Annotated in this window: 51 protein-coding genes (2 of these 51 cut by a window edge); 28 read left to right on the forward strand and 23 right to left on the reverse strand. The window is 61.7% G+C overall.

Annotation, left to right across the window (positions count from 1 at the left end):
- Together ndk and PZ897_RS03385 are read right to left on the reverse strand one after the other, a co-directional pair.
- Positions 1-299 carry the 5' portion of a nucleoside-diphosphate kinase gene (ndk, locus tag PZ897_RS03380; RefSeq protein ID WP_275749966.1) on the reverse strand. Its footprint begins 124 nt before the window's first position, so 299 of the gene's 423 nt are visible here — the first part of the coding sequence; the start codon lies at positions 297-299; the stop codon falls past the left edge of the window.
- A 272-nt stretch (positions 300-571) separates the two neighbouring features.
- A complete protein-coding gene (locus PZ897_RS03385) occupies positions 572-1,279 on the reverse strand; it encodes a glutathione S-transferase family protein (RefSeq protein ID WP_275749967.1) in 708 nt (235 codons plus the stop codon).
- Between the two features lie 129 nt (positions 1,280-1,408).
- On the opposite strand from PZ897_RS03385, the gene PZ897_RS03390 reads away from it, so the two are divergent.
- The 5 genes from PZ897_RS03390 (at position 1,409) to PZ897_RS03410 (ending at position 7,446) form a co-directional block, all read left to right on the forward strand.
- Positions 1,409-3,289 carry an ABC-F family ATP-binding cassette domain-containing protein gene (locus PZ897_RS03390; RefSeq protein WP_275749968.1) on the forward strand — a complete coding sequence of 627 codons (1,881 nt, stop codon included), beginning with the start codon at positions 1,409-1,411 and terminating at the stop codon, positions 3,287-3,289.
- 203 nt (positions 3,290-3,492) lie between these two features.
- The gene (locus PZ897_RS03395; protein WP_275749970.1) at positions 3,493-4,119 is read left to right on the forward strand and encodes a DUF922 domain-containing protein; all 627 of its coding nucleotides are present in this window, start codon (positions 3,493-3,495) and stop codon (positions 4,117-4,119) included.
- A 123-nt stretch (positions 4,120-4,242) separates the two neighbouring features.
- Positions 4,243-5,496 (forward strand): efflux RND transporter periplasmic adaptor subunit, encoded by a 1,254-nt coding sequence (locus PZ897_RS03400; RefSeq protein WP_275749971.1) that lies wholly within the window; start codon positions 4,243-4,245, stop codon positions 5,494-5,496.
- On the forward strand, positions 5,493-6,242 hold the full coding sequence (locus PZ897_RS03405) for an ABC transporter ATP-binding protein (RefSeq protein ID WP_275749973.1): 750 nt from the start codon (positions 5,493-5,495) through the stop codon (positions 6,240-6,242). The genes PZ897_RS03400 and PZ897_RS03405 overlap by 4 nt, the downstream gene beginning before the upstream one ends.
- Positions 6,232-7,446 (forward strand): ABC transporter permease, encoded by a 1,215-nt coding sequence (locus tag PZ897_RS03410; RefSeq protein ID WP_275749974.1) that lies wholly within the window; start codon positions 6,232-6,234, stop codon positions 7,444-7,446. Before PZ897_RS03405 ends, PZ897_RS03410 begins: the two co-directional genes overlap by 11 nt.
- A 43-nt stretch (positions 7,447-7,489) precedes the next feature.
- Here PZ897_RS03410 and PZ897_RS03415 read toward each other — a convergent pair whose 3' ends face one another.
- Positions 7,490-7,939: a DNA polymerase III subunit chi gene (locus PZ897_RS03415; protein ID WP_275749975.1), complete on the reverse strand. Its 450-nt coding sequence runs from the start codon at positions 7,937-7,939 to the stop codon at positions 7,490-7,492.
- An 8-nt stretch (positions 7,940-7,947) separates the two neighbouring features.
- Positions 7,948-9,435 carry a leucyl aminopeptidase gene (locus PZ897_RS03420; RefSeq protein ID WP_275749976.1) on the reverse strand — a complete coding sequence of 496 codons (1,488 nt, stop codon included), beginning with the start codon at positions 9,433-9,435 and terminating at the stop codon, positions 7,948-7,950.
- 392 nt (positions 9,436-9,827) lie between these two features.
- Here PZ897_RS03420 and PZ897_RS03425 point away from each other — a divergent pair, with 392 nt between their 5' ends.
- The 8 genes from PZ897_RS03425 to PZ897_RS03460 all read left to right on the forward strand — a co-directional run bounded on the left by PZ897_RS03425 (position 9,828) and on the right by PZ897_RS03460 (position 20,099).
- The gene (locus PZ897_RS03425) at positions 9,828-11,033 is read left to right on the forward strand and encodes an LptF/LptG family permease (protein WP_275749977.1); all 1,206 of its coding nucleotides are present in this window, start codon (positions 9,828-9,830) and stop codon (positions 11,031-11,033) included.
- Positions 11,030-12,118, forward strand: a complete 1,089-nt coding sequence (gene lptG / locus PZ897_RS03430; protein ID WP_275749978.1) for an LPS export ABC transporter permease LptG — start codon at positions 11,030-11,032, stop codon at positions 12,116-12,118. The genes PZ897_RS03425 and lptG overlap by 4 nt, the downstream gene beginning before the upstream one ends.
- 62 nt (positions 12,119-12,180) lie before the next feature.
- Positions 12,181-14,514 carry an LPS-assembly protein LptD gene (locus PZ897_RS03435; protein WP_275749979.1) on the forward strand — a complete coding sequence of 778 codons (2,334 nt, stop codon included), beginning with the start codon at positions 12,181-12,183 and terminating at the stop codon, positions 14,512-14,514.
- Between the two features lie 132 nt (positions 14,515-14,646).
- On the forward strand, positions 14,647-15,585 hold the full coding sequence (locus PZ897_RS03440; RefSeq protein WP_275749980.1) for a peptidylprolyl isomerase: 939 nt from the start codon (positions 14,647-14,649) through the stop codon (positions 15,583-15,585).
- 13 nt (positions 15,586-15,598) lie between these two features.
- The gene (gene pdxA, locus PZ897_RS03445) at positions 15,599-16,645 is read left to right on the forward strand and encodes a 4-hydroxythreonine-4-phosphate dehydrogenase PdxA (RefSeq protein ID WP_275749981.1); all 1,047 of its coding nucleotides are present in this window, start codon (positions 15,599-15,601) and stop codon (positions 16,643-16,645) included.
- The gene (gene rsmA, locus PZ897_RS03450) at positions 16,645-17,475 is read left to right on the forward strand and encodes a 16S rRNA (adenine(1518)-N(6)/adenine(1519)-N(6))-dimethyltransferase RsmA (protein WP_275749982.1); all 831 of its coding nucleotides are present in this window, start codon (positions 16,645-16,647) and stop codon (positions 17,473-17,475) included. The genes pdxA and rsmA overlap by 1 nt, the downstream gene beginning before the upstream one ends.
- Entirely contained in the window at positions 17,399-17,698 is a 300-nt protein-coding gene (locus PZ897_RS03455) for a PLP-dependent transferase (protein WP_275749983.1), read from the forward strand. Before rsmA ends, PZ897_RS03455 begins: the two co-directional genes overlap by 77 nt.
- A 13-nt stretch (positions 17,699-17,711) precedes the next feature.
- Positions 17,712-20,099, forward strand: coding sequence for a transketolase (locus tag PZ897_RS03460; RefSeq protein WP_275749984.1), 2,388 nt, complete (start codon positions 17,712-17,714; stop codon positions 20,097-20,099).
- A gap of 35 nt (positions 20,100-20,134) precedes the next feature.
- On the opposite strand, the gene gmk is transcribed toward PZ897_RS03460, so the two are convergent.
- The 7 genes from gmk to fabD form a co-directional block, all read right to left on the reverse strand.
- A complete protein-coding gene (gene gmk / locus PZ897_RS03465) occupies positions 20,135-20,791 on the reverse strand; it encodes a guanylate kinase (RefSeq protein WP_275749985.1) in 657 nt (218 codons plus the stop codon).
- A gap of 2 nt (positions 20,792-20,793) precedes the next feature.
- Positions 20,794-21,681, reverse strand: a complete 888-nt coding sequence (locus PZ897_RS03470; protein WP_275749986.1) for a YicC/YloC family endoribonuclease — start codon at positions 21,679-21,681, stop codon at positions 20,794-20,796.
- A gap of 57 nt (positions 21,682-21,738) precedes the next feature.
- On the reverse strand, positions 21,739-22,968 hold the full coding sequence (mltG, locus tag PZ897_RS03475) for an endolytic transglycosylase MltG (RefSeq protein ID WP_275749987.1): 1,230 nt from the start codon (positions 22,966-22,968) through the stop codon (positions 21,739-21,741).
- A gap of 113 nt (positions 22,969-23,081) precedes the next feature.
- The gene (gene fabF / locus PZ897_RS03480) at positions 23,082-24,344 is read right to left on the reverse strand and encodes a beta-ketoacyl-ACP synthase II (protein ID WP_275749988.1); all 1,263 of its coding nucleotides are present in this window, start codon (positions 24,342-24,344) and stop codon (positions 23,082-23,084) included.
- A 97-nt stretch (positions 24,345-24,441) separates the two neighbouring features.
- On the reverse strand, positions 24,442-24,678 hold the full coding sequence (locus tag PZ897_RS03485) for an acyl carrier protein (RefSeq protein ID WP_035526784.1): 237 nt from the start codon (positions 24,676-24,678) through the stop codon (positions 24,442-24,444).
- A 274-nt stretch (positions 24,679-24,952) separates the two neighbouring features.
- Positions 24,953-25,690 carry a 3-oxoacyl-[acyl-carrier-protein] reductase gene (fabG, locus tag PZ897_RS03490; RefSeq protein WP_275749989.1) on the reverse strand — a complete coding sequence of 246 codons (738 nt, stop codon included), beginning with the start codon at positions 25,688-25,690 and terminating at the stop codon, positions 24,953-24,955.
- Positions 25,691-25,754: 64 nt separating this feature from the next.
- A complete protein-coding gene (fabD, locus tag PZ897_RS03495) occupies positions 25,755-26,708 on the reverse strand; it encodes an ACP S-malonyltransferase (protein ID WP_275749990.1) in 954 nt (317 codons plus the stop codon).
- A 187-nt stretch (positions 26,709-26,895) separates the two neighbouring features.
- Between fabD and PZ897_RS03500 the strand changes: the two genes are divergently transcribed.
- The 7 genes from PZ897_RS03500 (at position 26,896) to PZ897_RS03530 (ending at position 31,230) form a co-directional block, all read left to right on the forward strand.
- Complete coding sequence (locus PZ897_RS03500; protein WP_275749991.1) at positions 26,896-27,222, forward strand: metalloregulator ArsR/SmtB family transcription factor; 327 nt, start codon at positions 26,896-26,898, stop codon at positions 27,220-27,222.
- On the forward strand, positions 27,219-27,656 hold the full coding sequence (locus PZ897_RS03505) for an SRPBCC domain-containing protein (protein ID WP_275749992.1): 438 nt from the start codon (positions 27,219-27,221) through the stop codon (positions 27,654-27,656). The genes PZ897_RS03500 and PZ897_RS03505 overlap by 4 nt, the downstream gene beginning before the upstream one ends.
- A gap of 49 nt (positions 27,657-27,705) precedes the next feature.
- Positions 27,706-28,014, forward strand: coding sequence for a hypothetical protein (locus PZ897_RS03510; protein WP_275749993.1), 309 nt, complete (start codon positions 27,706-27,708; stop codon positions 28,012-28,014).
- A 155-nt stretch (positions 28,015-28,169) separates the two neighbouring features.
- Positions 28,170-28,565 (forward strand): DUF1761 domain-containing protein, encoded by a 396-nt coding sequence (locus PZ897_RS03515; protein ID WP_275749994.1) that lies wholly within the window; start codon positions 28,170-28,172, stop codon positions 28,563-28,565.
- Positions 28,566-28,737: 172 nt separating this feature from the next.
- Positions 28,738-29,028, forward strand: coding sequence for a hypothetical protein (locus PZ897_RS03520; RefSeq protein ID WP_275749995.1), 291 nt, complete (start codon positions 28,738-28,740; stop codon positions 29,026-29,028).
- 125 nt (positions 29,029-29,153) lie between these two features.
- The gene (locus PZ897_RS03525) at positions 29,154-30,080 is read left to right on the forward strand and encodes a calcium/sodium antiporter (protein ID WP_275749996.1); all 927 of its coding nucleotides are present in this window, start codon (positions 29,154-29,156) and stop codon (positions 30,078-30,080) included.
- A gap of 106 nt (positions 30,081-30,186) precedes the next feature.
- Positions 30,187-31,230: an aldo/keto reductase gene (locus PZ897_RS03530; RefSeq protein WP_275749997.1), complete on the forward strand. Its 1,044-nt coding sequence runs from the start codon at positions 30,187-30,189 to the stop codon at positions 31,228-31,230.
- Between the two features lie 42 nt (positions 31,231-31,272).
- On the opposite strand, the gene PZ897_RS03535 is transcribed toward PZ897_RS03530, so the two are convergent.
- Positions 31,273-32,424 (reverse strand): MFS transporter, encoded by a 1,152-nt coding sequence (locus PZ897_RS03535; protein ID WP_275749999.1) that lies wholly within the window; start codon positions 32,422-32,424, stop codon positions 31,273-31,275.
- 469 nt (positions 32,425-32,893) lie between these two features.
- Between PZ897_RS03535 and rpsF the strand changes: the two genes are divergently transcribed.
- The 4 genes from rpsF to rplI all read left to right on the forward strand — a co-directional run bounded on the left by rpsF (position 32,894) and on the right by rplI (position 35,295).
- Entirely contained in the window at positions 32,894-33,295 is a 402-nt protein-coding gene (gene rpsF / locus PZ897_RS03540) for a 30S ribosomal protein S6 (RefSeq protein WP_275750001.1), read from the forward strand.
- Between the two features lie 11 nt (positions 33,296-33,306).
- Complete coding sequence (gene rpsR / locus PZ897_RS03545) at positions 33,307-33,555, forward strand: 30S ribosomal protein S18 (protein ID WP_275750003.1); 249 nt, start codon at positions 33,307-33,309, stop codon at positions 33,553-33,555.
- 148 nt (positions 33,556-33,703) lie between these two features.
- Positions 33,704-34,663, forward strand: coding sequence for a DUF2232 domain-containing protein (locus tag PZ897_RS03550; protein ID WP_275750004.1), 960 nt, complete (start codon positions 33,704-33,706; stop codon positions 34,661-34,663).
- 26 nt (positions 34,664-34,689) lie between these two features.
- Positions 34,690-35,295 carry a 50S ribosomal protein L9 gene (gene rplI, locus PZ897_RS03555; protein ID WP_275750005.1) on the forward strand — a complete coding sequence of 202 codons (606 nt, stop codon included), beginning with the start codon at positions 34,690-34,692 and terminating at the stop codon, positions 35,293-35,295.
- Between the two features lie 79 nt (positions 35,296-35,374).
- On the opposite strand, the gene PZ897_RS03560 is transcribed toward rplI, so the two are convergent.
- Positions 35,375-36,463: a hypothetical protein gene (locus PZ897_RS03560; RefSeq protein WP_275750006.1), complete on the reverse strand. Its 1,089-nt coding sequence runs from the start codon at positions 36,461-36,463 to the stop codon at positions 35,375-35,377.
- Positions 36,464-36,639: 176 nt separating this feature from the next.
- On the reverse strand, positions 36,640-36,969 hold the full coding sequence (locus PZ897_RS03565) for a metalloregulator ArsR/SmtB family transcription factor (protein ID WP_275750007.1): 330 nt from the start codon (positions 36,967-36,969) through the stop codon (positions 36,640-36,642).
- A gap of 119 nt (positions 36,970-37,088) precedes the next feature.
- Here PZ897_RS03565 and PZ897_RS03570 point away from each other — a divergent pair, with 119 nt between their 5' ends.
- On the forward strand, positions 37,089-37,997 hold the full coding sequence (locus PZ897_RS03570) for a uracil-DNA glycosylase (protein ID WP_275750008.1): 909 nt from the start codon (positions 37,089-37,091) through the stop codon (positions 37,995-37,997).
- Between the two features lie 179 nt (positions 37,998-38,176).
- Positions 38,177-39,457 carry an MFS transporter gene (locus PZ897_RS03575; RefSeq protein WP_275750009.1) on the forward strand — a complete coding sequence of 427 codons (1,281 nt, stop codon included), beginning with the start codon at positions 38,177-38,179 and terminating at the stop codon, positions 39,455-39,457.
- A 43-nt stretch (positions 39,458-39,500) separates the two neighbouring features.
- On the opposite strand, the gene PZ897_RS03580 is transcribed toward PZ897_RS03575, so the two are convergent.
- From PZ897_RS03580 to PZ897_RS03595, 4 genes are all read right to left on the reverse strand, one after another.
- Positions 39,501-39,914, reverse strand: coding sequence for a universal stress protein (locus PZ897_RS03580; RefSeq protein ID WP_275750010.1), 414 nt, complete (start codon positions 39,912-39,914; stop codon positions 39,501-39,503).
- A gap of 366 nt (positions 39,915-40,280) precedes the next feature.
- A complete protein-coding gene (locus PZ897_RS03585) occupies positions 40,281-40,832 on the reverse strand; it encodes a hypothetical protein (protein WP_275750011.1) in 552 nt (183 codons plus the stop codon).
- A 187-nt stretch (positions 40,833-41,019) separates the two neighbouring features.
- Positions 41,020-41,931, reverse strand: coding sequence for a DMT family transporter (locus tag PZ897_RS03590; protein WP_275750012.1), 912 nt, complete (start codon positions 41,929-41,931; stop codon positions 41,020-41,022).
- A 300-nt stretch (positions 41,932-42,231) separates the two neighbouring features.
- Entirely contained in the window at positions 42,232-44,529 is a 2,298-nt protein-coding gene (locus PZ897_RS03595) for a xanthine dehydrogenase family protein molybdopterin-binding subunit (protein ID WP_275750014.1), read from the reverse strand.
- A 294-nt stretch (positions 44,530-44,823) separates the two neighbouring features.
- Between PZ897_RS03595 and pepN the strand changes: the two genes are divergently transcribed.
- Both pepN and PZ897_RS03605 read left to right on the forward strand, forming a co-directional pair.
- Positions 44,824-47,466, forward strand: a complete 2,643-nt coding sequence (pepN, locus tag PZ897_RS03600) for an aminopeptidase N (protein WP_275750015.1) — start codon at positions 44,824-44,826, stop codon at positions 47,464-47,466.
- A gap of 289 nt (positions 47,467-47,755) precedes the next feature.
- Positions 47,756-50,101 carry a PAS domain-containing sensor histidine kinase gene (locus PZ897_RS03605; protein WP_275750017.1) on the forward strand — a complete coding sequence of 782 codons (2,346 nt, stop codon included), beginning with the start codon at positions 47,756-47,758 and terminating at the stop codon, positions 50,099-50,101.
- A 224-nt stretch (positions 50,102-50,325) separates the two neighbouring features.
- On the opposite strand, the gene PZ897_RS03610 is transcribed toward PZ897_RS03605, so the two are convergent.
- The 5 genes from PZ897_RS03610 to PZ897_RS03630 form a co-directional block, all read right to left on the reverse strand.
- Complete coding sequence (locus PZ897_RS03610) at positions 50,326-53,352, reverse strand: bifunctional [glutamine synthetase] adenylyltransferase/[glutamine synthetase]-adenylyl-L-tyrosine phosphorylase (RefSeq protein ID WP_275750018.1); 3,027 nt, start codon at positions 53,350-53,352, stop codon at positions 50,326-50,328.
- Positions 53,349-54,752, reverse strand: coding sequence for a HAMP domain-containing sensor histidine kinase (locus tag PZ897_RS03615; protein WP_275750020.1), 1,404 nt, complete (start codon positions 54,750-54,752; stop codon positions 53,349-53,351). The genes PZ897_RS03610 and PZ897_RS03615 overlap by 4 nt, the downstream gene beginning before the upstream one ends.
- Before the next feature lie 52 nt (positions 54,753-54,804).
- Positions 54,805-55,482 carry a response regulator transcription factor gene (locus PZ897_RS03620; RefSeq protein WP_275750022.1) on the reverse strand — a complete coding sequence of 226 codons (678 nt, stop codon included), beginning with the start codon at positions 55,480-55,482 and terminating at the stop codon, positions 54,805-54,807.
- Positions 55,483-55,731: 249 nt separating this feature from the next.
- Complete coding sequence (locus PZ897_RS03625) at positions 55,732-57,300, reverse strand: Do family serine endopeptidase (protein ID WP_275750024.1); 1,569 nt, start codon at positions 57,298-57,300, stop codon at positions 55,732-55,734.
- Positions 57,301-57,512: 212 nt separating this feature from the next.
- Positions 57,513-57,671, reverse strand: the 3' portion of a protein-coding gene (locus PZ897_RS03630; RefSeq protein ID WP_275750025.1) for a bifunctional alpha/beta hydrolase/OsmC family protein. 1,071 nt of this gene lie beyond the right edge of the window; 159 of the gene's 1,230 nt are visible here — the last part of the coding sequence; the start codon falls outside the window, past its right edge; its stop codon occupies positions 57,513-57,515.

A 57,671-nucleotide genomic window follows, 5' to 3' on the forward strand; every position in this document is an offset into this window, starting at 1 on the left:
TCGGCAGCATCGGCAGGGTTGGTGGCGCCCATCAGTTCACGGTTCCTGGCAATGGCGTTCTCGCCTTCGAGAACCTGAACCACGGTCGGGCCGGACGTCATGCCTTCAACCAGTTCGCCGAAGAAAGGGCGTTCCTTGTGCACGGCATAAAAACCTTCGGCTTCGCGCGTGCTCATCCAGACGCGCTTGGAGGCAACAACACGCAGGCCATTGTCTTCAAAGACTTTGGTGATGGTGCCGGTCAGGTTGCGCTTGGTGGCATCGGGCTTGATCATCGAGAAAGTGCGTTCAATCGCCATTGTGGTCTGTCCTGTCATTTGGTTGTGGTCACGAGACTTGAGCCGGGCAATTGCCTGCGCAAGAAATTCGGGTGCAGAAATCCGGGCTGAAACACGTCCGGCCCGGAGTTGGCGCCTAAATAGCCGCATGCCCGGCCATTCGCAAGGGGCGGCGCGCATGGCATGCCTTGGCGGGCTGACGATCATCTGCATTGGCACGCGGCTGCTACCGGACAAGACTGCGTTGCTCGGTGTGCCCGGCCCAGCCCGTGGGGCCCTGGACCTTGAACAATCTAGGACCGGTGCAGGGTGGCGCGCGCCGGAACCGAACGGCCCAGGCCATCGTGAAGATCGAGACAGCGCTCGAACCACTCAGCCACCGGATCACCGGTTTCAAGCAATGTATCGGGCGACGTCAGCCGCACCCATTGCAGTGCGCCAAAGACAATGTAATCGGCAAACAGCGGCGAGGCGCCGCCAATCCAGGGCTGGGATTTCAGCATCAGCCTGAGCGGCATCAAGGTGCCGGGAAGCGCTTTGAGCGCCGCGTCACGGCCTTGCGCCGTCTGCTCCAGCGTCATGCCCATGCGGGCCTCGCGGGTGGCGCGGAAATAGGCCTGATCGACGGGAGCCAGCCCCTCGTGAATGCCCATCATCGCAATGTCGCGCAAGGTGGCATGCAGGGTGGCATTGGTCCAGGATTCGATGAAGCGCGCCATCGCCTGCCCGCCTTGACCGGCAAACAACGAGGCCCGGTCGGGATAGCTGTCCTCCAGATAGACGGCAATCAGAAAGCTGTCGCCAACCACCTGGTTGCCATCGCGGATCACCGGCACGGTTTTGAAGACGCCGCCCTCGACCTCGGGCACCTGGGTGAAGCTGACCTTGTTGCGCTCGAATGGCAACCCCTTGTGAGCCAGCGCCATGGCCACTTTCCAGCAATGCGGGCTGAAAGGCCGGGATGGATCTGCACCGATCAGATCGTGAAGAATGATGGACACCTGTTCTCTCCCCTGCCCCAAGCGTTGCCTGTGTTGTGGCGCAACACCGATGGATTGTCACGCCCCTGACACGCATCCAAACGTCGTTTCCTCTTGCCATTTGGCGTCAACCCGGCCAGAAGCGCGGACATGCTTACTATTACCGACCTTTCCGCACGCATTGCCGGGCGTCTTCTGATTGACAATGCTTCGCTGGCGCTGCCGGTGGGCATCAAGGCCGGGCTTGTCGGCCCCAATGGCGCGGGCAAGTCGACGCTGTTCCGGATCATCACCGGCGACATGGCCAGCGAGACCGGCCATGTCTCGATCCCGAAGAACACCCGCATCGGCCAGGTGGCGCAAGAAGCCCCGTCCGAAGAGACTGCCTTGGTGGAAATCGTTCTGCGCGCCGACCTCGAACGCACCAAGCTGATGAAGGAAGCCGAGACGGCGACCAATCCCAATCGGATCGCCGAGATCCATACCAGGCTGGTCGATATCGACGCCCATTCGGCCGAAGCACGCGCCTCCTCGATCCTGGCCGGCCTCGGATTTGACCAGGATGCGCAGCAACGCCCCGCCTCGAGCTTTTCGGGCGGCTGGCGGATGCGGGTGGCACTGGCCTCGGTGCTGTTTTCCGAACCCGACCTTCTGCTGCTCGACGAGCCGACAAACTACCTCGATCTGGAAGGCACCTTGTGGCTGGAAGACTATATCCGCCGCTATCCGCACACCGTGCTGATCATCAGCCATGACCGCGATCTTCTCAACACCGCAGCCAATGCCATCGTCCATCTCGATCAGAAGAAGCTGACCTTCTACCGTGGCGGTTTCGATCAGTTCGAGCGCCAGAAGGCCGAGCGCGACGAGCATCAGATGAAGGCGCGGGAGAAGAGCCTTGCCGCCCGCAAGCACATGGAAGAGTTCGTCGAACGCTTCCGCGCCAAGGCATCGAAGGCGCGTCAGGCGCAGTCGCGCATCAAGGCGCTGGAAAAGATGGGCACCGTCGACGCGGTGATCGAAAACAATGTCAGCGGCTTCTCGTTTCCGAGGCCGGACCGCGGCGTGGCTTCGCCGATCATCGCCATCGAGAATGGCTCCGTCGGCTACACGCCGGGCGAACCGATCCTGACCCGGCTGGATCTCAGGATCGATGCCGATGACCGCATTGCGCTTCTGGGCTCGAACGGCAACGGCAAGTCGACTTTCGCCAAATTCATCGCCGGACGGCTTGAGGCCGAAGGCGGGACAATCCGCACCGCGCCACAGCTCAAGACCGGATTTTTTGCCCAGCACCAGATGGATGACCTGATCCCGGAAGAATCCGCTGTGGCTCATGTGCGCGCTCTGATGCCGGATGCGCAGGAGGCCCGCGTCCGCGCCCGGGTGGCGCAGATGGGGCTGAAGCAGGACAAGATGAACACGGCGGCAAAGGATCTCTCCGGCGGCGAAAAAGCGCGGCTGCTGATGGGACTGTCGGCGTTTCATGCGCCGAACCTGATGATCCTCGACGAGCCGACCAACCATCTCGACATCGACAGCCGTGCAGCATTGATCCGGGCACTGAATGATTTCCCCGGCGCCGTCATCCTGATTTCCCATGACCGGCATCTGATTGAAGCCACGGTCGACCGGCTGTGGATCGTCAAGGATGGCACCGTGAGCACATTTGACGGCGATCTTGAAGACTACCGACAGGAAGTCGTCGGTTCGTCCGGCAAGGGCAAAAAGAGCGGCGACAGCGACGGCGGATCCAAGTCCGAAAAGCGCAAGCAGGCTGCGCAAGCCCGCGCCGGGCTGGCGCCGATGAAGAAAAAGATCAAGGATTTCGAAGCTTTGGTCGAAAGACTTAGCAAACAGATTCAGTCACTTGATGCGGAGCTTGCCAACCCGGACCAGTTTGCCGACGCCCCTTACAAGATCGCGCAGAAAACCAAGCAGCGCGGTGAACGGGCGGCGGAACTGGCCAAGGCCGAGGAAGAATGGCTCATTCTGACATCCGAGTATGACGAGCAGTCGGCGGCGGAATGACGCCGGCCATGATCGCTGATCTTGCCGCTGGCTTGATTGACTTGCATTAACCGGCATCGCTGGCGCGATGGCGCGTTGCCGGGCTCGCGCGCCAGGTGACGGGGACACCGGCGGTCCCGCACGCGGCGCGCCGACGCCTTATTTTGGCGTTAAGACTATCTTGCTAGGCTCACACCTGTCACCCGCTTGAGAGGAAAAGGGGCATGGCTGTGACATTCAACCCTTTGGCGGCGGCTTTCATCGCTGCTACGGCCCTCACCCGGCTGCCAGGCTGCCGAGCGGGAAAGTTTCCGGCAACCGCGATCTGCTGCCTGGTCGTGGCGTTGAGCGGTTGCACCACGGGCAAGCCCGGAACCACCCACCGCCCCTACTCCGTCTATGCTGACACGACCGTTGGTTTTGCGCGCAGTGTTCGCTCCAATGCGCCCCGCGGCGGACGCGCTTACGGGCTGGTCGAGATCACCTTTCATCCCGACTACAAGCTTGTACCCGGTGAGCGCGGGTGCAGCACGCAGGTCAAGGATGTCGGACTGGAACTGGTCGTCATCCTGCCACAATGGCGGGATGGGAAACCGGTCCCCGGACCGGTCAAGCCGCGGTGGAGACGGTTTTACCAGACCGTCAATGCTCACGAGGATTCGCATATCCGCATTGCCCGGGATTATGCGCTGCGAATGCGGCAAGCACTTGCCCGAATGCGGTCCAAAACCAGCTGTTCCGACCTGCAAGGCCAGATCAACAAACGTGTGGTGCAGATCAAGGCACAGCATTTGCGTGCCCATGGGCGGTTTGATGCCCGTGACATGAAACGGCTAAAATCACTGATATGAGCGGAGCCCGATTTGCCGCTGTTGGGTGCGTATTGCCATTCCTGCCGCGGCGGCCTGGCTTGACACACATCAAGCTGCTCGCTTGGCTGTCGTGTTAGCAAGGTCCAACGACAGGATCTGCATATGCCCCCGACAAAATCCGAAATCGAATCGATCATCGAGAATGCTGACCGTGGATCACCTCTCCGGCGCAGGCTGAGCTGGGGCCTGTTGCTGCTCATCGCAGCCATCGGGATCGGGGCCTGGTGGAGCAGCGCCTCGCAGCAAAGTTTGCCGGTCTATCTAACCGACGCTGTCGTCCGGACCGATATCATCGTCCAGGTAACAGCGACCGGTACGGTGGAGCCCACCAACCAGGTCGAGATATCGAGCGAGCTTTCGGGCACGGTCCGCTCTGTGGATGCCGACTTCAATGATGAGGTCACGAAAGGCCAGATCCTTGCGCGGCTCGATACCGACAAGCTGGAAGCCAATGTCGAACTCAGCCAGGCCTCGCTGACGGCGACCCAGGCGCGCGTGGCCGAAGCGACCGCAACGCTGAATGAAACCAAGGACAATTATGACCGCGCGGTCCTGCTTGAACAAAAGCACGTCACCACGCTGGAGGGATTGCTGAAGGCGAAAGCTGCCTATGAGCGGGCCAAAGCCGCGCTGACGAGTGCGGAAGCCGACATTCGCGTGTCCGAAGCCAATCTGAAGATCAATCAGGCCAATCTCGAGAAAGCCTGCATCTGTTCGTCCATCGATGGCGTCGTGCTCGACCGCAATGTCGAGGTCGGACAGATCGTGGCATCGTCATTGCAGGCGCCGGTGCTGTTCACGCTGGCTGCCGACCTCAAGAGCATGCAGTTGCAGGTGGATATCGACGAGGCTGACATCGGCAAGGTCAAGGTCGGCGACGCGGCCATGTTCTCGGTGGAAGCCTATCAGGGCCGCATCTTTTCGGCTACCATTTCCGATTTGCGATATGCGCCGAAAACCGTCGATGGCGTCGTCACCTACGAGGCAATCCTGTCGATCGACAATTCCGAGCTGTTGTTGCGCCCCGGCATGACCGCGACCGCGGACATCACCGTTGCCGAAATCGAGGACACGTTGGCAATTCCCAACGCTGCACTGCGATACGCACCGCCCGCGGTGGAGGTCGATAGCGGGGGAACAGGGCTGCTGGGCATGCTGTTCAAGAATGCACCGCGACCACCGGCTGCGACGCCGAAAGCCGATACTGACGGGCGCCGCCAGATCTGGATCCTGACGGACGGACAAGCCGCCTCTGTCGACATTCTGCCCGGCGAGACGGACGGATCGAAGACCGAAATCCGCGAGGGAAACCTGAGCGAGGGCGATCTGGTGATTTCCGATCAGACAACCGAATGACGAAGACCGCGACGGCCGCCACCGAACCGTCTGACGACAGGCCGCTGATCAGGCTTCGGCGGATTACCAAGGTCTACGGAACCGGAGACGCGGAAGTCCGGGCTCTGCGCGGCATCGACATGGACATCCGGGGCGGCGAATTCGTCGCGATCATGGGACCCAGCGGGTCGGGCAAATCGACCGCCATGAACATTCTGGGGTTTCTCGATAAGCCGACAGACGGCACCTACCTCTTTGGCGGCGCAGAGGTTGATCATCTCGGTCGCGACCAATTGGCGTTGCTGCGGCGGAATTTTCTCGGCTTTGTGTTCCAGGGCTACAATCTTCTGGCCCGCACATCGGCGCTCGACAATGTCGAACTGCCGCTGATCTATCAGGGCATGGCAGCGGCCAAGCGGCGCCAACTGGCGCGCGAGGCGCTTGCCAAGGTGGGGCTGAAAGGCCGCGAGGACCATGACCCCTCCCAGTTGTCAGGCGGCCAACAACAACGCGTCGCCATCGCCCGCGCCATTGTCACCAACCCGGACGTGATCCTGGCCGATGAACCCACCGGAAATCTCGACACTGCCCGCAGCCGCGAGATCATGGACTTGCTGACCAACCTCAACCGGAAGGACGGCATCACTATCCTGATGGTCACCCATGAACCGGATATGGCTGACTACGCCGACCGGCTGATCCATTTTGTCGATGGACGCATCGAAACCGACACCAGCAGCACCCGGGAGCCTGCCGATGCTCTATGAAGCGGTCCGCCTGGCGTTGCAGGCGATCTTGAGAAACGCATTTCGATCATTCCTGACGGTGTTGGGGATCGTCATCGGCGTCGCCGCGGTCATTGCCATGGTCACGGTTGGACAGGGCTCGACCGAGCAGGTGCAGGCCGATGTGTCCACGCTCGGCACCAATCTCTTGATGATTCGCCCCGGCCAGCCTTCGCAGGGTCCCGGCTCCGGTGCCGGTGGCACTGCGGCGAGCCTGACGCTGAAGGATGTCGAAGCCGTCGAGGAGCAGATCCCGAGCGTTGCGGTTGCGACCCCGAGCAATTCGCGGTCGATGACGACGATTTTTGGCAATGTGAACACCACCACCACGGTGACCGGCACCGACAATCGCTTTCTCATCGCCCGCGACTGGGCGCTTGCCAGTGGCCGGTCATTTTACGAGAGCGAACTGCGGACCGGGTCCTCGGCCTGTATTCTCGGCAATACCGTGCGCGAAAAACTGTTCGGCAATGGCGATCCGCTCGGCGCCAGTATCCGGCTCAAACAGATCTCCTGCCGGGTCATCGGCACGCTGGCGGTCAAGGGCGCGTCCAGTTTCGGCACCGATCAGGATGACATCGTGCTGATCCCGATCAGGGCGTTCATGCGGCGCATTTCCGGCAACCAGGATATCTCGATGATCTACGCTTCGATCAGAGAGGGCGTTTCCACCGACAAGGGAAAAGCCGACATTGAGAGCCTCATGCGCGAACGTCGGCGGATCGGGCCTTTCGAGGACGATGATTTCAATGTCTTCGACATGAAACAGATCAGCTCGATGCTGACCGGCATCACCAGCGTGCTGACAGGCCTGCTCTCGGCGGTCGCGGCCGTGAGCCTGCTCGTCGGCGGTATCGGCATCATGAACATCATGCTGGTCTCGGTGACCGAGCGCACCCGGGAAATCGGCATCCGGCTGGCGGTTGGCGCAACCGAACGACAGGTGCTCTTGCAATTTCTCGTCGAAGCCACTGTGCTGTCGCTGATCGGCGGATTGATCGGCATTGTGCTGGGGCTGTCGTTGGGCTTGCTCGGCGCACGGATGCTGTCGGTGCCGTTTTCGCCGTCGGCAAGCCTTGTTCTGGCTGCCTTCGTGTTCTCCGCCCTGGTGGGGATCGTATTCGGCTATTTTCCGGCCCGGCGGGCCGCGCGGATGGATCCGATCGAGGCGCTGCGGCACCAGTAACCAATCCAGTGCGCAAGCTGCGGCCAGGCCGCTGCACCGCGAGCTACGCCTTCTTTTCCCAGCGCCGGTCGGATGTCTGCTGCCAGTAGGTCAAGGCATGGCCGCCCGACTTCAGGGTTTTCCATTGCCCCCGCGCCACATCAAGCTGGCTCTGGTCATGGCCGTCAAACATCATCACCAGACGCTCGACGCCATCCAGCGCCGGGATCTCCGCACCATCCGCGACAAAGCGGACGGTGGACCCGTTTGCGGCCTCCGCCGCCACGGTCAACAGCACCGGCTGGCGCTCGGCATGCGCGCCGTGCTCGCCGCCATGGGGCAGAAAGCTGTCCTCGCGGTAGGTCCACAGATGCGCATCCAGGGCGGCGCAGCGCTCCTCGCTGCTGACATGAACCGACACCCGCCAGCCGCGGTCCAGGCTCTTTTCGAGAAGTGGCGGCAACGCCTCTTCGAGCCTGGATTCGGTCAAATGATAAAACAGCACCTCCGCCATGGACTGCCTCAGCCCTCGTAGTTGGCGCGCACCAACTCGTCGAGCAGCCGAACCCCGAAACCCGATGCCCAGGACTGGTTGATGTCGGTGGCCGGCGACCCCATCGCCGTACCGGCAATATCGAGATGGGCCCAGGGCGTGTCGACAACAAAGCGCTTGAGGAACTGCGCCGCCGTGATTGATCCGGCATAGCGGCCGCCGGTGTTCTTCATGTCGGCGAACTTGGAATCGATCATCTTGTCATAGGCCGGATCAAGCGGCAGCCGCCAGACCCGCTCCTGGGTGGCCTCGCCGGCCTTGCTCAGAGCCTCCGACAATGCGTCGTCATTGGAAAACATCCCCGCATGATGCTGGCCAAGCGCCACCATGACCGCGCCGGTGAGCGTTGCCAGATTGATCATGACCTCCGGCTTGAACCGGTCCTGACAATAGGTCAGCGCATCGCACAGCACCAGACGGCCTTCGGCGTCGGTGTTGATGATCTCGATGGTCTGACCCGACATCGAACGGACAATGTCACCGGGCCGCTGCGCCGCGCCATCGGGCATGTTTTCAACCAGTCCGATGATGCCGATGGCATTGACCTTGGCCTTGCGGGCGGCGAGCGTGTGCATCAGGCCGATCACCGCCGCGGCACCTCCCATGTCGCCCTTCATGTCTTCCATGCCGGCAGCGGGCTTGATCGAGATGCCGCCGGTGTCAAACACCACACCCTTGCCGACAAAGGCCACGGGCTTGTCCTTGGACTTGCCGCCGTTCCAGCTCATGACTGCCAGGCGCGGTGGCCGCACCGAGCCGAGCGAGACACCGAGCAGTGCCTCCATCTTGAGCTTTTTCATCTCCTTCTCGGTCAGGATCTCGACGTCGATGCCCAGCCCTTCCAGCTCCTTGGCGCGGGCGGCAAACTCGACCGGGCCGAGCACGTTGGCGGGCTCATTGACCAGATCCCGCGCCAGCTTCACCCCATCGGCGACAGCCTGGCGGCTGGTGAAGGCTTTCTTGCAACCGCTGGCGTCCGGATGCTGAAACACCACCGTGAGCTTGCGCGGCCCGGTGTCGTCATCCTCTGATTTCTTGGTCTTGTAGCTATCGAAGGAGTAGGAGCGCATCAGCAGGCCCAGTGCCATATCGGCGACAGCCTCGACAGACGGCACCGCAGCCTCTCCGAGCAGCACTGTGAGTTTCTCGGTCTTGCGGACCAGCGTAAAAGCCTTGCCGCCGACGCGCATCCACTCGTGGGCCGACAGCTTGTCCGGCTCGCCTGTGCCGATCAGGGCAATGCGATCGGCAGCCGCCTCAACCGGCGCAATGATGTCAGCGGTGGCAAAGGACTTCCCGGTAAAGCCGGCTACCTTGGCGGCCTTGTCAAGCTGACCTGCAGGATCAACGCTGCGGGCGGCGGCGGAAACCGGTTCGGCGAGAGAGCCGAGCGCGATAACCAGCCCTTCAGAAATTTTCGCGGTTTTGGAGAAACTGATTTCAATGCTCATCGACATGGCGGCTCCGGTACTGGTGCGTGAATTGGATTATCGGCAATCTTTGCGTTCTGGCGACATAAGACAAGAGCGGAGCGGCAGGTCAAGCGGCAGGGCAAGCGCCAGGTCAAGCGCCCGTCGCGCGATCGGCCAGAACGGACCTGGTTTGCGTCGAAAATTTGACGGCCGGCACGGTCTGACGGGTCGAGGCCTGCCAGACCAGCTGTAAACCGTTCAGGCGAACTCTTGCAATCACGATACACCCCTGCAAGAAACAGTTAACCGTGTTTGTTTGCCACAGATTATCCAAATTGCGGTTTAGTAAGGCTGGTGCATGGTCGAGTTGATCGAACCCGGACATCCCGCTTGCCGAACGAATCACCCCCGGGGGCGGCCTGCTCCGGAAAGGCGCAATGAAGCAGATTGAGCGTTACATATTTCGCCGTATGAGTTCGCTGACCTTCTGGTCTCTGCTGGCCGTAACGCTGTTGGTGATGACCACCCAGGTGCTCATTCGCATCGATGTCCTGACGACGACCGGTCAGGCCTTGGGCGCCTTCCTGATGCTGGCCGCAACCCTCATCCCCTCGGTGCTTTCGATGGTGGCACCGTTTGCTCTGCTGATTGGTGTGGGCCAGGTGTTGTCGGGGATGAATACCGACAGTGAACTGGTCGTGGTGGAGGCCGCCGGCGTTGCCCCGTCGACCATCTTCAAGCCGGTGCTGGTCCTGTCGGCCTCGATTTCGCTGATGGTGCTGGTCGTGAGCAATTTCATCGAGCCGTGGTCGAACCAGAAGCTCTATGGCGTGCTGGCCGATGCCCAGTCCGACCTGTTTTCGGTGGCGGTGCGGTCCGGCACCTTCATGCAGCTCGAAGAGGGATTGTATGTGCAAGTCAACGAGAAGCTCCCCGATGGCGTGTTGGGCGGCATTGTTCTCGTCGACAACCGGGCGGAAGACAACGAGACCATCTATTACGCGCGCAGCGGCGTCATCAAGGAGTCCGAGGAGTCCGACACGAATATCCTGTTTCTGGTCGATGGCGAGTTGCAGCAACGCACGCTCACCAACAACCAGATATCGATTGTCACCTTCTCGTCCTACGCGCTCGACATGGCGGCTTTCATTCCGGCAAGCGGCTCGAGCACGCGCAGGCCAAAGGAGCAGTCGACATTCTATCTGCTTGATCCGGATGCGGAGGATTATTATTTCAAATCTGCGCCGCACGTCATCAAGGAGGAGCTCGTGCAGCGGTTTTCGTCCTGGATGTATCCGCTGGCATTTGGGCTGGTGGCGTTTTCCTTTCTCGGAAAAGCCCGCTCGAACCGGCATGAACAGTTTCAGAACGGCGGGCTTGTGGCCGCCATTGCGATTGGATCCAGGGGCTTCGGCTTTTACGCCAACGAGGCGGCGGGAGGCAGCGTTGTGCTGGAAGTCCTGTCTTACCTGGTGCCGGTGGCCCTCATTGTCGGGTTCGGCTACCTGATCCTGACCGGTCGCACGCTGACCATCCCCAAAGCCTGGGCACGGATGAACGAACATCTGCTCGAAGTGATCCGTGCCAGATTCACCCAGATGCACACGGACCGGCGCACTTCAGGCAAGGGAAATGCAGCGTGAGCTTCTTCGTCCCGACATTGTCGCTCTATTTTTTCGGGCGCTATGGCAAAACCTTCCTGAGCTATTGCCTGGGAATTCTGCTGGTGATCCTGCTGGTCGATTTCAACGAATCCGGCCGGCGTCTTTCCCTGGCCGAGGATTACACGGTGACGCTGGGGCTGCTGATTTCAGCCTTGAGAATCCCCACCGTCCTGCAGTCGGTGATTCCCTTTATCGTGCTGATCGCATCGATCGACACCCTGCTCAAGCTCAACCGCAAATATGAACTCGTGGTCGCGCGGGCCGCAGGCATTTCGGCGTGGCAGTTCCTGGCGCCGCTGATCATCGCCAACCTGCTGATCGGGACCATATCGATCACCGGCCTCAACACCATCGCCGCCAAATCGATGCAATTGGCCGAGACGATTGTCGTCGAGCGCAATCTGGGCAGCCCGAGACCGACAAGCGTGGCCCCCTGGATGCGCCAGCGGACAGAGGAAGGCGATACCGTACTGGGAGCCCGGGCAACCTCGGAGGGCGGCACCCGGCTGTCCGGTGCGACCTTCATCCTGTTTGACAAGGACCAGCGCATCAAGGAGCGTCTCGAGGCCGAACGAGCCAAGCTGACGGACGGCGCGTGGGAGCTCGAGAACGTCAAACGTGTCCGCGTTCTGGAGCCGGTGGAAAATTTGGCGACTGTTACCGTACCCACCGGCCTGAAGGCCGAATTTGTTGGAGAAACACTGACTTCGCCGGATACAGTGCCGTTTTTTGAACTGAGTGGGAAAATTGCCACGGCGAAATCATTTGGTCTTCCATCCACCAGTTATGAGATGCAATTCCACCGTTTGGTGGCTCAACCGGCCCTTTTGGCGGCCATGACATTGATTGCCGCGATGGTCTCGCTGAAATTTGTTCGCTTCGGTCAATCTTTAACTGCCATTCTGGGTGGAATCCTGGCGGGCTTCGTGCTTTATGTCGTTTCCGAGCTAATCCAGGCATTTGCAAATGCCGGGACTATTCCGCCTGTAGTGGCGGCTTGGCTCCCGGTTTTGGTTGCATCGGCATTGGGGACAACAGTGCTTCTCCACAAGGAGGACGGATAGTGGCAGGTGTATGCCGGTCAAGAGTTCATGCGTTCACCAGCGCCTTGTGCGCTGGTGCGGCCTTGTGCACAATTTTTGCGTTCGCCGTACCTGAAGCCTCGGCTCAGATCGCGGCGCCGGGCGGCATAAATGTGCCTGCAGACCAGAAAATGCTGCTGGTGTCAGACGAGCTGATTTACAACAATGATTCCGGCATCGTTATTGCCAGCGGTGGCGTGCAGATTGATTACGGCGGCTACAAGCTGGTTGCCGACAGGGTCGAGTACGATCAAAACACCAACCGGATGCAGGCTTTCGGATCCGTCGAAATGCTCGAACCGACCGGCAACCGCATATATGCCGACAATCTCGATGTGACCGACGATTTCGCGGATGGTTTCCTCAACGCCTTGAGAGTGGAGACGCCGGACAATACCCGAATCGGCGCCGAAAGCGCCGAGCGCATCCAGGGTCGGACCACCTTCAATCATGGCATCTACACCGCCTGTGATGCGTGCGAGAAAAACCCGGACCGGGCACCTTTTTGGCAGGTCAAGGCAAAACGGGTGATCCAGAATGGTGAAACCAAAACCATCCGGATGGAGCACGCCAGATTCGAGCTGTTCGGGTTGCCGATTGCCTATCTGCCCTACCTCGAGATCCCCGATCACGACAAGAAACGCAAGACCGGCTTTCTGACGCCCAGTTACGATAGCGGAGAAAAACTGGGCTATGGCGTCAGGGTTCCTTTCTATGTGGCGATTTCGCCCTACATGGACGCGACCATCACCGGCACCGGCTACACAAAGCAGGGTTTTCTCGGCGAAGCCGAGTTCCGCCAGAATTTTGCCAACGGCGAACACACATTGCGGATGGCTGGCATATCCCAGCGCGATCCCGGCGCATTTGATGCGGTTCCGAGCAAACCAACGTCGGACGGCCTGGTACGTGAACGCGGCATGATCTCCTCCACCGGCCAGTTCCGGATCAACCCGCGCTGGACATTCGGCTGGAACGGCATGCTGCAGACCGACAACAATTTCTCCCGCACCTACGGGATTGACGGCTATGCCGGCACCAACATCAAGTCCGAAGTTTATCTGACCGGACTTTCAAACCGCAGCCATTTCGACATGCGCGCTTTCCGCTTCGACATTCAGAATGCGGACGAAAATAACATCGCCGAAAAACGCCAGGCAGTCGTCCACCCTTCGCTGGACTACAATCGGACCTTCTCGGATCCGATCGCAGGCGGTGAGCTGTTATTGAATGTCAACGGCTATTCGCTGTCACGCAAGGAAGACGAAATCAAAGCCCGTGACGGAGATGTCCGGGATCCTCTTGACCCTTCGTATTTTTCACCTCGCGATGCCGACCGCTACAAGGGTTTTGCCGGCGCCAATTCCCGGCTCAGTACGGAACTCGAATGGCGGCGGACGCTGACTGTCATGAACGGTCTGCGCCTCACGCCCATTCTTGCGGCGCGCGGCGACGTCAATTCGGTGGATATCGACACGGCCCCGGGGGACTATGACGGCACATTTGCCGGCAACGGCACCCATGCACGCGGGATGGTGACGGCCGGTCTGGAAGCCAGCTATCCGGTGCTGGTCACCACGCGCAACTCCAGCCACGTGTTCGAACCGGTCGCCCAGATCTTCATTCGTCCGGACGAACGCCTGGCAGGCGGCATTCCCAACGAGGATGCACAAAGCTTTGTCTTCGACGCGACCTCGCTGTTCGAGCGCGATAAGTTTACCGGCTTCGACCGCAGCGAAGGTGGCACCCGCGCCAATCTCGGGCTTCGCTATTCCGGGTCGATCGGCAGCTCCATCAAGACACATGCAGCCTTCGGACAGTCCTATCACCTGGCCGGTCTGAACTCCTTCGCCACGCCGGATCTGTCGCAGGCAACGCGGAACTCCGGCCTCGAGGATGACGTTTCCGATTTCGTCGGCGCGGCAGGGTTTTCAATCGGCGGCTTCTCGCTCGCGTCCTCTGCCCGTTTCGACAAGGATGACTTCCGCAACGAGCGGACCGACGTGCGCGCCGGCCTCAGACATGGTCGGCTTTCCTCCTCACTTACCTACAGCGAGATCAAGGCGCCTCGGCCGTACGTTGCAGACGACGAGGATCGCCGCGAGCTAACCGCCTACGGCTCACTCAAGGTTCATGACTATTGGAGTGTCGCGGCATCCACCAGCTACGATCTGATCGACAAGAAATTCAACAGGAAAGCCTTTGCGCTCCTGTATGAAGACGAATGCTTTGCCTTCTCACTGGCCTACGAGCATAAGCGTGACGATAACAATACCGTGGCGCAGGACTGGAAAATCGGTGCCCGGCTGAGTTTCCGCACACTGGGTGGTTTGGGCGCCGGCAGCGTTGACAGCCCGCTGCTGAAACCGAGCTTTTAAGGCAATTCTCCCCCGCAACATCCGGATTTCCGTGACGCCTCGATTTCGCCGCATCAAATGGGCATTTACGGGTGACTTCGGATTTGCAAGACTGGTTTGATCGGTCTGAACCGGACAAAAGGACTTGAAAGTATGAACTTGCGTGTAAATTCGGGTTTCTCCAGCCTGGTGCTCGCCGCGGTGCTGGCGTTTTCCTTGACGTTTGGCTCAACGCCTTCCGCGCTTGCCGCAAGCGAAATCAAGATCATCGTCAACAATCAGGCGATCACCAGCGTCGACATTGCTCGCAGGGTGGCGTTCCTCAGACTGCAGCGGACCAAGGGCAACCTTGCCAGCACAGCGCGCGAGCAACTGGTTGAGGAAGCCTTGAAGCGGCAGGAGGCAGCACGCGTTCGCCTGCTCGTCTCGGATGCCCAGGTTGATGCGTCGTTCGCCCGTTTTGCCGCGTCCAACAATTTGTCTCCCAAACAGCTGACCCAGGTGCTCAACCAGGCTGGCGTTACGCCAAAACACTTCAAGGCTTTCATCCAGGTGCAGATGAGCTGGCCCAGGGTTGCACAGGCTCTGGGCGGCGGCAGCGGTGGCATGTCGGCCCAGGACCTGGTTTCCAAAATGCTGGAACGCGGTTCGGACAAGCCGTCGACCACGGAGTACATTCTGCAGCAGGTCATTTTCGTGGTCCCCGAGAGCAAGCGGTCCAATTCGGTTCTTAACGCCCGCAAACGCGAAGCCGACCAGTTGCGCGGACGCTATCAGGGCTGCGACAACGCCGCGGAGAACATCATCGGATTGCGCGATGTCACCTTGCGCCAACTCGGCCGAATCATGCAGCCGCAACTGCCGCCGGAGTGGAAACCCCTGATCGAAAAGACCAAGGCAGGTTCGGCAACAGCAACCCGGATCACCGACCGCGGTGTGGAATTCATCGTGATTTGTTCGGCGAAGACGGTGTCAGACGACAAGGCCGCAGAGTTGGTTTTCCGTGCCGAGAACGACGATGCCGGCGAGAGCGAAGTCGCAAAAAAGCACTTGGAGCTGCTTCGCAAGCGCGCGGTCATTGCCAACAAGTAGGAATCCCCCCGCCATGACCGGAAACCGCCGTGCACTGGCCTTGACCATGGGCGATCCGGCCGGAATCGGCATCGATCTGACGCTTGCCGCCTGGAGCAACCGCGTCGAGCTCGGCCTCCCGCCTTTCTTCCTCATTGCCGATCCGCGGCTGCTCGCAGCGCGGGCAAAAATGCTCGGGCGCGATGTCCCGGTCGCTGAGGCTTCGGCCGAGACTGCAGTCGCGCTGTTTGACACTGCGCTTCCGGTTCTGCCAGTGGAACTGGGCGCCGATGTGGTTGCGGGCACCCCTGATCCAGCCAATGCGGACGCGGTCATCGAGGCCATTCGGATGGGCGTGGCGTTGACGCTTGCGGGCAGAGCCCGCGCCATTGTGACCAATCCCATCGCCAAATCGGTGCTTTACGCCTCCGGCTTCGGTTTTCCCGGACACACCGAGTTTCTGGCCCATCTGGCCAGCGAAGCGCGGGGGCAGGCCTTAACGCCGGTGATGCTGCTTGCAGGACCATCGCTGCGGGTGGCGCCGGTGACCATTCATATTCCGCTCAGCCAGGTGCCAGGCGCCTTGACGAGACAGGCGATCGTCGAAACCGGGCTCATCATTGCCCGTGACCTCGCTTCCCGTTTCGGAATTTCCGGGCCGCGGATCGCCGTTTCCGGCCTCAACCCGCATGCGGGCGAGGATGGCGCCTTGGGCACGGAAGATGCGGACGTCATCGCCCCGGCCATCGCCGAGCTGTGCGCCGAAGGGATCAACGCATTCGGCCCCCTGCCCGCCGACACCATGTTTCATGCCGAAGCGCGCGCCACCTATGACGCGGCCATCTGCATGTATCATGACCAAGCGCTGATTCCGGCCAAGACGCTCGGCTTTCACGATTCCGCCAATGTCACCCTGGGTCTGCCCTTCATCCGCACCTCGCCCGACCACGGAACAGCGTTTTCGCTGGCAGGCAAGGGTGAGGCGCGGCCCGACAGCCTGATCGCGGCGCTGAAGCTCGCCGGCAAAATGGCGAACACGGAAGCCGAACTCAAGATCCTTCACGCATTGAGCAGGGTGTAATGGCCTCCACACCTGACGGCTTGCCGCCCCTGCGCGACGTGGTCGCCACCCACGGACTGGCGCCGAAAAAGGCGCTGGGCCAGAATTTCCTGTTCGACCTGAACCTGACAGCAAAGATTGCCCGCGCCGCGGGCCCGCTCGACGGCTTCACGGTGTTCGAGATCGGCCCGGGCCCGGGTGGGCTGACACGCGCGCTGCTGGCTCAGGGCGCCACCCGTGTCGTGGCAATCGAACGCGATGCGCGCTGCCTGCCTGCCTTGGCCCAGATCGCCGCCCATTATCCCGGTCGCCTCGACGTCATGGAGGGCGATGCGTTGCAGATCGACCTTGCGGCAATTGCCGACGGTGCTCCGGCCAGGATCGTCGCCAATCTGCCCTACAATGTCGGAACGCAATTGCTGATCAACTGGCTGACGGCTGACCCCGAGCACCCTTTCTGGAGCTCGATGACGCTGATGTTCCAGAAGGAAGTCGGGCAACGGATCGTCGCAGCACCGGGCTCCAACCATTATGGCCGTCTCGGCGTCTTGGCGGGCTGGCTGACGCACAGCGAGATCCTGTTTGATGTGCCGCCACAGGCCTTCACCCCACCCCCGAAGGTGACGTCAAGCGTTGTCGGCCTCGAGCCGCTGCCACAGCGTCTGCCGTGCGCGCTCTCCAAGCTCGAACACGTCACGCAGGCAGCCTTCGGCCAACGCCGCAAGATGCTCAGACAGAGCCTCAAGCCACTGGGCGGTGAGGCTTTGCTGAACCGTGTCGGAATCGATCCGGCGCGCCGGGCGGAAACACTCAGCGTCGCGGAATTCTGCGCACTGGCGCAAGCCTTGTGAACGGTATGCCGGCCCGACAAGCGGGGGCGGGCCGCGTCCAGGCTCACTTCAACGCTGGACAGATCCCGGTTTTCCTGACGGATCCACAGACGATGCTTATGTCGATCAAGGCAATGCCGCCGATGGGCTGATCCGGCTGTCGGTGGGGCTTGAAGATGTTGATGATATCATCGACGATCTCACGCAAGCGTTGGCCAGGGATCCGATATCCGCCGCCGCCTAGGAAAGGTCTGCCAATGTCGCCTGAAGCCCACCCTCACCTCAAGACCATCGAACAGCGGCTTTTGTGGCTGTCGCACTGGATGATCCACAACGCCAACCATATTCGCGAGAAGGCGGACGGCATCAAGGTCGGCGGGCACCAGGCCTCCTCGGCCTCGATGGTCTCGATCATGACGGCCTTGTACTTCTCGGCGCTCAGGCCCGAAGACCGGGTTGCGGTGAAGCCGCACGCCTCGCCGGTCTTTCACGCGATCCAGTATCTGATGGGCAACCAGACCCGCGAGAAGATGGAGAATTTCCGCGGGTTAGGCGGTGTCCAGTCCTATCCGTCACGAACCAAGGACATCGACGATGTCGATTTTTCCACCGGCTCGGTCGGCCTCGGCGTGGCCATCACCTCGTTTGCCTCGATCGTGCAGGACTACATCGCCGCCAAGGAGTGGGGCCATGATCTGCCACTGGGACGCATGGTGGCGCTGGTGGGCGATGCGGAGCTGGATGAAGGCAACATCTACGAGTGCCTGCAGGAGGGCTGGAAGAACGATCTGCGCAACACCTGGTGGATCATCGACTACAACCGCCAATCGCTCGACGGTATCGTGCATGAGGGTCTGTTCCGGCGCGTCGAGAAGATCTTCGAGGCGTTCGGCTGGGACGTGGTGCGGGTCAAATACGGCCATCTGCAGCGCGCAGCCTTTGCCGAGAAGGGCGGAGACAAGCTCCAGCAATGGATCGACGATTGCCCCAACCAGCTTTATGCGGCGCTGACCTTCATGGGCGGCGCGGTCTGGCGCAAGCACCTGATGGACGATCTTGGCGATCAGGGCGACGTCACCGCGCTGATTGAGGCGAGATCCGACCAGCAACTGGCCGAGCTGATGGAAAACCTTGGCGGCAATTGCGTCTCGACCATGGCCGATGCCTTCGCAGACGTCGATCATGACCGGCCGGTCTGCTTTCTCGCCTACACCATCAAGGGCTGGGGGACGCCGATTGCCGGGCACAAGGACAATCACGGAGGCTTGATGAACACGACACAGATGGCCGAGTGGCAGCGCCATATGGGGGTGGTCGTGGGTGAGGAATGGGAGAAATTCGCCACGGTCGAGGATCCGGCGGCGCTTCAGAGCTTTCTTGACCAGACACCGTTCTTCGCCAAGGGCAAGCGCCGCTACGCCGACGCAGTGATCGCCACACCCACCATCGAGATGGCCAGTGATCGCGAAATCTCCACACAGATGGCGTTCGGCAAGATCCTCGACGATCTGTCGAAGACCGACAGCGACCTGGCCGCACGGATCGTCACCACCTCCCCCGATGTGACCGGCACCACCAATCTCGGCCCCTGGGTCAACCGGCGCAAGCTGTTTGCGCGCGAGGGTCGCGAGGACACGTTCAGGACCCACAACATCCCCTCGACGGCGAAATGGGAATTCACCCCTGACGGCCAGCACATCGAGCTCGGCATCGCCGAGATGAACCTGTTCCTGCTTCTGGGCGCCGCCGGCCTGTCGCATTCGATGTTCGGCAAGCGGCTGATCCCGATTGGCACGGTCTATGACCCCTTCGTGGCACGCGGCCTCGATGCACTCAACTACGCCTGCTATCAGGATTCGCGCTTCATGATTGTCGGCACGCCATCCGGCGTGACGCTGGCGCCGGAGGGCGGCGCGCACCAGTCGATCGGTTCCCCGCTGATCGGCATGAGCCAGGACGGGCTGGCAGCGTTCGAACCCGCCTTTGCCGACGAACTCGCCGTGATCATGAAATGGGCGTTCGACTACATGCAGAAGGATGGCGAGGGCGATCCCGACGAGCGCACCTGGCTGCGCGACGAGACCGGCGGCTCGGTCTATCTCAGGCTGACCACCAACCCGATCGAACAGCCGGGCAAACGGGCCGACGAGGACTTCCGGCAAGGCGCGATCGATGGCGCCTATTGGCTGCGCAAGCCGGGACCGAATTGCGAAATTGTCATCGCCTATCAGGGTGCGGTGGCGCCAGAGGCGATCAGGGCCGCCGGCCGCATCGCGGAGACGCGGCGCGATGTCGGGGTGCTGGCAGTCACGTCCGCCGACCGGCTCACCGCCGGCTGGACTGCGGCGCAGCGTGCCCGCGCCCGCGGCAATGCGTCTGCGCGCAGCCATATCGAGACCCTGACTGCCGCGCTGCCCCGGCATTGCCGCATCATCACGGTGATCGATGGTCATCCCGCGACACTTGGCTGGATCGGCTCGGTGCGGGGTCATCAGACCATTCCGCTGGGTGTCGAACATTTCGGCCAGACCGGCACGATCGGCGATCTCTATGCCCATTTCGGCATAGATGCCCATTCGATTGCCAAGGCGGCGATCGGATTGAGTGACGGAAAGCGCGTGCTTCCGGCGATGATGGCCCGGTAGATGGGTGGGCGGCGGCGGCTCGGTCTATCCGCGCCTCAACCGTCGAGCAGTTCCTTGACGAATTCGAACAGGCCGGGCCGGCGGTCGCGGCGCAGGCGTTCGGCCTGGACAATGGCGCGGACGGCCGAATAGGCCCGGTCGAGATCGTCATTGACGACCACATAATCATACTCACGCCAGTGCTCGATCTCGGTCCGGGCGTTGGCGAGCCGCTTCTCGATCACGTCGTCGGCATCCTCGGCGCGGCGTTGCAACCGGGCGCGCAATTCCGGCATTGACGGCGGCAGGATGAAAATCGACACGACGTCGGCGCTCATTTTCTCCTGAAGCTGCTGGGCGCCCTGCCAGTCGATGTCGAACAGCATGTCGCGGCCCTCCGACATCGCCACCTCGGCAGCTTCGCGCGGGGTGCCATAAAAATTGCCATGCACCTCGGCCCATTCCAGCAGCGCCTCGGAATCGCGCATGCGCTCGAACTCGCGATAGGATTGGAAATGGTAATGCACGCCTTCAATTTCACTGCCGCGGCGGGGGCGCGTGGTAACGCTGACGGACAGGCTGAGAGCCGTGTCATTTTCCAGAAGGTTGCGGGCAATGGTCGATTTCCCGGCACCCGATGGAGACGAAATCACCAGCATGAGGCCACGCCGCTTGATGCGGGCTGAGGGGAGATGGGCGGGCGGCTGACTCATCGTTACTCCAGATTTTGGACTTGTTCGCGAAACTGATCGATCACAACCTTCAGATCAAGCCCGATTGCGGTGACCGGCGCCGCATTGGACTTGGAGCATATGGTATTGGTTTCGCGGTTGAACTCCTGCGCCAGAAAATCCAGCCGGCGCCCCGCGCCACCGTCACTGGCCAGCAATCCGCGCGCCGCCTCGACATGGGCCTTGAGCCGGTCGATTTCCTCGCGCACATCACCCTTGGTGGCAAGCAGCGCCGCCTCCATGTGCAGCCGGTCGCGATCAAGTCCGGCGCCGGTGTCCATCAGGCTTGCGACCTGATCGGCAAGCCTGGCACGGATCGCCTCGGGCGAGCGCGACGGATCGGCCTCCACCGCAAGGGCCAAAGACTCGATCCGGTCAACCTGTTCACCCAGCACCCTGGCCATCGCCGCGCCTTCCGCCAACCGCATGGATCTGAGGTCGGCAACCGCGCGCGTAAAACCATCCAGAATGGTCTGATCGCGCGCAGCACGGGCCGCGGCGGACATCTCCGCCTCGCGGAATTCCAGCACACCCTTGATATTGAGTAGGCCGTCGAGTGCCGGTCTGCGCGCGTCGATGCGGTCTCCCAGTCGATTGACGAGATTGATCACGGCGTCAAGGGCGGCTTCGTTGACAACGGCCTCAACGGCCGCGCCGGTGGAACTGACCGAAAGCGTGACCTGCATGTTTCCACGGGAGAATGCAGCGGCGACTGCCTTGCGCACGGGTTGCTCAAGCGAATCGAAGCCCTGCGGCAATCTGAGCCGCATATCCAGTCCCTTGCCGTTGACCGAGCGCAGTTCCCAGATGAAGCGGCAGCCTTCGGCTTCGCCTTCGTGACGCGAAAACCCCGTCATCGACTGGATGGCCATGCCGGTTCCCCCCTTACCCCTGCACCGGTCCGCCCGATCTGGGCAGCGCCGGCTGGTTCAATTGCCTTCCGGCTCTGCCGCGCCCTCAGCGGCCTGGTCCGCAGCAACTTTCGCGGCCTCTGCCTTTTCTGCCGCGAGCGTCTTCTCGCGTTCGGACTCAAGTCTGCGCCACCGTGCAACATTGGTGTTGTGTTCGTCCAGCGTTTCGGCAAAAGCATGCCCGCCCGTGCCATCGGCCACGAAGTACAGATCCTTGGTCTTGGACGGATTGGCCACAGCTTCCATCGCCTCGCGGCCCGGATTGGCAATCGGAGTCGGCGGCAAACCGTCAATCACGTAGGTATTGTAAGGCGTGGGCTTCTCGATATCGGATTTGTAAATCGGACGATCGGACGGCTTGCCGGCGCCGCCGAACAGGCCGTAGATGATCGTCGGGTCCGATTGCAGGCGAATGCTCTGGTTGAGGCGGTTGATGAACACGCCGGCGACACGGGGGCGTTCATCCGCCTTGGCGGTTTCCTTCTCGACGATGGATGCCAGAATCACCAGTTCCTCGGGCGTCTTGATCGGGAGATCAGGCACCCGCCGTGCCCACACCTGCTCGAGCACCCGAGCCTGGGCCTTTTCCATCTGCTCAAGAATTTCCGTGCGGGTGGTTCCGCGGGAGAACTTGTAGGTTTCGGGCAGAAGCGCCCCTTCCGCCGGCATTTCAGCCGGCAGATCGCCCACCAGCATGGTGTCGGCCCGCAACCGGTCGAAGACCTGCTCTACAGTCTGGCCTTCCGGCACGGTAAAGGCGTGCAGTATCGATTTTCCCGATTGCATCAATTCGACGATCTCACGCATCGACGAGTGCGCCTTGATCTCGTATTCGCCGGCCTTGAGCGTATCATCACCGAGCACGCTCTTGGCGCCGAGCGAAAAAATCCGCTGGTTTGAGATGATCCCCTGCCCTTCAAGGCCGGAGGCGATCTGGTTGAGAGCCGCCCCCTCGCGCACCATGAAATCGGTTGTCCGGTCGAGTGGTCCGCGGCCTTCGAATTCGGATTTTCCGTACAGGAACGCGCCAACCGCGACGACCGCAATGAAGATCATCAGCGAAAGAATGAAGTTGAGGAACATCACAACCTGATTGCGCGCCCGGCGGGATCGCTTGGGTGGCGGCGGAGCCATCTCGGGCTTGAGTGCCTGGGACGGCGACACCGGCACGATCGGGCCGGACGCAGTGGATTTGTCACCACCGGCGCGGCCAAAAATGCCCTTGTTGTGATTGTTGCGGTCGTTCACGAGGTCAATCTCCGCAGGAAATGGGAAAGGGGAAATACCCTTTCAGTGTCTTATGGCTGAATGTGGCGAAATGCAGGTTTGAAGCGAGTGCCTCTCCGAGCAGTCTTGCGCCATCAGCCCTGGAAACGCTTCAGAACAAGTGACGCATTGGTGCCGCCAAAACCGAAGGAATTGGACAAAGCGACATCGATGCGGCGCTTGCGGGCAACCTTGGGAACCAGGTCGATCCTGGTCTCCCGTTCGGGATTGTCCAGATTGAGCGTTGGCGGAGCGACATTGTCGCGAATGGCAAGCGCACTGAACACCGCTTCCATGGCACCGGCTGCGCCCAGCAAGTGGCCGATGGAAGACTTGGTCGATGACATCGAGATTCCTTCGGCCGCATCGCCGACCAGCCGCTCGACAGCGCCCAGTTCGATGGTGTCGGCCATGGTCGACGTGCCATGGGCGTTGATGTAGTCCACATCCGCCGCAGTCAGACCGGCGCGTTTGAGCGCCATCTGCATACACCGGTAAGCGCCATCGCCATCTTCCGAAGGCGCCGTGATATGATAGGCATCGCCGGAAAGCCCGTAGCCAACCACTTCGGCGACGATATTGGCGCCGCGTGCCAGCGCGTGGTCGAGTTCTTCCAGAACCACGGTCGCGGCTCCCTCGCCCATGACAAAGCCGTCGCGGTCACGGTCATAGGGACGCGAGGCTTTCTCCGGCGTATCATTGCAGGAGGTCGACAGCGCCTTGCAGGCGGCAAAGCCGGCCAGGCCAATCCGGCAAATGGCGGCTTCGGCGCCGCCGGCAATCATCACATCAGCATCCCCCAGGGCAATCAGCCGCGCCGCGTCACCGATGGCGTGCGCGCCGGTGGAGCAGGCCGTCACGACAGCATGGTTGGGGCCGCGCAACCCATGCCGGATCGAAACCTGGCCGGAGATGAGATTGATCAGACGCCCGGGAATGAAGAACGGCGAGACCCGGCGCGGGCCCTTGTCACGCAGGGTGTAACCCGCCTCGACAATGCCTTCGAGGCCGCCAACGCCCGAGCCGATCATCACGCCGGTGGCGATCTGGTCCTCGCGGGTTGTGGGGTGCCAGCCAGCGTCCTTGAGAGCCATGTCGGCTGCGGCAACGCCGAAGAGAATGAATTTGTCGACCTTGCGCTGTTCCTTGGGCTCCATCCAGTCATCCGGATTGAAGCCCCCTTCCACCGACGGATCGGTGGGGACCGAACAGGCGATCTGGGCGGCGATATCACTGACATCGAACGCGGTCACGCGTGACGCGCTGTTCTGGCTGTCGATCAGACGAGACCAGGTGATCTCGGTGCCGCAACCGAGCGGAGACACCACACCCATGCCGGTGATGACAACTCTGCGCATCTTCTTAAGTCCCAGTCATGTCAAAATGCAACAAACCGGCGCAGGGTCTGCGCCGGCCTTGACGGTGGACAGGGTGTCCGCCAGCCATGAAGTTCGTTCAGGCCTGAGCCTTGCTGATGAACTTGACTGCATCACCAACCGTCAGGATGGTGTCGGCAGCGTCATCAGGGATTTCAACGCCGAATTCTTCTTCGAACGCCATCACCAGTTCGACCGTATCGAGCGAATCCGCACCGAGATCGTCGATGAAGCTTGCGCCTTCGTTCACTTTTTCAGCGTCAACGCCCAGATGTTCGATGACAATTTTCTTTACGCGGTCTGCGATGTCGCTCATGTCGGAATTCCTCGACCAGTTTCACATTGTTGTTGCGCCTCGTTACCTGCGCAAGCATGGGTAATCAAGCTCGTTGCGTGTTTTTATGCGTTATGTCCGGTTCCGTCAAAGCCGAAGCTGTGGATTTCGGCATATTCCGGCCTGTCATGCAGCCACGCGCAATATCGGGCGAAGTACCATGGTTTGCCACGCGGGCAAAGCCGGAAAGTGCGCGCCCACCGTGATTCCCGCCAGCATGGCGAAGCCGCCGGGTGCAGGCGCGCACCCCGCGAGCTCACACCATCAGCATGCCGCCGTTCACATGAATGGTCTGGCCGGTCACGTAGGAGGCCTCGTCAGAGGCCAGCCAGGTGACGGCGGACGCAATCTCGGCGCCCGAGCCCATGCGACGCATCGGGATAGCGCCCATGATCGCCTCTTGCTGCTTGTCGTTGAGCTTTTCGGTCATGGCACTCTCGATAAAGCCGGGCGCGACACAATTGACGGTGATCTTGCGGGGCGCAACTTCCTGGGCAAGGCTCTTGGAAAAGCCGATCATGCCTGCCTTGGCGGCACAGTAATTGGCCTGGCCCGGATTGCCGGAGACGCCGACAACCGAGGTGATGTTGATGATGCGGCCATTGCGGCGCTTCATCATCGGATGCGTCAACTCGCGGGTCAGGCGGAACACGGCTGTCAGATTGACCTCCATGACCTGATCCCAGGCGTCGTCGCTCATCCGCACAAACAGCCCGTCCTTGGTGATCCCGGCATTGTTGACCAGAATATCAACGCCTTCGAGTTCGTCCTCGGCCTTCTTGCCCAGATCCGAAACCGCCTGGCGATCGGACAGATCGGCGGGAAAAATCATGGTCCGGTCGCCAAGGTCGGCGGCCAGAACCTCAAGCCGCTCGACGCGGGTGCCGTGAAGCCCGACTGTTGCGCCGCGGCTATGGAGTTGCCGGGCGATGGCTTCACCGATTCCGCCAGATGCGCCGGTCACGAGGGCCTTGCGGCCGGTCAGGTCGAACATGGGTAGTCCTTTCGGAAATAGTGTCGGTTTGAACCTGGATACAGGATACCGTCCAGAGCTGAATTCAGGCTGTCCGGCCTTCGAGTGCGGCCAGAAACTTATCTATATCGTCGGGTCCGGCAAGGTTGAGCCCGGTCACCGAGCGGTCAATGCGGCGGGCGAGCCCCGTCAGCACCTTGCCGGCGCCGATTTCAGCCAGCGTATCGACACCGTTGCCGGCAAGCCAAGCCACCGTCTCGCGCCAGCGCACCTGGCCAGTCACCTGCTCGATCAGCAATGTCACGATCTCGTCAGGATCGGACACCGGGGCGGCCCGGACATTGGAGATGACCGGAACGGCAGGTGCGGATTTGGCAACGCCTGCCAGCGCTTCGCGCATGGCATCGGCGGCGGGCAGCATCAGGCTCGAGTGGAAGGGCGCCGACACCGGCAGCATCACCGTGCGCTTGGCGCCTTTGGCCGCGGCATTGGCTGCGGCAGCTTCAACGGCGGGCTTGAGACCGGAAATCACCAGTTGTCCACCACCATTGTCATTGGCGATCTGCACCGCACCCAACGACCGCGCTTGCGCACAGGCGGATTCGACGTCGTCGTTCTCCAGACCGATGATGGCGGCCATTGCCCCGGTGCCGGAGGGGACCGCGGCCTGCATGGCATTGCCGCGAATGCGCAACAGCCGTGCCGTATCGGAAATCGAGAACATGCCCGCAGCGCACAACGCCGAATACTCACCCAGCGAATGGCCGGCGACATAGCTGGCGGTTTCCGCCAGCTTGAGCCCACGTGCCTCGAGCACCCGGACCAGCGCCATCGACACCGCCATCAGCGCCGGCTGGGCATTGGCGGTCAGCGTCAACGTCTCTTCGGGGCCGTCAAAAATGACGGTCGACAATTTTTCACCCAGCGCCGCATCGACCTCGTCGAAGACCGCCTTTGCCTCGGGATAGGTTGCGGCCAGATCCTTGCCCATGCCGGCTGTCTGGCTGCCCTGCCCCGGAAAAGTGAATGCTATCGCCATAACGCGGCTCCGTTCCTTTGTGTCACATTGGCGCTTCAATTCACATTCGGCGGGCCGGAGTCAAGCTTGCGCATCGGAATGGAGCATAGCGGGCGACGCGGTTGACGGCATCAAAATCGCGACCGACGACATTGACGCAGCTTCATTTTACAAATACGTTAATTAACAACAATGGAAAGGAAGTTGCGTGTCCGGCCTGTCCACCATCTTCGCCGCCCTGGGCGATCCAACACGATTCGCCATTGTCGAGCGACTGCTCAAGGACGGCGAACAGCCGGCCGGCGAGTTGCTTGACGCAGGCCCGGTTTCCGCGCCCGCCATCTCGCGGCATCTCAAGGTGCTGCGTCAGGCCGGCATCATCGAACAGCGGGTTGACCGGCAACGGCGCCTCTACTCGGTCCGGCCCGAAGCCGTGCAGACGATCGGCGCCTGGACCATGACCCACCGGCACTTCTGGCAAAGCAGCCTCGACCGGCTTGACCTTGCCCTGCAGCAGACAAGCGAGCGGACATGAGCGACCTCAGACTTGAACGAACCTTTCCCCATCCGCCGGAGCGGGTTTTCGCGTTTGTGACCGAAGCCCGGCATCTTCTAAGCTGGTGGGGGCCCGAAGGCATGAGTCTGCGCGAGCATCAACTCGACCTGTCGCGCCCCGGCGCCTGGTTCACGACGCTGGTCAACCCTGAAGGCGGGCTGCACAAGATGAGCGGTGTAGTTCTGGAAATCGATCCGCCGCGGTCGGTTGAGTTCACCTGGGGCTGGCACGACGCGGAGGACATTCGCGGCCGTGAAAGCCGGGTGCGGTTCGAGATTGAGCCCGATGGCACGACCGGCAGCCGGTTCCGGCTGATTCACTCCGGACTCGCCGACGCGACCAGCGTGAGCAACCACAGTCGCGGCTGGAGTTCGATGCTCGGCAAGCTCGAACGGCTTGCGGGCGCGACGTAATCCCGCCGAACTCGGCAGGGTCATACTTTGCAGCAGAGGAGAAGGAACAATGCCCAACTATGTCTTTGCCTATCATGGCGGAAAAAAGCCCGACACGCCCGAGGCGGGCCAGAAGGAAATGGAAAAGTGGGGTGCCTGGTTCGCGCAGATGGGTGACGCTGTCGTCGATCCGGGCAACCCTGTCGGCCAGTCATGGACCGTCAGTTCAGCCGGCATCAGCCACAACGGCGGCGCCAATCCTGTGTCAGGCTACACCGTCGTCAGGGCCGCCAGCATGGAGGCGGCTGCGGCCATGGCCAAGGCCTGTCCGATCCTGGATGGCGGTTCGGTGGAAGTGGCAGAAATCATCGAAATGTGACGACGCACAGACTGTGCCACAAGCGTCATGCAGCGACCGGTCGCCGGCACCGCTTCCGGCCACTGCGGCAGACCCACAAGCCCCACACAACGTCTTAACGCGGCGTCTTGAATTGCCAGGATAACGCTGCCGTAAAAACAAAGGAGCGCACTCGCATGTCTGAAATCACCACTGGAGTAAGCTGGTTCGCCGTTCTCATCGGCGCGGTTGTTTCCTTCCTGGCCGGCTGGCTGTGGTATTCACCGATGCTGTTCGGGCCGAAATGGGCCAAGGGAGTGGGCGTGGAAATGGGAACCGCCAGCACCATGCCGGTCGCCGCGATGGTGACCCAGTTCGCCGGTCTGGTGCTGATGAGCTGGTTCGTCGGCGTGACCGCCGCCGCCAATGCGCTCTCGAGCGTCATCCTGGCGACACTCGCCTTTACCGTGCTGGCCTATTCCGGCGGGTTGTTCACCAAAAAATCAGCCTATGCCCGCAATGTCGAGGCCGGGTACTGGATCGCGTCCCTGGTGATCATGATCCTGTCGCAGGGCCTTGTGCGCAGCTTGTAGGGGCGAAACATCGTGCTGCGCCAGCGCATGTGCTGAATTATTGTGCAGCGGGCTGGCGCGGCAGAAAAGATTTCGTGGGCTTGTCGCAAGTGCATCTTGAATTCGCCATCGACTACAGACACATCTTGGCGGTTGCGCTCGACCACAGCAGCGCCTTTCCGGACTTATCAAGATGCCACACTCCGCATCCGCCCCGTTCAATTCGCCCGACGCGCTTGCCATGCCGGCTCCGGGATCCAGATTCACCGCGTTCCTCACCGCCATCGGCGCCATCGTTCTGATCGCCTCGGAAATCTGGCTGGTGGCGATCGGCACGATTTGGGCAATTGACGGTTTTTTCAGCCTTGGCACCATTGGCGGCCTCATTCTCATCGCAATTGTCGTGCCGCTGGCGCTCTGGGCGACCTGGACGATCGCAATGCTTGCCATCGCAGCCGAGCTCGATCCCGCAAACGCCGATTGATGATGCCTTGCCAGCAAACCGGCTGGCCGCTATTTCATCTTTCAGATCGACGGCGCCGGCCTGCTTGACCGGTGTCTGACTCAACTTGAGCAGTCGCACGAGCCGGCAGCCGAAGGAAAGTTCCGATGGTTTTACAATTCCTTGCGCTCGCCGCCGGACTGGCGCTGTTGACCGGCGGTGCGGAATATCTGGTGCGCGGCGCTATTTCACTTGCCAACCGACTGGGCATGCCTCCCTTGCTGATCGGACTGACCGTGGTCGGCTTCGGCACCTCGATGCCGGAGTTGCTGGTGTCGCTGCAGGCCGCACTGAGCGGTTCTCCGGCCATCGCTGTGGGCAATGTGGTGGGGTCAAACACGGCCAATATTCTGCTCATCCTCGGCGTTGCTGCAATGATCTCGCCGATCGCCGCCCGCATTCCCAATCTCAATCGCGATCTGGTCATGATGCTGATGGCGGCCCTTGTCATCCTCGGCCTTGGATATTGGGGCGTTGCCACCTTCTGGTCCGGCCTGGCGATGTTTGCCGCGCTCGTTGGTTATCTGGCCTGGGTGACCCACTCCGACCGCCAGCGCATGACCGAGGAAGAAGCCGAGCTGGCGCTCAAGATTGCGGGCTGGAAAGAGGCGCTGTTCATTGTCGGTGGACTGGCAGCACTGTTTCTCGGCGCTGACATGTTGATTGACGCGGCAACCGTGATTGCGCGCAGTTTCGGAATTTCCGAAGCGGTGATCGGACTTACCATCGTCGCGATCGGCACCAGCTTGCCCGAACTTGCGACATCCGTGGTTGCGGCCTTCCGCCGCCACGCTGAAGTCGCACTGGGGAATGTCGTCGGCTCCAACATCTTCAATATCCTGGGCACCCTGGGCATCACCGCCATGGTGGTCCCGGTCCCGATCGAACACTCCATGGCATCGTTCGACATCCCCTTCATGCTGGCGGTGTCTGTCGCCCTGATCGCGCTGGTGCTGATTGCCGGGAGGATCAGCCGCGGCGCCGGCATTGCAATGGTGGCGCTCTATGCGAGCTATATCATCTGGCTTTTCTGAGCGCCCGGCCAGTGGGGAGAGTTGATCGTTCCGCAGCACACCGGGTTGCACCTCGGGACGCTGCCGGTATGGTGCGGGCGAATCGAAAGCAAGAGGAATGCCCCGCATGAAAATGAACCCGCTCGGACGTACGGACATGATGGTCAGCGAGATCTGCCTCGGCACCATGACCTGGGGCGAACAAAACACGGAGTCCGAAGCCCACCAGCAGATGGATTACGCCCTGACCGAAGGCGTCAATTTCTTCGATGCGGCGGAAATGTATCCGACCCAGCCGACACGGGCGGAAACGCAAGGCCGTACCGAAGAGTATATCGGCAGCTGGTTCCGCGCGTCAGGCAAACGCGATCAGGTGATTCTGGCCACGAAAATGGGCGGCGACGGCATCAACTGGATTCGCGATGGTCAGGGCTTTACCCGCGCCTCGGTGATGGAAGCGGTCGATGGCAGCCTCAAGCGGCTCGGGGTCGACCACATCGATCTCTATCAACTGCACTGGCCCAATCGCGGCTCGTACCATTTCCGCAAGCATTGGGCCTTTGATGCCAGCACGCAGGACAAGCCCGGCACAGTGGCCGACATCTGCGAAACCCTGGAAGGCCTCGCCGATGCAGTCAAGGCGGGCAAGATCCGCGCCGTCGGGCTGTCGAACGAGAGCGCCTGGGGCACGATGCAGTTTGTTCGTCTGGCGGAAGACCACGCATTGCCGCGCGTTGCCTCGATCCAGAATGAATACAATCTGATCTGCCGGTTGTTTGATACGGACATGGCCGAAGTTGCGCATCACGAGGATGTCGGATTGCTGGCGTTCTCGCCCCTGGCTGCGGGCATTCTCACCGGCAAGTACCAGGGTGGCCGCATTCCGGAAGGCTCCCGCCGAGCCCGGGTGGAAAGCCTCGGCGGCCGCTGGCGCCCCGAAACTGAAGCGGCGACGCAGGCCTATCTCGATGTCGCCAGCAAGCATGGGCTCGATCCGGCGCAGATGGCAATTGCCTTCTGCATGGCACGGCCTTTCATGACATCGACCATCATCGGCGCGACGACGATGGACCAGCTCAAGACCGCGATCGGCTCCAGAGATGTGAAATTGCCGGAAGCAGTTCTGCAAGATATCGCCAGCGTCCGCCGCGCTCATCCGCAGCCGATCTGATACGGGCAACCCCCCACTCTCGGCTCGATCACCGGCGTTGCCTCAATGGCGGCGCCGGCCCAATCGGGGATGAATCCGCCGGGCGATCAGCGCACAGCCGATCAGCACCACGCCGATGCCGGCAAACACACCCTGCACCGGCGCAAACACCAGCACCAGCCGTGCAAAGGCAGGTGATCCCACCGAGGCGACGTCGCGGAAGGTGGAATAGACGGCTGCCATCTCGGTACGCTCGGAGGGCTTGACCGTCAGCAGGAACGGCAGGCTGGCGCTGACATCGAGCAGGACCAGAAACAGGGTTCCCGACAGCAGCATGGCAATCGCCGGATAGGGAAAGTCCGAGATCAGGGTGGCGCCGATGAACAACGCCCCACACCCGGAGAACCCGGCAACAATCGCACTGCGGACGCTGGTTTTCTGCAGGAAACCGAGCATGAAAGGGGTGGTAAACAGAAACGCGTTGGAGATCGACAGGGCTAGCCCGCCAATCTGGTCGCTCAATCCCGATCGCACTGCATAGATGGGCACGTAAATGATGTAAATTGACCAGCCGACAGAGCGCATCGTGGCATAGAACCAGCCGCCAACCAGGGTGGGCTGGCGAAAAAACCGCGGAATATAGCGCAACGGATTGGTGGGCGGCCTGCGCGCCTTGATGATCACCTTGCCGTCGCCAAGCCGCAAGTACCAAAAGAAACCGAGCATCACCAGACAGGCGGCAATCGAGATCAGGAACGGAACCTGCGGGTGCCAATCCATCAGCACGACGCCAAGAAACGGCCCGACGCTCCAGGAAATGCCGCTGAACAGCAGGCGGCGGCTTTCGTTCCTGCCCATCGAAGCGCGCTCGACATAATCCATCACATAGGCGTTGAAACAGACCGCCAGGATGACCAGCCCGACCGAATTGGCGGCAACCGCATAGGGGATGAACCGGCCATCGAAAAAGCCGCCCACGACGCTGCCACCGATCATGATCAGCGCCCCCAGGGTGTAGAGCCAACGCCGCGGCACGAAGCGGGCAAGCAGCGGCACACACAAGGCGCAGACCAGCCCGGTGAGACCAATCAGAACATACACCTCCGACACGGTCGCGGCACTGCCCAGCGCCCGGTACATCAACACCGGATAGACCGAAACCAGTGTCGCCCGGGCCGAGGCCTCGCAGGCCGCCAGGATGGCAAAAGAGTTCACCCCGGCTCTGGCAGGCGGGAACTCGACAAGCGGGAGACGGTTCTGGATCAAAATATCAACTAACGCCAATGGGAGGCAAACGGCAGGGCTAACCGAGATCACAGTTGTCCGGTTTTTCGATTCTGGCAAGACACTGATATTGTGCAGAAGCTGCAAGCGCGCCGGTTGATCGGATCCGCGGCGGGCGCCGGTGCCGGCCACTCTGTGCCGGTTTGGCCTTGCATTGCAGCAAAAACCGCGTATAAGCGCCCTTGTTCGAACACCCGGTCATCTGGCTGGTGGCTGAACGGAGGGTGCGATCCTTTTCAAGGATCCTAGGGGCGACAAGCGCTCCGGCCTCCCGTGTCTCCGCTCACGACCGTCTCGATACCACGTCTTTCTTGCCCGGCACACGCGCCGAACAGGACAAGTCGATGGGGCTTAGCGCCGGATCCGGGTGATGTAAAAATGCAAGAAAGGCAAGTCAATCATGGCTCTCTATGAACATGTATTCCTTGCCCGGCAGGATGTCTCCAGCCAGCAGGTCGAAGCCCTTGTGGACCAGTACAAGGGTGTGATCGAAGCCAATGGCGGACAAGTCGGGCGTATTGAACACTGGGGACTGAAGTCCCTTACCTACCGCATCAACAAGAACCGCAAGGCGCATTACGCGCTGATGGACATTGATGCGCCGTCGGACGCCGTCAAGGAAATGGAGCGCCAGATGCGCTTCAACGAAGATATCCTTCGTTTCATGACCGTTTCCGTTGAAGCGCATGAAGAAGGCCCGTCGGCCATGCTGCAGAAGCGTGACCGTGATGACCGCCCGCGCGGCGACCGCCCCGATCGGGGTGACCGTGGCCCGCGCCGTCCGCGCGAAGACCGCGAATAGGAGAGCAGACAATGGTCGACATCAACCAGATCCCGACACGCCGTCCGTTCCATCGCCGCCGCAAGACCTGCCCGTTTTCGGGCGCGAATGCGCCGAAGATCGATTACAAGGACATCCGCCTGCTGCAGCGCTACATTTCCGAGCGCGGCAAGATCGTTCCTTCCCGCATCACGGCCGTCAGCCAGAAGAAGCAGCGCGAACTCGCCCGGGCGATCAAGCGCGCACGTTTCCTCGGCCTGCTGCCTTACGTGCTGAAGTAGTCAATATGGGATCCGGCCTTGTCGGCCGGATCCCCTTGCCACCGCGCGAACGGGCGCGCGGACAGGGCAATACACCACCCGGGTTGGGGTTGTGGCGCAATATGGTTTGCGACTGACCTCTAACTGCTAGATGGCAGGACAGCGACAGATGACACAGCAAAGCACATCGCTCCTTGTGGGCCTGCTCGCCGGCGTTTCCGCCGCGTTACTGCTTGTCAGCGCCGGAACCCCCACCAGCCTGTCCTTTGTCCTTTTTGCAGCCGCGGCACTTCCCATCCTGATTGCCGGCCTTGGCTGGTCCAACCTGTCTTCGATCGTCGCCGTCGGCACAGCCATCGCGGTCATCGCTGTGGCCACCACACCACAAGCGGCCCTGGTTTCAGCCGTCACCACACTGGCGCCGGCCGCCTGGATCGCGCATCTGTCCAATCTGGGCCGGCCGGCCGATGAAATCGGCGGCCCCGAAGGCGCTGTCATCTGGTATCCGCTGTCCGACATCTTCATCAATATCGTCGGCTGCGTCTGCGTCGGCCTCGTGGCTGTCGGGCTTGCGATGGGATACGGCGCGGAGTTCGTCGACCAGCTCGTCGATCTGTTCGTCGCCGCCATCAAGGACAGCAACGCCGATTATGCGCCCACGCCCGAGAGCCTGGCCGAGATGAAGCAGTTCTTCCTCTATGCCCTGCCCGCCATCCAGGCAGCGATGTGGGTCATGATCCTGCTTGCAGGCTGGTACGTCGCTACGGCGGTGGTGCGTATGTCAGGCCGCCTCAAGCGACCCAAGGACGACCTGCCCTCACAGCTGAGAATGCCGCGCGCGGGTGCAATCGCGCTGGGTTTCGGGGTCGTCATGAGTTTTCTTCAGGGCGGCATCGGCCTGATCGGCTGGACCATCAGCGGCGCCGTCGGCGCAGGTTTCATGGTCGCCGGTTTTGCGATCGCTCATCACCGCACCCGGGGCAAACCGGCGCGCGGCCTGTTGCTGTGGACGGCCTATCTGTCGAGCGTCATCTTCACGCTGCCGCTTGCCTTCTTTCTGCTCCTCGGACTGTTCGACACAGCCCGCACACTCACGGTGACCGGGTCCGGTCCCCGTTCCAAAACCTAGAAAAACCTCCTCGAAAGGAAATCACCATGGACGTAATTCTGCTTGAACGCATCACCAAGCTCGGCCAGATGGGCGACACTGTCAGGGTTCGCGACGGCTTTGCGCGCAACTTCCTGCTGCCGCAGGGCAAGGCGTTGCGCGCAAACGCTGCCAACAAGGCCCGTTTTGAAGCCGAACGCGTGGTGCTGGAAGCCCGCAACCTCGAGCGCAAGACGGAAGCCGAACAGGTTGCTGAAAAGCTCGACGGCATGACCTTCGTTGTCGTCCGTTCGGCCGGCGAAACCGGTCAGCTTTATGGTTCGGTGGCGGCGCGCGACGTGATGGCGGTGCTGGCCGAAAACGGTTTCAACATCGGCCGCAGCCAGGTCGACATGAACAACCCGATCAAGACCATTGGCCTGCACACCGTGCCGCTGGCGCTGCATGCTGAAGTCAATGTCGAAGTGACCTTCAACGTTGCCCGGTCTGCGGACGAAGCCACACGCCAGTCCAAGGGCGAGGATCTGTCTTCCGCAGACGCCATCTACGGCGTCGATGAAGAAGAAGCTGCAGCCGCAGCGGAAGCCGCAGCCAACGACCCGGACTACAATGACGACGAAGACGGTGAAGGCGGCGAAGACTACACCGCCTGATTCCGCGCTATCTGACCGCATCCATGCGACGCCCGGGGCCCTGTGTGTCCCGGGCGTTTTTGTCTGCCGGTTCCCTGCATCAGACCAGGATCACCGGGGCCAGTCCGCCGCCGGGGGTGCGGAAATTCGTGGTCTGGCCCGAATACATCCGCGCCACGGCAAACAGCGGCTTTCCGGCATAGGCGTAGAGCCGGACATCATATTTCAGCCGGGCCGGCACACCGTCCACCAGCAGGCCGCGATCGGCGGGCGGCACAAAATCCTGGGCGACGTAATCCCCTTCCAGGATGTTCTTCCATACCTGCCTTGTCAGTTTGCTGCCGCGGTAGGCCGCGCGGCTTCCATAGCCGCCCGAAGGTTTGAAAAACAATGTCTTGCGCGCTTTCCAGGTGGCTTCGGGTTCGATGGCGCCCACCGGCTGCGTTTGCGGAATCATGGCGCGGAGAGCCGCAGGCACTGCACCGGGCTGGCCCTCGACACCCCCCAGCAACATCAGGTTGCGCTTGTCGGCATAGAGCGCATGGTGGCGCGGCGAGGGTGAGATGACTGCAGCATCATCGCGATAGGCCTGGCGCAACGCCCGACTGGAATCGGCTTCAAGCTGAAAATCGGTGAGACGGTTGTAGACCATGTCGATGATCTCATTGCCGTGCCACAACCGTCCGTCGCGGCAGTCGAGCGCCAACGGATCGACAATTCTAGTGCGAATGCCGCGTGCCGTGAGCAGTTCCGCCGCCAGCAGCATATCCGGATAGAGGTACTGGTTTTCGGGATTGTCATCGACGATGGCAACGGTGCGCAGCGGGTCACCCGGCCTGAGCGTGTTCCATTCATCCAGAAACATCGACACCAGCCTGTCATCGAGGCCGGGTTCGGCGAAATCCGGCCGGTTTGCTGCGCCGGGCAGGCAGTCAGAGCCGACACCGGCAAATTGCTTGGCGAGGAACGCCGCACCGGCGTTGGTGTTGATTTCAATCAGCCGCGGACCATCTGATGAGACATGGAAGTCAAACCCCATCAGCACACTGCGACTGGCGCGCTGGCGCGTCAGGTCGATGCCCGGATTGCGGGCCTGGATGGCCGCCTCATAGGGCGCGGAGGCCGTGCTCTGGGCGACCGCTTCCACCAACTGCGCCATTTGCTGATAGTCGGCGCGGGAGAGAAACACGGCGGTGCCGGCATATAGCCCTGGCCGGTCTTGCAAAAGACCCGCAAGCTGCGGATCGCCGCTGCCGGATGCAACCCGGAGACGAAGCTGGTCTGGGTCCAATGGCAGGCAATGGCATGAGCTGTTGATCGCTTCGACCGGCGTCGCGCCGCAGCAAGCTGCCTGATTTGCCTGGCTCAACATTCGCAGGCCCGCTGCACGGTCCGGCGCAGACCCTCATGGCCGCCACAGCAATCGTGCATGATGAACGCGAACAGCGCGCCCAGCGTGTCGTACTGGGCACAATAGATCATCTGCTTTCCCTCACGGCGGACCCGGACCAGCCCGGCATCGGCCATCAGTTGCAACTGGGCGGACACGGTTTTGAGCTTCTGTCCGGTCGTTCCGGCCAAGGTGCCGACCGATGAGCCCTGTTCACCGGCCTGCACCAGCGTCTGGAGCAACGACACGCGCCCTTCATGGGCCAGAACCGCGAGAATCTTGACGGCAATGTCTGTCTTCATCATTCCTTTATTCCATGGAATGTTAGAATGATCAAGGGCGACGAACTGCCGGGCTTGCAGGGCATCGGAGTTGCGCCAATCCGCCTCTTCCCCCGCTCCCCGCCATCGGATAGAAACACCCTATGGCAAACTTGACGCTTGAGATGGGTACGGCGGAGCTGGCAGCGCTTCTGCATTTCTACGCCGACAGCGGCGTCGGAGACCTGTGTGAAGACATGCCGGTCGACCGGTTCGTGCAATCAGCCGAGATCCTTCAGTCGCGGGCCCGGACCCGGCAACAGACGGCCACGGGTGCGCCGGTTGCAGCCGGCCAGCCGTCCGGCCACGCCCCATCTCAACCGGCAGCCAGCGCCGGGCGCAAGGCCGCGCCGCAGCCGATTGCACCGGCGCCGCAGGCCTCGCAGCTGACCATTCCCGGGGAAGCCGCGTTCGAGGATGCACGCAGGCTCGCCGCCGGCGCCCAATCGATCCCGGAGTTGCGCGCCGCACTCGACGGCTTTACCGGCTGCAATTTGCGCCACAGCGCCAAGACACTGGTGTTCGCCGACGGCAATCCCGATGCGGACGTGATGTTCATCGGCGAAGCGCCGGGCCGCGAGGAAGACATTCAGGGCGCGCCTTTTGTCGGCCGTGCGGGGCAATTGTTCGACCGCATGCTTGAAGCCATCGGCCTTGACCGGGACCATGCCTATGTCACCAACATGATTCCCTGGCGACCTCCGGGCAACCGCACGCCGGCAGTGCATGAAATCGAGTTGTGCCGGCCGTTCATCGAACGTCACATTGCGCTGGCTCAGCCGAAGATCGTGGTGATGCTGGGCAACATCGCCAGCAAATCGCTGCTGGGCTCCGACAAGGGCATCCTGTCCCTGCGCGGCACCTGGATGGACTACACAGCGGGCCTTGAGCCGATCCCGGCGCTGCCCACCCTGCATCCGGCCTATCTGCTGCGCAATCCCGTGCAGAAGCGGCTGGCCTGGGCCGATCTGCTGTCGCTGCAGGTGCGGCTGGACCGGCTCAAGACCGGTTGAACAAGCTCGGTCTCGGCGCCCGAGATGACGGATTTATTTTGCCAACGTCGCAATCGGGCCTTCCTGTCGCAATCCGAGATGAGAGGGTCTACCGAAGAATCGCAATCGCAATCGAACCTGCCTGATCCGGAGGGATTACCGGACTGGCGGGTTGAAAACCGTTGGCAGGAAAAGCCGCCATGATCCAGTCCGTTCGATCGGTGGCATCGCTGCTGCTGTCAACCTTTTTCCTGCTGACCGCGATGGGACTGTCGGGTTATCTGATCCCGATCAGGGCCGTGGCCGAGGGCTGGTCGACATTTGCCATTTCCCTGATCGCGACCGGGTATGCCATTGCGTTCACTGCCAGTTGCATCATCACGCCGAGACTGGTGCTCAAGGTTGGTCATGTGCGGGTGTTTGGCGCGCTCACGACAATCATGGCCATGTCGTATCTGCTGCACTCGCTGATCGTCCATCCCGGCGTCTGGGTGCTGACCCGCGCCATGGCCGGATTCTCGATCGCTGGCGGTTACATGATCATCGAAAGCTGGCTCAACGAAAAGGTCAGCAACGAAAACCGCGGAGCGCTGTTTTCGGTCTATATGGTGGTGAGCATGTCGGCGGTGATGATCGGGCAATACATCGTGCCCTTCGGCAATCCGATTGGGCCGACCCTGTTTATCGTCTGCACGCTGATCTGCTCGATGGCGGTGATGCCGACGCTGTTGTCGAGCGCACAATCGCCGCAGCCCCTGACCCAGGTGAAGTTCGATGTTCCTGCGCTTTACCGGCGTTCGCCAGCAGCGGTGATCGGGACCTTGCTGGCAGGCGTGATCGCCAGCGCCTGGGGCGGATTGGGGCCGGTTTATGCCACGCAACTGGGGCTTTCGACCCTCGAGGGCGCTTCAATGCTGGCCGTTGCCATGGTCGGCGGCGCAATTTTCCAGTATCCGCTGGGGCGCGCCTCGGACCGGATGGATCGCCGCAAGGTGATGATTTTCGCCGGCTTCGTCGGCATCATCGCCTGTTCGATCACCTTGACCTTCGGTGTGGACAACAGGATCATCTTCTTTGCCAGCATGCTGTTTTTGGGAACGGTGCTGTTTCCGATCTATTCGCTCAATGTCGCGCACGCGAACGATCACGCCCACGCGGATGAATTTGTGGAAGTGTCCAGCGGCCTGATGATCACCTATGGCGTCGCCACCATGATCGGCCCGCTGATCACCGGTGTTGCCATGGACCGGTTCGGGCCGCATGCCCTGTTCGTTGTTGTTGCCCTCTGCTTTGCCGTCTACGCCGGACATGCGGCCTGGCGGATCAGCCGCCGCCAGCAAGCGCCGGAGGAAACCCGGTCCGACTTCCTGGCGATGGCGGTGATGCGCGACCAGACCCCGCAGAGCGCCGAGCTCGACCCGCGGTCCGATCCGGCCTATGGCGACCACACCGAGGAAAAGGACGAGGAAACCGAGGCCTGATCGGTTGCCTGGTGATCCGTCTCTGCCAGCCTTGCGCGCTCAGTCAGCGAACGACGAAGACCGAGATGCCCAGATGGGTGACAAGATAACCGGCATTTGAGCCGAAGAAATGGTCCCTGAAGGCTGGAACATGCGACGCCATCACCACCAGGTCGATGCCGCCCTCCTTGGCCGCCTGTTGCAGGCGCACGTCGAGATCAACGGCGGGATCATGCGAGGTCAGGGCCATCGGCTCGAAGGCGACGCCACGCTTGTCTGTCTGATCCCGGGCAAATTCGGCAAGCCGCGCCTGATACTCTGCCGGATTGTGCACGCCATGCCCAGGTGCGGTGCTGATCACGCCGGCAACGGTCAGCGAAGCATTGTAGAGCCGCGCAAGATCAGCCGCAGCCGCCAGCGCCTTGTCGAGTTTGTCGGCGTGATCAAGATCCACCGGTACCATGATGCGCTTGAACATCGCGAAGTCCTCCTCAAAATCCGCCGAGACCCGGTTCGGCAAGCCGGTTGCCCCGGAAATGGGACCACCTGATCATCAAACCGGAGAAAGCGCCAGCACGCCTTGATCATGGTCAAACGAGGGATGTTTGGAGCATGTGCAGGCGAGCCGGTGGAGCGCGACTGCAATCTCGTCGCTGCGGCGCGCCTGACTGGCGCCGGATCAGGCCCAAGGCCGCGGACGTCCTCGCGGCTGGCCGACGCCGGGACAACCGTGCTCGGGGTGCCGATTAGACCGCGACCGGAACTCGCAGAACAGGCAACTGGACCTGACCCCGATTAACCCCGGACGATGCAGGGTCAGCTGCACAGTCCGGAGCACGGTGGTTCAATCGATCAGGGTTAGCACGCAACTTGCGTTGTACTGGTTCCACGACAACAAGCCGAAGACAACCTGGGTGTCGACGCCGGCCCAATTCGCGTATTCGCCGTCAGTGAAATAGCAAGCCCACGAGTTGTTGACATGCTGGACCACGTTGTCGGCGTCCTGTCCCCATGTATCCCCCAGCGAGGCACGCCAGTTGCGAAGGGTGTTGTTGTAGTAGAAGAGGAATTCGCGCGAGGCGGTTCGACCGGTACCGTCCCAATCATACATCCCGATGCGCACTTGGCACCCGTCTCCGTCGCCGCAAAGTTTCTCTACAACGGCGGTTGGAACAGGAATGGTGCTGCCCCGGCTGCTCTTGGGGGCAAAAAACGTTTGCCGCCCCGGCTCCACGGCCTCTGTCATCTTCATGAATTCGATGTCGGATTCTGAGGTGGACAAAGCCCCCGCCTCCTGCATGACCCGCGGAGGATCGATTTGCTGTGCATGGCTCGCACCAGCATTCAAAAGCGACACCGCAGACACCAATATCGTGAAAAATCCAAGATTTCTCATCGGACATTCCTTTCTCTGTGTTGGTTCTAGAAGTCAGGCATCATGTGCGGTACCGCCCACAAACACTACCTTAAGGTGTCCTATTTGTAAATTGCAACTTATAATAATATTGGCCGCATCCAGATCTCCCCTGCCGGGACGTCCCAGCCGGGTGCTGCGATGAGACAGCCTTGACGCTGCGGAATGTTCAGCCCTGTGGCGTGACCAGCCTGCGCTGCGCCCTGCGCTCAAGTCCGAGCGCATGCTCGCGAAGAATGACGAACACCCCTGCCCCGACCACAATGGCGGTACCGGCCAGCATGCTCGAGGTCGGCACATCGCCAAAGACGAAATAGCCGAACACAATGCCGAGCACGATCGATGTGTATTCGAACGGCGCAATGGTCGAGACATCGGCATGACGGTAACTCTGGGTCAGCAGGATCTGCCCGAGGCCGCCGCAAAACCCTGCCAGTGCCATCAGTCCAAGGGTTTTCCAATCCGGCACGACCCAGCCAAACGGCAGGGACGCCAATGAGAGCAGCGTTGCAGTCAACGAAAAATACAACACGATGGTCGGAGTTTTTTCTGTCAGCACCAGTTTGCGCACAAGGATCATCGCCGTGGCGCCGAAGGCAGCGGACGCCAGCACCGCCAGTGCGCCGAGCGCCTCGCCGGAGCCGAAACCGTCACTGAACAGGCTCAGCCGCGGCCAGGTGATGATCAGCACGCCGCCCAGGCCAACGGCCACCGCCGACCAGCGGAAGATCCGGACCGTCTCGCCCAGAAACAGCGCTGCAAACACCACGGTGAGCAGCGGCATCGCATAGCCGATGGCGATCGCGTCGGGCAAAGGCAGCCGCATAATGCCATAAAAGCCGAGCCCCATGGCCATGACACCGACCAGACCACGCCGGACATGCGAAAGCGGACTTGGCGTGCGCCAGGCGGTGTCGAGTTGACCGCGCAGCAGCAGATAGACCAGAATCGGCACGATGGCGAAGGCGGAGCGGAAGAACACGATCTGACCGGCCGGGATACCGTCGCCCGACGCCTTGATCAGCGTCGACATGGTGACGAAGACGGCCACCGACGTCACCTTGAGCAGGATTCCAATCATCGGCGAAGCGGCGGACCCGATGGCGGATGGCGTCGTTTTGTGCTGTTTTGCTTCTGTTGCCGGGGATCGGGTCGCCGGGGATTGGGTCGCGGGGGTTTCGGATGCTGGAGTTTCTGTCACCTGAATTCTTTCACAACCGGAACGGCATATTGGGCAAGGCCGCCCGAGCCTGGTGGGAGGACTGAGCGCGCGGCACAGCGCCGTCCACCATAGCCTGATGATGGATCCTCGTCTGATCTATAATGCTGATGATCATTTTCCATTGCGCTGATGAACCATGCCCAAAGTCTTCGCCCCAGATCATGAGTTGAGAGCTTCCCAGATCCGCTGCGGCGACGCCGGCATTTCGATGTGACGAACCCCTCGGGCGCGGTCAAGCGCATCGATCAGCGCGTTGGCCACGGCCGGACAGGAACCGATGGTGGCTGCTTCGCCCGCACCCTTGATCCCCATGACGTTGGTGGTCGAAGGCACGTTGCGGGTCTCAAAGTCGAAGAACGGGACGGTGTCGGCGCGCGGCACGGCGTAGTCCATGAAGCTCGCGGTCAGCAACTGCCCGCCCTCGGAGTAGATCACACCTTCCGTGAGACACTGGCCGATGCCCTGCACAACGCCACCATGGATCTGGCCCAGCAACAGAACCGGGTTCACGGTGACGCCGAAATCATCCACAATCGTGTACCGGACGATCTCGACCGCACCGGTCTCGGGATCAATTTCGACCTCGCAGACATGGGTGCCGTTGGGATAGGTTGCCTCGTCCTGCACCACATCGGCCTTGCCGGTGCGGTCCGCTTCGGACCTGGCGGCGCGGGCGATGTCGGCATAGCTGACAAACCGGTCGGTGCCGACGATGCGGGCGGAGCCATCGACCAGCTCGATATCGGCAGCAGAGGCTTCCAGCTCATCGGCGGCCAGCTTCTTCATCTTGTCGGACAGCTCTTCGGCAGCCGCCGACACGGAGACGCCGCCGAGCGGGATCGAGCGCGATCCGCCGGTGCCGCCGCCTTCTGCCAGGTCGGCGGTGTCGCCCTGGCGCACCCTAATCCTGTCGAAATCAATACCGATCCGGTCGGCGACGAACTGGCTGTAGGCGGTGGCGTGACCCTGGCCATTGGTCTGGGTGCCGATGTAAAGGGTGACGCCGCCATCGGCGTCCAGCGTCAGCTTTGCAGGCTCCGAGCCGGCGAAGGCGCAGGCCTCGATGTAGACCGCAGTGCCCAGGCCGCGAACCTTGCCGTGCAATCCAGCCTCGGCGGCGCGGCCGGAAAAGCCTGCCGCATCGGCCTTGTCCAGGGCGCGGGTCATGTGGCCGTCAAACTCGCCGACATCATAGGTGCGGCCACCGGGTGTCCTGTAGGGAAACTGTTCCGGACGGATGAAATTTCGCCGCCGCAACTCAGCCACCGGCAGACCGGTTTCGCGCGCCGCCGCATCGATCAGCCGCTCGATCAGGAATGCCGCCTCGGGACGGCCCGCGCCACGATAGGCGTCAACCGGCGTGGTGTGGGTGTAAACCCCGCGCAGTTTGAAATCGAGGTTCCGGATGTCGTAGACACCGGTGGCCATGGAGCCGCCAAACACCGGGATGAAGGGCGCGAACTGACTGAGATAGCCACCCATGTTGGCGAGCAGGTCGATTTTCAGACCCAGAATCCTTCCGTCGCTGTTCAAGGCAAGCGATGCACTGACCTTGTTGTCGCGGCCATGTGCGTCGGCAAGGAAATGTTCGGTGCGGTCGGCCACCCATTTGACCGGACGGCCAAGCCGGCGCGCAGCCTCCAGCGACAGCGGGTATTCCCGGTAATTGAACGCCTTGGTGCCAAACCCGCCGCCGACATCGCCGGTCTTTACCCGGAAATCCTCGAGGTCCATGCAAAAGACGTCGGTGGCCAGGGTCTTGCGGATGCCGTGCACGCCTTGTGAACCGACCGTCAGGGTGAATTTTTCGGCCTCGGCGTCCCATTGCGCCAGACAGGCACGGGTTTCCATGTAGTTGGAAACCAACCGGTTGTTGAGAAAATCGATGCTGGTGACGTGGTCGGCTGCCGCGAATGCCTCTGCGGTCGCCTCGCTGTCGCCGACCCGGTACAGGAAGGCCTGGTTGGTGCCCAGATCCGGCCAGACCAGCGGCCTGCCCTCGTCCAGAGCCGTGGCCAGATCGGCGTGCGCCGCCTCGATCTGCCAGTCGATGTCGATGAGTTCGGCGGCCTCCTGGGCCTGGGACAGCGTGTCGGCAACGATGAACGCCACCGCATCACCGACATGGCGAACCTGGCCATCACACAACAGCGGGATATGCTTGAGCGCATGACGCGTTCCATCCGGCTGTTTGAGCGCGACCTGGCACGTCACCGGGCCGAGATGGGTGAGGTCCTGTGCGGTCAGCACCAGATGCACGCCATCGGCGGCGCGCGCCGCACCCAGATCCCTGAACTGAAAGCGCGCGGCGGCATGGGCCGAGCGCACAACAAAACCGTGCAACTCTGCCTCTGCGCGGACATCGTCGGTAAACGACCCCTCGCCCATAACCAGCTTGCGGTCTTCCTTGCGCAACGCAGACGCGCCCACGCCGAATTTAGGTGTCACCATGTTCATATGAGCTCTCGATGATGAGTTGGTGGCCTTTGCCGCACGCGCGACTCCTGCCCCATACTTATCGCCGCCGCCGCAATTGTCGAGAGAAAGCGCGAAAATCGGCCTCATTGCCTGCCGGCGACCACGTTTGGTGGCCAGGTTCAGCAGGATTCAGCAGCTTCCAGAAATATATTTTTCTGGGATTCGTCACACCCCGGCGCCGCGCATCGCGCAGCGGTTTTCTTAACTTCGTGTCAGGAACCATCATGATAGCGTCCCGCCGGGGCAATGAAAAATCGCGGGGACACAGATCATATGCGGACTGATACCGGACAAGTTTACAAGCTCACGGATTACAAGCCTACCGACTTTGTGGTCGAGCGGATTGATCTGACTTTCGAACTTGATCCGAAGCAGACGAAAGTTGTTTCCCGCGTCATCTTGCACCGCCGCGAAGGTGTGGATGCCCATGCCGAACTTGTGCTCGACGGCGACGAGCTCAGCCTCGACAGCCTGCAACTCGACGGCAATGACATTGATCCCTCGTTGTACGAGACCACACCGGAAAGCCTGATCATTCGCGGCCTGCCCGACAGCGGCCCGTTCGAGATCACGGTGAGCACGACGCTGTCGCCCGAATCCAACACCCAGCTGATGGGGCTCTATCGCACCAACGGAGTCTACTGCACCCAATGCGAGGCCGAAGGCTTCCGCCGCATTACCTATTTTTACGACCGGCCCGATGTGCTGGCGGTCTATACGGTCACCATCATCGCCCGCAAGGACGATGCCAAATACCTTCTGTCGAACGGCAATTTCCTCGGCGGCGGCAATTATGACGAAGACCGGCATTTTGCCGCCTGGTTCGATCCGCACCCCAAGCCCTCCTATCTTTTCGCGCTTGTCGGCGGAGATCTCGGGCTGATCGAGGACAGCTTCACCACCATGAGCGGGCGCGAGGTGGCGCTGAAGATCTATGTCGAGCACGGCAAGGAAGGCCGCGCCGGCTACGCCATGGATGCGCTCAAGCGGTCCATGAAGTGGGATGAGGACGTCTATGGCCGGGAATATGATCTCGACATTTTCCAGATCGTCGCTGTCTCCGATTTCAACATGGGCGCCATGGAGAACAAGGGACTGAATGTCTTCAACGACAAATACGTGCTTGCCGATCCGGAAACCGCCACCGACGCCGATTATGCCAACATCGAAGCCATCATCGCGCATGAATATTTTCACAACTGGACCGGCAACCGCATCACCTGCCGTGACTGGTTTCAACTGTGCCTGAAGGAAGGTCTGACGGTCTACCGCGACCACGCCTTTTCGGCCGACCAACGCTCCGCCCCGGTCAAGCGCATTGCCGAAATCCGGCTTTTGAAAGCGCATCAGTTTCCCGAGGATGCCGGCCCGCTTGCGCATCCGGTTCGTCCAGAAACCTATCGTGAAATCAACAACTTCTACACAGCGACGGTGTATGAAAAAGGGTCCGAGGTGGTCCGCATGATCCGCACCGTGCTGGGCGCGGATGATTTTCGCAAGGGGATGGATCTGTATTTCGAACGGCATGACGGCGACGCCGCGACAATCGAGGATTTCCTCGCCTGCTTCGTCGAAGCCAGCGGCCGCGATCTCAAGCAGTTTGCCCTGTGGTACAGCCAGGCCGGCACGCCCTCGGTCTCGGTGTCCACCGACTGGAACGAAACCAGCCGCACATTCAAGGTGTTTCTGGAGCAGTCGCTCGCACCAACACCGGGGCAATCGCGCAAGGCGCCGATGCATATCCCTCTGGCCTATGGCCTGATCCTGCCGGACGGCAGCGAGTTCGAGGGACAGCCGGACGGCGCCGTTGCCACCGATGGCGTCTTCCACCTGACCAAGCGCAAACAGAGCTACAGCTTTACCGACGTCTGCGGGCGCCCGGTGCTGTCGATCAACCGGGGCTTCTCGGCGCCGGTCAACATCGCCATGGAGCAGAGCGCGGACGACCTTGTCCATATCGCCCGCCATGACAGCGACGGGGTATCGCGATGGCAGGCACTCAACGAACAGGCAACCCGGCATCTGGTCACCGCATCCAAGCTTGCCCGCGACGGGCGCAATCTTCCCTCGGCCTCGGAGCTGGCCGGCATTCTCGTCGACACCGCTGCTGACGAAAGCCTCGAACCGGCTTTCCGCGCCCAGGCACTGAGCCTGCCGAGCGAAAGCGACATTGCCCGCGAGATCGGCTCCAACATCGATCCCGACGCCATCCACGCCGCGCGGCAGGCGGTGATGTCGGAGATCGCCGCCGCCGGGCTCGACATCTTCACCGATCTGGCCGGTCGCGCGCCGGCCGGGCCCTACAGACCCGATGCGGAGAGTGCGGGCCTGCGTGCACTGGCCGGAACCGCGCTGAGCTATGCCTTGATGGCCGAAGGCCAGCCAGATCGCGCCAAGGCCGCCTTCGATGCGGCCGACAACATGACTGTCCTGTCGCAGGCGCTCCAGGTGCTGACACATCATTTTCCCGCGTCACAGGACGCGAAAGAAGCACTTGCCACGTTCAAAGCCCGGTTTGAGACCGACCCGCTGGCGATGGACAAATGGTATTCCCTGCAGGCCACGGTGCCGGGCGCGCAAACACTCGCTTGCGTCGAGAGCCTGCTCAACAGCCGGGAATTCGACCGCAGCAACCCAAATCGCATACGTGCGCTGATCGGCGCCTTCTCGGCCGGCAATCCGACCGGTTTCAACGCTGCGGATGGCGCCGGTTACCGGCTGCTGGCGAGCGAAGTGATTGACATCGACAGGCGCAATCCGCAACTGGCGGCGCGGCTGCTGACCGCCATGCGGTCGTGGCGGTCGCTGGAGGCGGAACGGCAGGAGCAATCCCGTCTGGCGCTGGTTTCGATCCGCGCGGCCAACAATCTTTCGCCCGATGTCAGCGATATCGTCGATCGAATGCTGGCAAGCTGACCATCGGGGCTTTTTTCCGGTTGCTTCTGGACACCTGCATCACGCAGCGCGCTGGCGCGGCCGAAGCGGCGGCGTGTTCGCCATGCCAAAGCGGTGATTTGCCCCTGATAATTCCCCGCAAGTCGAATTGCCGAAATCACAGAGCGACTCGAATCTGAGAAAAACTCAACAAATTCAGCTCATTATGAAATGTTAACTTTTACCACTGGACAAGCAGAATCACCTTTGATTCATTAGGCTAGATTCGAAGATGCGGTAGTTCGGATCCCAACGGGGAAATACAGAATTCATGACGGATGCGCAGCAATTTTCTGCGGCCGAAGGGTCGAGCCATGCTCTCAAGCATGAGGTGAAGCGGACGCCGGGCAGAGCCTTGTCGGGCCATGCCAAGCTGTTTGCGCAGCCAGCTTACGCGCGCTTGATCGGAGCGGAACCGTTTCTCAAGCGCCTGATCCCGATCCTCATCGTTGCCTTTCTGGTGGTGGTGGCGGCTGCCCGCTACATGAACATCAGTGATGGCCAGGACCGGCTGAAGCAAGCCGCCGAGCATATCACCGCGCTGTCGCTGGCTGCCGCAAGCGCAACCCTTGCAGCGGATCTGACGCCGGTGCGGCAAGCCTTGCGCTGGGAAACCGAAGCGCGGCTCAATCGGGTGATCAGCGCCATGCCAGACACCGCTGGCCGCTCCGTTCTGGTCGTCGGGGAGGACAACCGGGTGTTTGCCGCCACTGCGGGCGGACGCCATCTCGTCGGCCGGGCGATCACGGACCTGGTGTCGGAGTCCTCGCCACTTTGGTTGTTCGGCGACCGTGCAGGTGTCCAGAGCCTCGATTTCAGCGGCACCCCGGTGCTCGCGGCGATGAAGCGCCTGCCCGACGGCGCCGGCGCGGTCCTTTCGCTCACGCCAATGTCGGAGATGAACGCAGCCTGGCGGCAATCGGTGTCCGTCAACGTGACCCTGTTCATCGCCACATCGTCGATTCTGCTGGTCATTCTTTACGCCTATTTCAGCCAGGCCGGCCGGGCTCAGGAGGCCGATGAGATCTATCTCGAAAGCCACCGCCGCGTCGACATGGCGCTGTCGCGCGGACGCTGCGGCCTGTGGGACTGGGACATGGCGCGGGGACGTCTGTACTGGTCCAGCTCGATGTATGAAATCCTCGGGCTGAAGCCGCGTGACAGTGTGATTTCCTTTGGCGAGGCGGCGCATCTGATCCATCCCGACGATGGCGACCTCTACGAGATTGCCCAGAAGGTCGCGAGCGGGGAAATCAAGCAGGTCGATCACCTGTTCCGCATGCGCCACGCCGAGGGACATTACGTCTGGATGCGGGCGCGCGCCCAGGTGGTCGATCCGGCATCGCCGCAGACCCATCTGATCGGTATCGCCATGGATGTCACCGAGCAGCACAGGCTGCAACAGCGTACCGTGGAGGCCGACCAGCGCCTGTTCGATGCCATTGAAAGCACCTCGGAGGCTTTCGTGCTGTGGGACCGCGACGACCGGCTGGTGCTGTGGAACAAGCATTACCAGGAAATTCACGGTCTCCCAGCCGACATTCTGGCGCCCGGAACCGCGCGCGAGATGGTCGAGGCGGCCGCCACCCGTCCGGTGGTGGAGCGGCGTCTTGCGGTGCCCTGTTCAAAAGGCCTGGCACAGACCTACGAGGTGCAACTGGGCGATGGCCGCTGGCTGCAGATCAATGAACGCCAGACCCGGGACGGCGGCCAGGTTTCGGTGGGAACCGACATCACGCCCCTCAAGCGCAACCAGGAGCGTCTGCGCGACAGCGAAAAACGCCTGATGGCGACCATTGGTGACCTGACCTCGTCCCAGGCGGAACTCAAGCGCAAGGCCGCCGAACTGTCCAAACTCAATCTGGACTACCAGATCGAATCCGAGCGCGCCGAAGCCGCAAGCAAAGCAAAATCCGAATTTCTGGCCAATATGAGCCATGAACTGAGAACGCCGCTCAATGCCATCATCGGCTTTTCCGAAGTGTTGCAGGCCCGCATGTTCGGTCCGCTGGGCTCTGACAAATACGAGGAATACGCCGACGACATCCACAATTCCGGCATTCACCTGCTGACGGTGATCAACGATATTCTCGACATGGCCAAGATCGAGGCAGGACAGCTCCATATCGACCGCGAAAACGTTGATCTGGGACCGCTGCTTGAGGAAACCCTGCGGCTTGTGGCAATCCAGGCCGAGAGCAAGGGGATCGAGGTTGAGCAAAGCATCTCGCCGCGGTTGTCACTTCCCGCCGATCGCCGGGCCATGAAGCAAATCCTGCTCAACCTGTTGTCGAATGCGGTCAAGTTCACCGGACCCGGTGGCCGGATCATGGTTCGTGCCCGCAAGGTCTCCCGCGCCGTGACGTTGACCATCGAAGACACCGGCATCGGCATCCCCAAGGCGATGCTGAGCCGCATCGGCCAGCCTTTCGAACAGGTGCAGACCCAGTTCTCCAAATCGACGGGAGGCTCCGGCCTCGGTCTGGCGATCTCGCGCAGCCTGGCCGAACTGCATGGCGGAGCGATGAAGGTGAGATCGAAGGAAGGCGTCGGCACCATTGTCAGTGTCCGGATTCCGATTGACGGCAGCGAAAACGAAGCCATCGCTGCGGAATAGACGTCCTGCCGGCGCTGGTTCGGCCACGAGCGGATTCCGCTCGGATGCCGGGCCTTCGCAATGCGCTTGAGCCGCGGGCGCAAACCAGGTTGTCCATGACGCACGCTTGGCAGAATTGCGCCCGACAGCACGAGGAGCACACCACGCCCAGGCCGATGCAACGGTTGATGGCGAAAATGACCGGTCCATCAAAGCGCAGACGTGGCCGTCACCGGCGTCCGACTCTAGCTGGTCACCTTTTTGAAAATCGCCCTCACCCGCTTTGCCGTGGCTTTGAAATCGGCTTCGAGGCTCGCCAGATCCGGCGCGTCGCCGGCCCGGGTGACAAGATCGATCAGTCCGGCCGGCGACTCCCTGGGCGCGAACCCGCCTTCCGCACACAGCCGCACGATCTGCGCGTGGCCGCTCCACAGCGCCAGCGCCCGGCGCAACTCCTCCGTCGCCTCATCGCCCAGCGCATCGGGGCCGAGGGCTTTCAAGGTCGCATCCGTATTGGTGCATTCGCTGCGTTCGAACGCGGGAATGACCGGAGCCGTTTCGGCAACGCTGAGCAAACCGGCAGCGCCATCGTCCTCCGGCGCCGGCAGCCAGCCATCGGCGCGGGCCTTGAGCGAAAGATACTGCGCCAGAAATTCGATATCGATGAGACCGCCGGGGATGAGCTTGACGTCCCAGATATCGTGCGGCGGCTTTTCCTGTTCGATCAATTGGCGCATTTCGACCAGATCGGCGAGCAGCGTGGCCTCGTCGCGCGGCTTTGCCAGAACCGCATCGATCAACGCCCGGGCTTCAAGACGCAGGCTGTCTTCGCCGGCGACCGTGCGGGCGCGGGTCAGCGCCATGTGTTCCCAGGTCCAGGCTTCCTCGACCTGGTATTTCAGGAAGGCGCGGATCGACGTCGCCACCGGACCCTTGTTGCCTGATGGGCGCAACCGCAGGTCCACCTGATAGAGAATGCCTTCCGCGGTGGGCGCTGACAGCGCAGCCACCAGCCGTTGGGTCATGCGGGTGTAATAGCGCACCGGATCGAGCGGCTTGAGGCCATCCGATTCCTCGGCTGCAGGATCGTGATCGTAGAGCAGGATGATATCGATGTCGGAGCCGGCGGTCAGCTCGTAGCTGCCGAGCTTGCCCATGCCGAGCACGGCAACACGGCCGCCGGGCACCTTGCCGTGGGCGTCTTTCATTTCCGCACGCACCGCCTCAAGCGCCGCAGCGATGATCAGATCGGCAAGATGGGAGAAGCTGCGCGCGGCGCGTTCCGGAGCGATCGCGCCGGTCAGCAGGCGCACACCGATGAGGAATTTCTGCTCCAGCGCCACAATCCGGAGCCGGTCGAGAATTTCCTCATAGGCCTGCGCCCCTTCGAGGAACCCGCCAAGCCGTTCGGACAGGTAATCGCGCGTCGGCAACTCCGCCATCAAGCCCGGGTCCAGCATGCCGTCGAAGACATGCGGTTTGCGGGCGATGATTTCGGCCAGCCTTGGCGCCGAGGCCATGATCGTCACCATCAGCGACATCAGTCCGGAATTGTTGCCAAGCAGCGAGAACAGCTGGATACCGGCGGGAAGACCGGAAATGAAGGCATCGAACCTGAACAGCGCCTCGTCCGCGCGCTTGGTGGCGCCGAAAACCCGAAGCAGTTCCGGCGTAAGCTCGGTCAGGCGCTCCCGGGCCTCCACCGACTGGGTGGCGCGGTAGCGGCCATAATGCCAGGTGCGGATGGTTCGCGATATGTCGGACGGACGCTCAAACCCCAGTTCCGACAAGGTCTTGAGCGTGCCGGGATCATCATCTTCTCCGGTGAACACCAGATTGCCGATGCCGCCCGACAGTCCCTGCTCCTTCTCGAACAACTCCGCATAGCATTGCTCGACACGGGCAAGCACGGCGACATAGGTCCGGCCGAAGCTTTGGGTGTCGGCCTCGCCCATCATGAGAGCAACGCGGGCAAGCTCTGCCTCGCTTTCAGGCAAGGTGTGGCTTTGTTCGTCCCGCACCATCTGGATGCGGTGCTCGACGTCACGCAGATACCAGTAGCTCTCGGCAAGTGTCCTGGCCGTCGCCGGGTCGATCCAGCGGGCGCGCGCCAGCGCCACCAGCATCTCGTCGGTACGTCTGAGCCGCAACCGCGGCATCCGCCCGCCGGCGATCAATTGCTGGGTCTGGACAAAGAATTCGATCTCGCGAATGCCGCCGCGGCCGAGCTTGACGTTGTGGCCCTTGACCGCAATGTCGCCGAAGCCGCGATGCGCATGGATTTGCCGCTTGATCGAATGAATATCCGAAATGGCGGCGAAATCGAGATATTTGCGGAAGACGAAAGGCACCAGCTCCTTGAGGAAGCGCTTACCGGCGGCCAGATCGCCGGCCACCGGACGGGCCTTGATATAGGCGGCACGCTCCCAGTTCTGACCGCGGCTTTCATAGTAATTCACCGCCGATTCGACCGGAAAGGCCAGCGGCGTCGAACCGGGATCGGGTCTCAGCCGCAGATCGGTCCGGAACACATAGCCGTCGCCGGTGCGCTCCTGCATGATCCTGACCAGACGCCGGACCATGCGGGCGAACACATCGGTCGCCTCGTCGCGGTCATTGACCACACCGGCTTCGGGCTCGAAAAACACGACGATGTCGATATCGGACGAGTAGTTGAGCTCATGGGCGCCATGTTTGCCCATGCCCAGCACAATCAGGCCCGATGCCGTGGAGGGCGCCTCGGGGTCCGGCAAAGTGAGCTTTCCGGCCTCATGGCCGGCGCGCAGCAGGTGATCGAAAGCCGCACCCAGCGTCGCATCCGCCAGATCGCTGAGCGCCTCCGTGGTCTGTCTGGCATCCGTCAACCGGGCCAGATCGTGCAACGCCAGGGTCAGGGAAACGCGCCGCTTGGCCTTGCGCAAATCGCGCATCAGTTCGGCTTCGCTGGCGAGAGCGGCGTCGCCATTGCGCCAGCCGGCGCGAGCCTCCGCGATGGTTTTGGCCACCAGCACGGGAGCGGTGGTGGTCAGCGCCAGCGACAGCGAAACCGGATCGGCGAGCGCGATTTCACGCAGATAGGGCGACAGCGCCAGCGCCGCCAGCAGAAAGTCCCGGCCGGCACTGTCCTTTGCCAGCACGGCGGCGATGGCCGGATGATCAGCGGCAAGCGGTTTGAGATCAGCGGCCACCGATTTGGCGGCGGTCTGTGACGGCGCGCGAATCGGATTCTTTTCCAGATCGGTCAGCAGTCCGGTATCAGCGGTGTCAGTCATGAGCCCCCCGGCAGCACCATGATCGCGGCAAGGCCGGGATTGTCCCCGGCCTCGGAAACCGCATCATCCAGCGTCAGACGCCCACCATGCAGCGCCGCCACCGCCTGAACAAGGCTCAATCCCAGCCCAGTCCCGGGTTTCGACCGGCTTTCATCGAGCCGCACGAACCGCTGCACCACATCCTCGCGCCGGGCGGCGGGGATGCCCCGGCCATTGTCTGCGACCGCCAGACGCAACTCTCCGGCCTGACGGGCCAGCGTAATGATGATCTCGGGATCAGGACCATCGCCGGCATATTTGATGGCGTTGTCGATGAGGTTCGACAGCGCCTGGGACAGCAATTCGCGATTGCCGCGGATCGAGATACCCGGCGCAATCCTTGCCGTGAGTTTGACGCCCTGCTCCTCGGCGACCGGCTCATAGAGTTCAACGGCATCCTGCGCCAGCCCGGAGAGGTCGACATCGCTCATCTGCGCCGTTGACGATCCGGCCTCGACCCGGCTGATCATCAGCAACGCATTGAAGGTGCGGATCAGTTGATCGCTGTCGGCGATCATCTGCTCAAGCGCCTGCTGATGCGATTCCGGGCCGCCATCCGCCGCCAGGGCAGCTTCGGCACGATTGCGCAGCCGCGTCAGCGGCGTCTTGAGATCGTGCGCGATGTTGTCGGACACTTGCCGTAGGCCTTCGTTGAGCCGTTCGATCCGGCCCAGCATGGTGTTGAGCGACAGGCTCAGACGATCAAATTCGTCGCCGGAGCCATTGACCGGCAGGCGTTGGGAAAGGTCGCCGGCAAGGATCTTCTCGCTGGCTGCGGACATGTGGTCGATGCGCTTGAGCGCCCGCCGGCCGACAAAGAACCAGATCGCCAGCGCGCCCGCGAACATGATCGCCAGGGCCATGACCAGCGCCTGACGCACCAGTCCGCGCACCTGCTCCCGTTCGCCGATATCGCGGCCGACCATCAGCCGCATGCCATTGGGCAGAAAAACCACCTGCGCCAGGGCCCGGTGATTTTCATTCGCACTCTCACCGATGCGCTGATAGTGGAACGGCTCCGCACTCCAGCCCTCGGCATCAAGCACGCCCGGCTGCAAGGCGGCAATGTTGCCGGCGATCAGCTCACCCGTTGGCACGGCAATGGCGTACAGATTGGCGCCGGGCTGGCGCGAGCGCCGCTCGATGACGCGGACCAGTCCGGCCACGCCGCCGCCGCGATAGGCACCGGCGACAATGCGCAACTCGCTGGCAATGGCCGTCTGGGTGCGGTCACGCTGCATGCCTTCGGAAATGGCGGTGACATAGAACACCAGCACGATGGCACAAAGCGCGAAGAGGCCGAGATAGAGGGCCGACAGCCGGACTGCGGTCGTCGACAGCATGGCGCGCAGCCTGATCATCGGCGGGCGCAGCCTGCGGCCAACAGAACACTTCGCGTTGATCGCACGACCCTCAACCTCCGGCCTTCATCATATAGCCCGCGCCGCGCACGGTGCGCAGCAGAGATTCGCCAAAATCCTTCTCAATCTTCGAGCGCAGTCGTGAAATGTGAACATCGATGACATTGGTCTGCGGGTCGAAATGATAGTCCCAGACGTGCTCGAGCAGCATGGTGCGGGTGACCACTTGGCCGGCGTTCTTCATCAGATATTCGAGCAAGCGGTATTCGCGCGGCTGCAGCGCAATCTGCTGGCCGGCACGGCGGACTTCATGGCTCAGGCGGTCCAGTTCGAGATCGCCGACCCGGTAGGTGGTTTCCTGTTCGCGCCCGCCCTTGCGGCGGCCCAGAACTTCGATCCGGGCAAGAAGCTCGGAAAACGCATAGGGCTTGGTCAGGTAGTCGTCGCCGCCAGCGCGCAGGCCGGTCACCCGGTCGTCGACCTGCCCCAGTGCCGACAGGATCAGCGCCGGCGTATCGTCGCCATTGCCGCGCAATTCGCTGATGATCGACAGTCCGTCGCGCTTGGGCAGCATGCGGTCAACGACCAGCGCATCATAGCTGTTCTCGGAGGCGAGGAAATACCCCGAGTCCCCATCGCTGGCGTGATCAACGGTAATGCCGGCCTCGCGAAAGGCCTTGGACAGATAGGCAGCGGTTTCCAGATCGTCTTCAATGATGAGAATCTTCATGGCGCAATCCTAATCCATGTCTCGTTCAAATTGAATCATTTGAACGAAAACGTATATGCCTTGATTCAAAGAGATACGTGTTCCTTGCGCTTCCCGATTGGATGCGTGGCGCTGTAAGGCGCTTTGTGTCTCAATGGAACCGCCGGAAAATCAGACAAAAAAACGCGGCGGGCATGTGGGGCGGCCCGCCGCGTTTTGGCCTCCGGCCCCGCGTCACCGCGGGACCGGATGCAAACGGATCGGAGCCAATCAGCCCTGATCGATGGGCAGAGCGACAAAGCGCGACCGGTTCTCGTTTTCAACCTGGAACAGAGCGGCTTTGCGGCCATCCTTGGCAGCCGCATCAATGATGCTGACGACGTCGGCGGCTTTGGACACATCCTGATTGTTGACGGCGAGAATGACATCGCCGGCGCGCAGGCCGCGTTCTTCAGCCGCACTGTCAGGCGCCACGGACGTGATGACAAGACCGGCTCCGGTTTCGGCAGGAACCACGGTCAGGCCAAAGCTGTCGAGAGTGGCTTCGGCCTGCGGCTCGGAAGGTGTCGTTTCGTCACCCGGTGTCAGCGCGGCCATGTCCGTGGGAAGCGACCCCAGCTCGACCTTCACGGTTTCGCTCTTGCCGTCGCGCCAGACCGTGATGTTAACGGCCTTGCCCGGATCCATGGCGGCGATCTTCTTGGCCAGGTCCCGCGGATCCTTGACCTTGTCCCCATCGACAGCGGTGACCACATCGCCGGCCTTGATGCCGGCCTTTTCGGCAGGTGCATCCTTCTGCGGATCAGTGACCAGCGCGCCTTCCTCGGCGGCAAGGCCAAGCGACTCGGCGATGTCGGCGGTGACAGGCTGGATCTGAACACCAAGCCAGCCGCGCTCGACCGAACCGCTCTTGATCAGGTCATCAATGACGGCCCGGGCGGTCGTGGCCGGAATGGCGAAAGCGATGCCGACATTGCCGCCCGACGGCGAGAAGATCGCCGTGTTGATGCCGATCACTTCACCCGACAGATTGAAGGTCGGTCCACCCGAGTTTCCGCGGTTGACGGCCGCATCAACCTGGATGAAATCGTCATAGGGTCCGGCGCCAATATCGCGGCCACGAGCCGAGACAATTCCCGCAGTGACAGTTCCGCCGAGACCGAACGGGTTGCCGACTGCAACAACCCAGTCACCGACACGGATCTTGGAATCATCGGCAAAGTCCACATAGGTGAACTTGCGCGCTTCCTCGACCTTGAGAACGGCCAGGTCGGTGCGGGGGTCGCGGCCAATCAGCTTGGCATCAAGCTCGGACCCATCGTCCATGATAACGGTGAAGGACGCGCCATCTTCGATCACATGATTGTTGGTGACCAGCAGGCCATCTTCGGAGATGAAGAAGCCCGATCCCTGGCTGACAGGACGCACCCGTCCAGGACGGCGCTTGCCTTCCGGCCCACGGCGATCCCGTTCAGTCCGACGGTCACCGTCGGGACGGCTCTTGTCGCCAAAGCCGCGGCTGAACTGGTCAAAAAAGCGCTTCATCGGATGATCGTCGGGGAGATCCTCGAACCCCCTGCCGTTGAAATCGAAACCAAAACGGCCGTCGTCGGAAACCGGCTTGACCTCGGCCTGCACACGCACAGACACGACAGCCGGAGAGACTGCTTCAACCACATCGGCGAAACTCGGAGCCTGCGGCGCTTCAACCCGGACTGCGTCAGCAAACGCACCGGAGATCGGCGCAGGCACACCGGTGGCAAGCAGGGCAGCGGCAACGCCGGCGATCGCGGTCGTACCCAGAAAGCCCTTGGAAAATTTGCGTGGTGTCTTCGACATGTATCAACCTCTTGTTTTGCATCTCAGCCGGAGATCCGGCTCTTGGATGATACAGATAGGCGCTTAGCGGTTACGACAAGCTTTCCGGATCATTAAACCTTTGTAATGTTTGCCGCCTTGCCTTCGCCACAATGGCTGGGCGCGCTTTGTTGAGCGCCCGCGATGCACCGACAAAGTTCCCGCATGTGGCGCGGCCTGACCACCCGGACCGTCTACCGAACAGTGGTCACGACCTTCGCACCTTGTTCAAGCGTGCGGTGGACCGGACATTTTCCGGCGATCTCCGCTATCTTGTCGGCAAGCCCTTCCGGCGTGCCGCCATCAATCGAAATGACCCGCTCGAACCGATCGATCTTGCCGCCTTTACCGCG

The organism is Hoeflea sp. YIM 152468, from assembly GCF_029210485.1.
In the GTDB taxonomy this organism is placed as follows: domain Bacteria; phylum Pseudomonadota; class Alphaproteobacteria; order Rhizobiales; family Rhizobiaceae; genus Hoeflea.

Excerpts from the sequence above, each read along its gene's own strand:
- PZ897_RS03390 (WP_275749968.1), top strand. The coding sequence starts at position 1,409 with ATGCTTACTATTACCGACCTTTCCGCACGCATTGCCGGGCGTCTTCTG.
- PZ897_RS03395 (WP_275749970.1), top strand. The coding sequence starts at position 3,493 with ATGGCTGTGACATTCAACCCTTTGGCGGCGGCTTTCATCGCTGCTACG.
- PZ897_RS03400 (WP_275749971.1), top strand. The coding sequence starts at position 4,243 with ATGCCCCCGACAAAATCCGAAATCGAATCGATCATCGAGAATGCTGAC.
- PZ897_RS03405 (WP_275749973.1), top strand. The coding sequence starts at position 5,493 with ATGACGAAGACCGCGACGGCCGCCACCGAACCGTCTGACGACAGGCCG.
- PZ897_RS03410 (WP_275749974.1), top strand. The coding sequence starts at position 6,232 with ATGCTCTATGAAGCGGTCCGCCTGGCGTTGCAGGCGATCTTGAGAAAC.
- PZ897_RS03415 (WP_275749975.1), bottom strand. The coding sequence starts at position 7,939 with ATGGCGGAGGTGCTGTTTTATCATTTGACCGAATCCAGGCTCGAAGAG.
- PZ897_RS03420 (WP_275749976.1), bottom strand. The coding sequence starts at position 9,435 with ATGTCGATGAGCATTGAAATCAGTTTCTCCAAAACCGCGAAAATTTCT.
- PZ897_RS03425 (WP_275749977.1), top strand. The coding sequence starts at position 9,828 with ATGAAGCAGATTGAGCGTTACATATTTCGCCGTATGAGTTCGCTGACC.
- PZ897_RS03440 (WP_275749980.1), top strand. The coding sequence starts at position 14,647 with ATGAACTTGCGTGTAAATTCGGGTTTCTCCAGCCTGGTGCTCGCCGCG.
- pdxA (WP_275749981.1), top strand. The coding sequence starts at position 15,599 with ATGACCGGAAACCGCCGTGCACTGGCCTTGACCATGGGCGATCCGGCC.
- rsmA (WP_275749982.1), top strand. The coding sequence starts at position 16,645 with ATGGCCTCCACACCTGACGGCTTGCCGCCCCTGCGCGACGTGGTCGCC.
- PZ897_RS03460 (WP_275749984.1), top strand. The coding sequence starts at position 17,712 with ATGTCGCCTGAAGCCCACCCTCACCTCAAGACCATCGAACAGCGGCTT.
- gmk (WP_275749985.1), bottom strand. The coding sequence starts at position 20,791 with ATGAGTCAGCCGCCCGCCCATCTCCCCTCAGCCCGCATCAAGCGGCGT.
- PZ897_RS03470 (WP_275749986.1), bottom strand. The coding sequence starts at position 21,681 with ATGGCCATCCAGTCGATGACGGGGTTTTCGCGTCACGAAGGCGAAGCC.
- fabF (WP_275749988.1), bottom strand. The coding sequence starts at position 24,344 with ATGCGCAGAGTTGTCATCACCGGCATGGGTGTGGTGTCTCCGCTCGGT.
- PZ897_RS03485 (WP_035526784.1), bottom strand. The coding sequence starts at position 24,678 with ATGAGCGACATCGCAGACCGCGTAAAGAAAATTGTCATCGAACATCTG.
- fabG (WP_275749989.1), bottom strand. The coding sequence starts at position 25,690 with ATGTTCGACCTGACCGGCCGCAAGGCCCTCGTGACCGGCGCATCTGGC.
- fabD (WP_275749990.1), bottom strand. The coding sequence starts at position 26,708 with ATGGCGATAGCATTCACTTTTCCGGGGCAGGGCAGCCAGACAGCCGGC.
- PZ897_RS03505 (WP_275749992.1), top strand. The coding sequence starts at position 27,219 with ATGAGCGACCTCAGACTTGAACGAACCTTTCCCCATCCGCCGGAGCGG.
- PZ897_RS03510 (WP_275749993.1), top strand. The coding sequence starts at position 27,706 with ATGCCCAACTATGTCTTTGCCTATCATGGCGGAAAAAAGCCCGACACG.
- PZ897_RS03515 (WP_275749994.1), top strand. The coding sequence starts at position 28,170 with ATGTCTGAAATCACCACTGGAGTAAGCTGGTTCGCCGTTCTCATCGGC.
- PZ897_RS03520 (WP_275749995.1), top strand. The coding sequence starts at position 28,738 with ATGCCACACTCCGCATCCGCCCCGTTCAATTCGCCCGACGCGCTTGCC.
- PZ897_RS03525 (WP_275749996.1), top strand. The coding sequence starts at position 29,154 with ATGGTTTTACAATTCCTTGCGCTCGCCGCCGGACTGGCGCTGTTGACC.
- PZ897_RS03530 (WP_275749997.1), top strand. The coding sequence starts at position 30,187 with ATGAAAATGAACCCGCTCGGACGTACGGACATGATGGTCAGCGAGATC.
- rpsF (WP_275750001.1), top strand. The coding sequence starts at position 32,894 with ATGGCTCTCTATGAACATGTATTCCTTGCCCGGCAGGATGTCTCCAGC.
- rpsR (WP_275750003.1), top strand. The coding sequence starts at position 33,307 with ATGGTCGACATCAACCAGATCCCGACACGCCGTCCGTTCCATCGCCGC.
- PZ897_RS03550 (WP_275750004.1), top strand. The coding sequence starts at position 33,704 with ATGACACAGCAAAGCACATCGCTCCTTGTGGGCCTGCTCGCCGGCGTT.
- rplI (WP_275750005.1), top strand. The coding sequence starts at position 34,690 with ATGGACGTAATTCTGCTTGAACGCATCACCAAGCTCGGCCAGATGGGC.
- PZ897_RS03565 (WP_275750007.1), bottom strand. The coding sequence starts at position 36,969 with ATGATGAAGACAGACATTGCCGTCAAGATTCTCGCGGTTCTGGCCCAT.
- PZ897_RS03570 (WP_275750008.1), top strand. The coding sequence starts at position 37,089 with ATGGCAAACTTGACGCTTGAGATGGGTACGGCGGAGCTGGCAGCGCTT.
- PZ897_RS03575 (WP_275750009.1), top strand. The coding sequence starts at position 38,177 with ATGATCCAGTCCGTTCGATCGGTGGCATCGCTGCTGCTGTCAACCTTT.
- PZ897_RS03580 (WP_275750010.1), bottom strand. The coding sequence starts at position 39,914 with ATGTTCAAGCGCATCATGGTACCGGTGGATCTTGATCACGCCGACAAA.
- PZ897_RS03585 (WP_275750011.1), bottom strand. The coding sequence starts at position 40,832 with ATGAGAAATCTTGGATTTTTCACGATATTGGTGTCTGCGGTGTCGCTT.
- PZ897_RS03590 (WP_275750012.1), bottom strand. The coding sequence starts at position 41,931 with ATGATTGGAATCCTGCTCAAGGTGACGTCGGTGGCCGTCTTCGTCACC.
- PZ897_RS03595 (WP_275750014.1), bottom strand. The coding sequence starts at position 44,529 with ATGAACATGGTGACACCTAAATTCGGCGTGGGCGCGTCTGCGTTGCGC.
- pepN (WP_275750015.1), top strand. The coding sequence starts at position 44,824 with ATGCGGACTGATACCGGACAAGTTTACAAGCTCACGGATTACAAGCCT.
- PZ897_RS03605 (WP_275750017.1), top strand. The coding sequence starts at position 47,756 with ATGACGGATGCGCAGCAATTTTCTGCGGCCGAAGGGTCGAGCCATGCT.
- PZ897_RS03610 (WP_275750018.1), bottom strand. The coding sequence starts at position 53,352 with ATGACTGACACCGCTGATACCGGACTGCTGACCGATCTGGAAAAGAAT.
- PZ897_RS03615 (WP_275750020.1), bottom strand. The coding sequence starts at position 54,752 with ATGATCAGGCTGCGCGCCATGCTGTCGACGACCGCAGTCCGGCTGTCG.
- PZ897_RS03620 (WP_275750022.1), bottom strand. The coding sequence starts at position 55,482 with ATGAAGATTCTCATCATTGAAGACGATCTGGAAACCGCTGCCTATCTG.
- PZ897_RS03625 (WP_275750024.1), bottom strand. The coding sequence starts at position 57,300 with ATGTCGAAGACACCACGCAAATTTTCCAAGGGCTTTCTGGGTACGACC.